This window comes from Bifidobacterium reuteri DSM 23975 (assembly GCF_000741695.1).
Classification (GTDB): domain Bacteria; phylum Actinomycetota; class Actinomycetes; order Actinomycetales; family Bifidobacteriaceae; genus Bifidobacterium; species Bifidobacterium reuteri.
Genome location: NZ_JGZK01000005.1, coordinates 1 through 57,671 on the forward strand (window position 1 = coordinate 1; position 57,671 = coordinate 57,671).

General features: G+C 58.9%; 41 protein-coding genes, 2 rRNA genes and 1 pseudogene (1 of these 44 running past the window's edge). 34 read left to right on the top strand and 10 right to left on the bottom strand.

Going from position 1 to position 57,671, the window contains the following annotated elements; genetic code table 11:
* The 3 genes from BREU_RS05260 to BREU_RS05270 all read left to right on the top strand — a co-directional run.
* Positions 1 to 356, top strand: a 23S ribosomal RNA gene (locus tag BREU_RS05260); the annotation flags it as partial.
* Between the two features lie 179 nt (positions 357 to 535).
* Positions 536 to 652 (top strand): 5S ribosomal RNA (gene rrf / locus BREU_RS05265).
* A 121-nt stretch (positions 653 to 773) separates the two neighbouring features.
* Positions 774 to 1,280, top strand: a complete 507-nt coding sequence (locus BREU_RS05270; protein ID WP_044088745.1) for a GNAT family N-acetyltransferase — start codon at positions 774 to 776, stop codon at positions 1,278 to 1,280.
* A gap of 117 nt (positions 1,281 to 1,397) precedes the next feature.
* Here the strand turns inward: BREU_RS05270 and BREU_RS05275 are convergent, their stop codons facing one another.
* Positions 1,398 to 2,363 (bottom strand): hypothetical protein, encoded by a 966-nt coding sequence (locus tag BREU_RS05275; RefSeq protein WP_044095850.1) that lies wholly within the window; start codon positions 2,361 to 2,363, stop codon positions 1,398 to 1,400.
* A 32-nt stretch (positions 2,364 to 2,395) separates the two neighbouring features.
* Positions 2,396 to 3,694 (bottom strand): hypothetical protein, encoded by a 1,299-nt coding sequence (locus BREU_RS11240; RefSeq protein WP_052382039.1) that lies wholly within the window; start codon positions 3,692 to 3,694, stop codon positions 2,396 to 2,398.
* Positions 3,695 to 4,034: 340 nt separating this feature from the next.
* On the opposite strand from BREU_RS11240, the gene BREU_RS05285 reads away from it, so the two are divergent.
* The 4 genes from BREU_RS05285 to BREU_RS12340 all read left to right on the top strand — a co-directional run bounded on the left by BREU_RS05285 (position 4,035) and on the right by BREU_RS12340 (position 13,976).
* The gene (locus BREU_RS05285; RefSeq protein WP_140462438.1) at positions 4,035 to 5,033 is read left to right on the top strand and encodes a hypothetical protein; all 999 of its coding nucleotides are present in this window, start codon (positions 4,035 to 4,037) and stop codon (positions 5,031 to 5,033) included.
* A gap of 304 nt (positions 5,034 to 5,337) precedes the next feature.
* Entirely contained in the window at positions 5,338 to 8,847 is a 3,510-nt protein-coding gene (locus BREU_RS05290) for a PD-(D/E)XK nuclease family protein (RefSeq protein ID WP_044088747.1), read from the top strand.
* Positions 8,848 to 8,861: 14 nt separating this feature from the next.
* Positions 8,862 to 13,085, top strand: a complete 4,224-nt coding sequence (locus BREU_RS05295; RefSeq protein WP_052382040.1) for a UvrD-helicase domain-containing protein — start codon at positions 8,862 to 8,864, stop codon at positions 13,083 to 13,085.
* A 429-nt stretch (positions 13,086 to 13,514) separates the two neighbouring features.
* Entirely contained in the window at positions 13,515 to 13,976 is a 462-nt protein-coding gene (locus tag BREU_RS12340) for a hypothetical protein (protein ID WP_238567012.1), read from the top strand.
* 129 nt (positions 13,977 to 14,105) lie between these two features.
* On the opposite strand, the gene BREU_RS05305 is transcribed toward BREU_RS12340, so the two are convergent.
* The gene (locus BREU_RS05305; RefSeq protein WP_044088904.1) at positions 14,106 to 14,933 is read right to left on the bottom strand and encodes an aldo/keto reductase; all 828 of its coding nucleotides are present in this window, start codon (positions 14,931 to 14,933) and stop codon (positions 14,106 to 14,108) included.
* Positions 14,934 to 15,639: 706 nt separating this feature from the next.
* On the opposite strand from BREU_RS05305, the gene BREU_RS05310 reads away from it, so the two are divergent.
* The 8 genes and pseudogenes from BREU_RS05310 (at position 15,640) to priA (ending at position 22,976) form a co-directional block, all read left to right on the top strand.
* Positions 15,640 to 17,154 (top strand): xylulokinase, encoded by a 1,515-nt coding sequence (locus tag BREU_RS05310; RefSeq protein ID WP_044088749.1) that lies wholly within the window; start codon positions 15,640 to 15,642, stop codon positions 17,152 to 17,154.
* 12 nt (positions 17,155 to 17,166) lie between these two features.
* Positions 17,167 to 17,460: an acylphosphatase gene (locus BREU_RS05315; RefSeq protein ID WP_044088750.1), complete on the top strand. Its 294-nt coding sequence runs from the start codon at positions 17,167 to 17,169 to the stop codon at positions 17,458 to 17,460.
* 100 nt (positions 17,461 to 17,560) lie between these two features.
* Positions 17,561 to 18,957: pseudogene (gene hisD, locus BREU_RS05320) on the top strand (histidinol dehydrogenase).
* The gene (locus tag BREU_RS05325) at positions 18,954 to 20,114 is read left to right on the top strand and encodes a histidinol-phosphate transaminase (protein ID WP_044088752.1); all 1,161 of its coding nucleotides are present in this window, start codon (positions 18,954 to 18,956) and stop codon (positions 20,112 to 20,114) included. Before hisD ends, BREU_RS05325 begins: the two are co-directional and overlap by 4 nt.
* Positions 20,114 to 20,716 carry an imidazoleglycerol-phosphate dehydratase HisB gene (gene hisB, locus BREU_RS05330; RefSeq protein ID WP_044088753.1) on the top strand — a complete coding sequence of 201 codons (603 nt, stop codon included), beginning with the start codon at positions 20,114 to 20,116 and terminating at the stop codon, positions 20,714 to 20,716. The genes BREU_RS05325 and hisB overlap by 1 nt, the downstream gene beginning before the upstream one ends.
* A 20-nt stretch (positions 20,717 to 20,736) precedes the next feature.
* On the top strand, positions 20,737 to 21,456 hold the full coding sequence (locus BREU_RS05335) for a hypothetical protein (protein ID WP_375137559.1): 720 nt from the start codon (positions 20,737 to 20,739) through the stop codon (positions 21,454 to 21,456).
* A gap of 39 nt (positions 21,457 to 21,495) precedes the next feature.
* The gene (gene hisH, locus BREU_RS05340) at positions 21,496 to 22,146 is read left to right on the top strand and encodes an imidazole glycerol phosphate synthase subunit HisH (protein ID WP_044088755.1); all 651 of its coding nucleotides are present in this window, start codon (positions 21,496 to 21,498) and stop codon (positions 22,144 to 22,146) included.
* A gap of 104 nt (positions 22,147 to 22,250) precedes the next feature.
* Positions 22,251 to 22,976, top strand: coding sequence for a bifunctional 1-(5-phosphoribosyl)-5-((5-phosphoribosylamino)methylideneamino)imidazole-4-carboxamide isomerase/phosphoribosylanthranilate isomerase PriA (priA, locus tag BREU_RS05345; RefSeq protein ID WP_044088756.1), 726 nt, complete (start codon positions 22,251 to 22,253; stop codon positions 22,974 to 22,976).
* Between the two features lie 62 nt (positions 22,977 to 23,038).
* Here the strand turns inward: priA and BREU_RS05350 are convergent, their stop codons facing one another.
* A complete protein-coding gene (locus BREU_RS05350) occupies positions 23,039 to 24,475 on the bottom strand; it encodes a DUF2252 domain-containing protein (RefSeq protein ID WP_044088758.1) in 1,437 nt (478 codons plus the stop codon).
* A gap of 125 nt (positions 24,476 to 24,600) precedes the next feature.
* On the opposite strand from BREU_RS05350, the gene glnA reads away from it, so the two are divergent.
* Complete coding sequence (glnA, locus tag BREU_RS05355) at positions 24,601 to 25,938, top strand: type I glutamate--ammonia ligase (protein ID WP_044088759.1); 1,338 nt, start codon at positions 24,601 to 24,603, stop codon at positions 25,936 to 25,938.
* A gap of 188 nt (positions 25,939 to 26,126) precedes the next feature.
* Complete coding sequence (locus BREU_RS05360; protein ID WP_044088760.1) at positions 26,127 to 27,341, top strand: MFS transporter; 1,215 nt, start codon at positions 26,127 to 26,129, stop codon at positions 27,339 to 27,341.
* A gap of 35 nt (positions 27,342 to 27,376) precedes the next feature.
* Here the strand turns inward: BREU_RS05360 and BREU_RS05365 are convergent, their stop codons facing one another.
* The 3 genes from BREU_RS05365 to BREU_RS05375 form a co-directional block, all read right to left on the bottom strand.
* The gene (locus tag BREU_RS05365) at positions 27,377 to 28,381 is read right to left on the bottom strand and encodes a hemagglutinin (RefSeq protein WP_140490378.1); all 1,005 of its coding nucleotides are present in this window, start codon (positions 28,379 to 28,381) and stop codon (positions 27,377 to 27,379) included.
* Positions 28,382 to 28,586: 205 nt separating this feature from the next.
* On the bottom strand, positions 28,587 to 32,720 hold the full coding sequence (gene hrpA, locus BREU_RS05370) for an ATP-dependent RNA helicase HrpA (protein WP_238567013.1): 4,134 nt from the start codon (positions 32,718 to 32,720) through the stop codon (positions 28,587 to 28,589).
* Positions 32,710 to 33,366: a class I SAM-dependent methyltransferase gene (locus tag BREU_RS05375; protein ID WP_044088762.1), complete on the bottom strand. Its 657-nt coding sequence runs from the start codon at positions 33,364 to 33,366 to the stop codon at positions 32,710 to 32,712. Before BREU_RS05375 ends, hrpA begins: the two co-directional genes overlap by 11 nt.
* Before the next feature lie 173 nt (positions 33,367 to 33,539).
* On the opposite strand from BREU_RS05375, the gene hflX reads away from it, so the two are divergent.
* The 3 genes from hflX to BREU_RS05390 all read left to right on the top strand — a co-directional run bounded on the left by hflX (position 33,540) and on the right by BREU_RS05390 (position 37,262).
* Positions 33,540 to 35,045 carry a GTPase HflX gene (hflX, locus tag BREU_RS05380; protein ID WP_044088763.1) on the top strand — a complete coding sequence of 502 codons (1,506 nt, stop codon included), beginning with the start codon at positions 33,540 to 33,542 and terminating at the stop codon, positions 35,043 to 35,045.
* A gap of 211 nt (positions 35,046 to 35,256) precedes the next feature.
* Positions 35,257 to 36,183 carry an L-lactate dehydrogenase gene (locus BREU_RS05385; protein WP_156100220.1) on the top strand — a complete coding sequence of 309 codons (927 nt, stop codon included), beginning with the start codon at positions 35,257 to 35,259 and terminating at the stop codon, positions 36,181 to 36,183.
* A gap of 140 nt (positions 36,184 to 36,323) precedes the next feature.
* A complete protein-coding gene (locus BREU_RS05390; protein ID WP_044088765.1) occupies positions 36,324 to 37,262 on the top strand; it encodes a cation diffusion facilitator family transporter in 939 nt (312 codons plus the stop codon).
* A 123-nt stretch (positions 37,263 to 37,385) separates the two neighbouring features.
* Here BREU_RS05390 and lexA read toward each other — a convergent pair whose 3' ends face one another.
* Complete coding sequence (gene lexA, locus BREU_RS05395; RefSeq protein WP_044088766.1) at positions 37,386 to 38,114, bottom strand: transcriptional repressor LexA; 729 nt, start codon at positions 38,112 to 38,114, stop codon at positions 37,386 to 37,388.
* Positions 38,115 to 38,263: 149 nt separating this feature from the next.
* Here lexA and BREU_RS11885 point away from each other — a divergent pair, with 149 nt between their 5' ends.
* Together BREU_RS11885 and nrdR are read left to right on the top strand one after the other, a co-directional pair.
* Positions 38,264 to 38,686, top strand: coding sequence for a LysM peptidoglycan-binding domain-containing protein (locus BREU_RS11885; protein WP_044088767.1), 423 nt, complete (start codon positions 38,264 to 38,266; stop codon positions 38,684 to 38,686).
* A 157-nt stretch (positions 38,687 to 38,843) separates the two neighbouring features.
* Complete coding sequence (gene nrdR, locus BREU_RS05405) at positions 38,844 to 39,293, top strand: transcriptional regulator NrdR (RefSeq protein ID WP_081886566.1); 450 nt, start codon at positions 38,844 to 38,846, stop codon at positions 39,291 to 39,293.
* A gap of 299 nt (positions 39,294 to 39,592) precedes the next feature.
* Here the strand turns inward: nrdR and serA are convergent, their stop codons facing one another.
* The gene (gene serA, locus BREU_RS05410) at positions 39,593 to 40,792 is read right to left on the bottom strand and encodes a phosphoglycerate dehydrogenase (protein ID WP_044088771.1); all 1,200 of its coding nucleotides are present in this window, start codon (positions 40,790 to 40,792) and stop codon (positions 39,593 to 39,595) included.
* A gap of 10 nt (positions 40,793 to 40,802) precedes the next feature.
* Complete coding sequence (locus tag BREU_RS05415) at positions 40,803 to 43,082, bottom strand: HelD family protein (RefSeq protein WP_044088772.1); 2,280 nt, start codon at positions 43,080 to 43,082, stop codon at positions 40,803 to 40,805.
* Positions 43,083 to 43,472: 390 nt separating this feature from the next.
* Between BREU_RS05415 and mraZ the strand changes: the two genes are divergently transcribed.
* From mraZ to BREU_RS05475, 12 genes are all read left to right on the top strand, one after another.
* Positions 43,473 to 43,979, top strand: coding sequence for a division/cell wall cluster transcriptional repressor MraZ (gene mraZ, locus BREU_RS05420; RefSeq protein ID WP_044088906.1), 507 nt, complete (start codon positions 43,473 to 43,475; stop codon positions 43,977 to 43,979).
* A gap of 11 nt (positions 43,980 to 43,990) precedes the next feature.
* A complete protein-coding gene (rsmH, locus tag BREU_RS05425; RefSeq protein ID WP_044088907.1) occupies positions 43,991 to 45,085 on the top strand; it encodes a 16S rRNA (cytosine(1402)-N(4))-methyltransferase RsmH in 1,095 nt (364 codons plus the stop codon).
* A 2-nt stretch (positions 45,086 to 45,087) separates the two neighbouring features.
* Positions 45,088 to 45,546: a cell division protein FtsL gene (ftsL, locus tag BREU_RS12345; RefSeq protein WP_044088774.1), complete on the top strand. Its 459-nt coding sequence runs from the start codon at positions 45,088 to 45,090 to the stop codon at positions 45,544 to 45,546.
* Positions 45,547 to 45,641: 95 nt separating this feature from the next.
* The gene (locus BREU_RS05435) at positions 45,642 to 47,342 is read left to right on the top strand and encodes a peptidoglycan D,D-transpeptidase FtsI family protein (protein WP_169740244.1); all 1,701 of its coding nucleotides are present in this window, start codon (positions 45,642 to 45,644) and stop codon (positions 47,340 to 47,342) included.
* Positions 47,343 to 47,397: 55 nt separating this feature from the next.
* A complete protein-coding gene (locus tag BREU_RS05440) occupies positions 47,398 to 48,267 on the top strand; it encodes a hypothetical protein (RefSeq protein ID WP_044088776.1) in 870 nt (289 codons plus the stop codon).
* A gap of 52 nt (positions 48,268 to 48,319) precedes the next feature.
* A complete protein-coding gene (locus BREU_RS05445) occupies positions 48,320 to 49,771 on the top strand; it encodes a UDP-N-acetylmuramoyl-tripeptide--D-alanyl-D-alanine ligase (RefSeq protein WP_044088777.1) in 1,452 nt (483 codons plus the stop codon).
* A 36-nt stretch (positions 49,772 to 49,807) separates the two neighbouring features.
* Positions 49,808 to 50,914 (top strand): phospho-N-acetylmuramoyl-pentapeptide-transferase, encoded by a 1,107-nt coding sequence (gene mraY / locus BREU_RS05450; RefSeq protein WP_044088778.1) that lies wholly within the window; start codon positions 49,808 to 49,810, stop codon positions 50,912 to 50,914.
* A 69-nt stretch (positions 50,915 to 50,983) separates the two neighbouring features.
* Positions 50,984 to 52,429, top strand: a complete 1,446-nt coding sequence (gene murD / locus BREU_RS05455; RefSeq protein ID WP_044088779.1) for a UDP-N-acetylmuramoyl-L-alanine--D-glutamate ligase — start codon at positions 50,984 to 50,986, stop codon at positions 52,427 to 52,429.
* Positions 52,416 to 53,633, top strand: coding sequence for a putative lipid II flippase FtsW (ftsW, locus tag BREU_RS05460; protein WP_044088780.1), 1,218 nt, complete (start codon positions 52,416 to 52,418; stop codon positions 53,631 to 53,633). The genes murD and ftsW overlap by 14 nt, the downstream gene beginning before the upstream one ends.
* A gap of 16 nt (positions 53,634 to 53,649) precedes the next feature.
* A complete protein-coding gene (locus tag BREU_RS05465; protein ID WP_044088781.1) occupies positions 53,650 to 54,828 on the top strand; it encodes a UDP-N-acetylglucosamine--N-acetylmuramyl-(pentapeptide) pyrophosphoryl-undecaprenol N-acetylglucosamine transferase in 1,179 nt (392 codons plus the stop codon).
* Between the two features lie 180 nt (positions 54,829 to 55,008).
* Positions 55,009 to 56,547, top strand: a complete 1,539-nt coding sequence (gene murC, locus BREU_RS05470) for a UDP-N-acetylmuramate--L-alanine ligase (RefSeq protein ID WP_140462455.1) — start codon at positions 55,009 to 55,011, stop codon at positions 56,545 to 56,547.
* Positions 56,544 to 57,671 carry the 5' portion of a cell division protein FtsQ/DivIB gene (locus BREU_RS05475; protein WP_081886567.1) on the top strand. Its footprint extends 12 nt past the window's final position, so only the first 1,128 of its 1,140 coding nucleotides appear in the window; it begins with the start codon at positions 56,544 to 56,546; the stop codon falls past the right edge of the window. Before murC ends, BREU_RS05475 begins: the two co-directional genes overlap by 4 nt.

The window sequence follows — 57,671 nt, forward strand, 5'->3', positions numbered from 1 at the left end:
GGCTGTTCGCCGATTAAAGCGGCACGCGAGCTGGGTTCAGAACGTCGTGAGACAGTTTGGTCTCTATCCTCTGCGCTCGTTGGAATGTTGAGGAGGCCTGCCCATAGTACGAGAGGACCTGGGTGGACGAACCTCTGGTATGCCGGTTGTCGCGCCAGCGGCACGGCCGGTTGGCCACGTTCGGAAGGGATAACCGCTGAAAGCATCTAAGCGGGAAGCCTGCTCCAAGATAAGCATTCCTACAGGCCCATGTGGCCTGGTGACCCCCCATGCAGAACACGTGGTCGATAGGCCGGACGTGGAAGCCCCGCGAGGGGTGGAGCCGACCGGTACTAACGGGGGAACGCCACACAACACACCGACCCAAGAGGGTCGGGACACCGTACTGCGACGGCATGATGCGGACGACAGGGAGACGGCATCCGGCTTCCCAAGCGCATCGCACGAAACAGCAAGCAGTCTCGCGTCCATCCTCCGGTTCCCAAACCGCCACATGCCGGCGGGAACACGATTCCCGACCGTACAACATGATTCTTGCGGCGGCCATGGCCCAGGTGAGACGCCCGGTCCCATTCCGAACCCGGAAGCTAAGGCCTGGCACGGCGATGGTACTGCACCCGACAGGGTGTGGGAGAGTAGCACGCCGCCGCAACCACACTCTTCATGAAGCCCCGATACCCACACGGTACCGGGGCTTTCCCTTTATCCAGCCCCTCCGGCGACAGCCGGGTGGGGGAGAGGCACACGACACACTGGCGCGTAACAATATCCTTATGAGCGTTTCTGAAAACATCCGTCATGCCACTATGGCTGATTTGGAATCCTTGTCTGCCATTGAAGCCGCATGCTTCCCTCCTGCGGAAGCCGCCAGTTCGTATGAGCTGCAATCCCGGCTGACCGTGTATCCTGACTTCTTCTGGCTGCTCACCGAAGAGCAGACAATCATATCCTTTATCAATGGCTTCGCAACCGACTGCCCTGATTTGACCGATGATATGTATGCCGATGCCACGTTGCATAATCCAAACGGCGAATGGCAGATGATTTTCGGCGTTGACACCGATCCGAGATTCCAGCATCGCGGACATGCCAGCACTCTCATGCACGCCGTCATCGAGGACACCAAGGCAGTCGGGCGACGAGGGCTGGTGCTCACCTGCAAGGAACACCTCATCGGCTTCTACCAGCGTTTCGGCTATATCGACGAAGGCGTTTCCTCATCAACCCACGGCAACGTCCGCTGGCACCAGATGCGCCTCACCTTTGACGAAATGAACTAGTGTCCAGCGCCAGTATCAGCTTATGTGCTCCAATCAGAACCCGTAAGGTGCTGGATGGGTGGCACCTGGATGGCAGTAATCCCATCCAGCACCTTATAGGCTCGTTTTTAACCGAAATCAGTCACGTTCGTGGGATTCGGAGTCATGGGCGAGCTTCATCTTGACGAAGACGCAGCCTGCTCCTGCAAGCGAGGCGATGGCCATCATGGTCAACGGCAGGGCAGTAGTCGCGCCGGTGACAGCCAAATCATCATTCGCGGTTGTGCCGTTTTCGTTTGACAGCGCCTGGCCAGCGACATCCTTTGCATTCTGTTTCGCTGCCGACTCCCTGTCGGCGGCATTGTGCGCAGCCTGCTCGTTGTCTTTCTGAGCCTGTTCGAGCTTGGAAGCGAGAGCCTTGGCACTTGCAAGTGCCTTGTCTGCGGAATCCTTGTCAGCCTTGGCGGCATCGTAGACCTTCTGCGCTGCCGCAAGGGTCTTGCCTGCGGTATCATCGGCGGAAGTGGCATCTTCTAGCTTGCGCGCAGCGGCTTCAGCAGTGGCTTTGGCTGCCTCCAAAGCGGCATTTGCCTTATCAAGTGCAGCTTGTGCGATATCAGGGTCAAGAGCCTTTTGTGCTGCAGTGGCTTCGGACAGTTTGCCGTTTGCCGCATCAAGGTTCCGTCGGGCTTCCTTGACCTTGGACTTGGCTGTCTGCAAAGCCTCGTTGGCCTTGGTTGCCGCTTCGGTTGCCTGTGCGGTGGCGTTCTTGGCTTCCGTAAGAGCGTTCTCCTTGGAAGAGAGCGTTTCCTGGGCTTTCTTCAGAGCTTCCACTTTGTCGGCTTGTGTTGCAGCGGCGTCGTCATAGGCCTTCTTCGCTGCCGCGAGCTTCTCGTTGGCTTCCTTGAGCGCTTTATCTGCAGCCTCGCGTGCTGCAGTGGCTTCAGCGGCCTTGGCGTTGGCTTTGGCCAATGCGTCTGCGGCGGTTTTGGCATTCGCCTGCGCCTGGGCGGCCTTGTCAAGTGCGGTTTGATAAATGGAGCCTGCATTCTTGAGACCGTCCATGTACGCGCTCAGCTTGGTCACATATTCGTCAACGGTCATGTCGCCGGCGTCATAGCCGAAGTTCTGGGCGTCTACCTTGAGACCCGACCCATCGGAGAAAGTGGTGCCAGTTCCGATGGTGTTGATATTCGGGTTAATGATGTTCTGGTAGTGACCAGTGGCGGAATAATCGTGATTGCCGGAATCCCAGATCTTCTTTTCGGCGTAATACCAGCGTCAAGCGGATCATCATACCCCCAAGCGAGGTTCTGGGAGCCGCCATATACAAACACGTGGCCGAACCCACCGCCGTCAAACGTATTGTAATCTGCGGCGGCCTGAGCGGCGGCGGCAAGATATGCGCTATAGTTGAGCTCGCTCAGGCCAAGGCTTTTGCGAATCTCATTGGTTTCTTTCATGACCTTTGCGGTTTGTGCCATGTTGTCCAACGAGGTTGCCGAATCCTTGTCTCCAAGTTTGTACCAGACCTTTCCTTGCCAGTCCTTGATGGCATTGGCTGCCTTGTCGAGGCCATTGGCTTCAAAGAACCCGAGAGCTCCCTTGTTCCATTCAGACTCGGCGTTGTCGGCGATGGCTTTCTTTGCATCGGCATCCTTGTTGGCTTCAGATGCGGCTTTCGCGGCCTCATCCGAAGCGTTTTTCTTGGCCGCTGCGTCAGTGGACGCTCCCGATTCGGTGGCTGCCGCTTCCTGTTGCTTGGCTGCGGCATCTTCCTGGGCCTTCTTGGCGGCTTCAAACGCCTGCTTTACGGAATCGGGCATGTCGATGGCCTGCTGCTTGGCATCAACATCCTTCTTCGCATCGTCTCTTTCTTTCTGGGCCTGCTGTTGCTTGGATTCGGCGTCTTTCTGGTTCTGCAACGCTGTATCGGCGTCATGCTGGGCGCTTTGTACTGCATCGTTGGCTTCCTTCAGCATGTCAGTGGCATCGGTCACGGCTTGCTGTGCCTGATCGACGGCCTGTTGAGCTGCCTGCTGAGTCGCGGGATCGACGGCTTTGTCGTAATTGGTCTGCGCCTGCTGCTGTGCGGCATTGGCGTCGGCAAGCTGTTGCTGGGCTGCGGTGTTGTTCTGCTGCGCCTGATCGAGCTGCTGCATGGTGTTCTGCTTGGTGGACTGCGCATTATTCAGCGCGGTCTGTGCCTGGTTCAACGCGGAGGCCGCTTCGTCGGCCTTCTGCTGCGCCTGCGGGACGCCGGCAATCTGCTGTGCCTCGGACACTGCCTGCTGTGCTTCGGACACGGCCTGTGCGGCCGAAGCGATCTGGTCCTGAGGAGTGGAGACGGTTTCGTCCGCCATCGCCATCTGCGGTGCGACTATGGTACCGGCGGTGATGATCGTTGCGACAGCGGCTTTGCTCGTGTGCTTCATGATATTCTCCTGATCTCTCGAGGCGGGTTGTTCGGCTCATGGTGTGCCGCCTCTGCAACGCCGGAGCCGTCAGCGTTGATTGATGGTGGAATCCATCGCCATGCGCTGACACCAGATACAACCGGACAATGGTGTTCAAATCATCGAGAACGTTGGAATTTGAGGCGTGTCGTGACGCAGTGGTGTGTTGTCCGGTTCTAGGAGGTGAACGGTTCGCAGGAAGCGAATCACATTGACTGCCCGGAATGGGTGTAAGGAAGGTAACGAGATGATGACACGTTTGGGAACGATGGGGAAGACCGTAATGGCGGCTGCCCTCGCTTGCGCAATGGTGGCTCCCTTGACTGCCTGCAGCATGGATGGTGCCAGCTCCGCGGCTCAGAGGCTGATGGAGTCGGTCGTTGCAGGAGATGCCAAGGCAGTCGCCGAACAGTCGGTGATGACGCGACAGGCCATTGGGAAGGTAACCTATCTGAGCGTCAAACCGTCCAAACCGATTGAGCAGATCGTGGTTGGCGACTCGAAGAAGACAGGCGACCGCGTGCGCTCCATTGCCGTCTCCTATGTGGTGGACGGCAAGAAGCAGAACACGGAACTGGTCATGCGCCAGGAGGAGGGGAACCGGTGGAAGGCAGTGGACCCGGTGCTGTTCCGTATGGTCACTGCCGCGGACGCTACCGTGGAAGGCGCAAATGCTGGAACCGGTACGAAATATGTCATGGTTCCCGGCGTCTATGAGGTGAAGAGCACGGGCTCGTGGTATCAGGGTGCATGGAAGGAAACGATTACCGCAGACACTGATTACGGCAGATCCATCGGCATCGGCCTGTCCTCGAATGATCATCTGAATGCATTGAACGCCACGGATGCCATTACGACGGATCAGGGCATTCAGCAGGAGCTGGCGGATGAAATCGCTAGGCTAGACATGTGCCAGACACTGGAGAAACTGTATCTGAACGGGAAGGAGTATGCTCTGGTCGTCGGCAAAAGCATATCCAAAGCCTGCCGATACGATGTTTCGGAAGTGAATTCCACCATAACGAATTACGCTTCCAAGCCGGACTCCAACGGGTATTTCAATATCACGTTCGATGCGCAGGTTACCGGTGACGTGGCTGAATTCAAGGATGGCGGCGAAAGCGATGGCGAATGGTCTTGCCAATACGTCTCTGGCGCCGGCACCCCGATCCAATGCGCACGCTTTGTGTCTCGGCAGTATGAGGTGAAGGGGCTTCAGGCGAAGTGTGACATCAACGACAGCTGCATATTCACGGACTCAGACAGTACGCGGACCGCCTTCGCCGATGTGATCTACGCCGGTCACGGTACGGACTGATACGCAGCGGGATGAACGATCGAGAGCCTCGGTCCATGTTTTCGGGAAGTCAGTTTGAGACGCGGTGTGAGACGCGGTTTTCGACTTCCCGAAAACATTGGAATGTGAGGCGTGCCGCTGTCTATGTCTCTCTCGGTGAACAACTTGTCAGGTTCATAGAATCAGGCGGCCGATAAGGCGGTCGCGAATACACATGGTGAAGAATGGAAGGAAACTGCCCGATGTTTGAGTGGTGCTTCATGATATGGCAAGTGTCCCGAGGTAATGTACAGAATATGACATCTTCCAATGAAGGGGGAGCCCGATGAGTGGCACATTGAAATCACTGCTGGAACGCATGTTGTCTGACAATACTGCTTCTCCAAGCTGCCAGCACATTGTGGTGCTTACTCCAGCTCGTCTGCGTTCTTATGCGGAGCGTGAGGCGTTGCGTATCATGCGTAGCCATGAACTATCCCAGCAGCGTGAAGTGGACGTAAGCGTCCATTCTTTCATTAGTTTTGTGCGTTCGGTTATCGGCAATCATGATGATGCCGTATTCATGCGTCCCACACTTTCGCCTTTCCTCATGCGAGTCCTGCTTGCGCAGGAGATGAGCAAAAGACCAGATCTGTTTCGTGAGGCTGGGCGAACTTTCGGTTCCGTGAATCAGTTCGCTGCGCAGGTTGAGGAATTACGTAAATCCGGTGTCAGTTCGGATGATCTTCATGCTGCGGCTCAGAAGAACACGGGAAGCCTCGCAAGCTCGAATGCAAGCCGGTTCCAGGCCTTGCATTCGTTACTGGAACTGGTGGAACATGAATATGCGGATAATTACGCGTTACCGGGTGAGATTGCCCCGGTAATGAAATCATGGTTGGCTGTTCATGGTTCGGCATATCGATTTGGACTGTTTGGTTTCGAGAACATTGCGCCCTCAGAGGCGCTCGCTTTGCAATGGGTTGAACGGTATTCGCAACTCGTTTGCGATTCAGATATGGCTGAGGTTCCGTACGGTGATTTGCTGAGCCTGCTCACAGGCTCTTCAAACGATGCCGTTCATGCCCTTGCACCTGTGCGGCCTGTGACTGACACTCCGGTTATAGCAAAGCCGATTGATAATCCAGCTGAGGAGATTCGATTCGTGGCATCGGATATTGCACGGCGGATTAAGGATTCTCGCGGGAAACTCTCGTTTGGTGATGTGCTGGTTGCTGCCCGAGACATGAGCCCATATCGTGCGTTGCTGGATACGGAATTCTCCTATAGATCTGTGCCGGTGAACACTACGCCTGCGGCCATGATGAGCGATGATCCATTGGCGGATGTTGTGCTCGGACTGTTGGATCCGGCGCTGTATCGTCGTGAACCAGCCACTATTCTGCGCGTGTTCCGTAGCGGGCTGATGCGCGGAGTCACCATTGACTATAGGGATTATGCAACTGGCGCGATGAAGCGCAGACCAATTTCCTCATCTACATTGGACAAGCTGGAGAATTTACTGGCTACTCAGAATCCCTCCATGCTGTGGCAGCTCGCTGAAGATGGCGCAACGAATCCTGCTTCTGAATGGCAGGCGGCCCACGCCATCAGCATATGCATTACTCAGGCTGAGCATCAGTATGGGCTTAGAGCTTGTGCTGACTATCCGGGCGATGGCATTGATAATGGCGTCAACGATGTGACGGTACGAGAGCAGATTCGCTCTTTGGTGCAGTTCCTTATCGACATGAAAGTGAACAAAGCCGTTTGGAACACGGGGGTGGAGTCCGGCAAGAGGAACGAGTACCGTATCAACCGCACTCGCCAAGTGTGGGATACCATCATGGGCGCATTGAATGAGATGGTCCAGCAATTCGGCGATGAACCATTCGCTGTGTTTGCGCCCACATTCAAAGACAACCTCGAATCGTTGCTGAGAGCCGAACCATTAGGCACTCGTCCGAAGGCATTGAACGCAGTGGATGTGGTGACATTCCCTACCCCAATGCGGCAGTACCGACTTGTATACGTACTTGGCGCGAGCGAATCGCAATTGCCGGCAATTCCACATGAAAGCGGCTTGTTGGATGAGAGTGAACGTTACCTGCTTGCAGACGTATTGGCTGCGCGCGGCAAAAGGGTGGAAGCCTGGTCGATTCTGCGTTCCACTTTGGATGCTAAAGCCCGCCGAGAACCATTGGCTTTCAATATGTTGACCACGCATGCCAGCGATGCGCTGATTATGACATGGCCGAAAACCTTGGATGGTGCGGCACAACAGCCTTCCTCCTACGTGAACACTGTCGCTCCTCGCGCAGCTGATTCTCAGGAGGGACATAAGGCCTGTGAATGGGGACACGATATCGAAGAACGTTTGATTCCATTGCCAGACCAGACGAAACCTCTCGATCGAGAGTTGGCCACGCTGTTGTTCACTAAGAGTCAGAGGAACGACTCCGACAACGATGCAAATACGACTGCAAAAACAACTGCAGATGCAGATGGTACTGTGTCTGATTCCAGGGTATTCGACGCCTCGGTATCGTCTATCGAAAAGTATTACTGTAATCCGTACGATTACTTCCTCGAGTACGGACTGAAAATCAAGCCTCTGCGTCCATACCAATTGGATTCCATGCTGGAGGGCAATTTCTACCATGCGGTACTCGAACATGCCGTTGGCCGATGGGTCACCGAGCATCCTGGAGAGTCACCCGAGCTGCATCAGATGCAGGCCTATATACGCGATTATGCTCGCCTTGACCGAAGCGATGCCTCGCCAGATGACCAGTGGAGCGTGTTGGAAGAAGATCCTCGCATGTCTGTATTGGGCTCCAGTGAACGAATGCGTATGGTGCATCAACAGCTCACTTACACGCTGCTCAACATGGCTGCATACATGGATGGTATTCGCACTGCTTGGTGTGCCGAAGGCAAACTGCGGCAGGAACAGTCCAAGGATGAGGAAGGTAAGAATGACAAGAAGAACAAGCGGAGTGTCATATCCGCAAATCGTATCGTCCCTTTGCACACTGAGCGACAGTTCGGAACTATCAACAACAAGCCCAGCAAATGGGAAGCGTTAGCTGATGGATACCTCAATGGGTTAGTAAACGGGCAGATGGTGTCCCTCCCGCTGCATGTTAATGGCAAGGTTGATCGTATCGATAAGGTTATTGCTTCAGACGGTGAGACGAGCACTGAAGGGCTGCTGGTGTTGGATTACAAATCCTCGGCCAAGCAGTTGTTCGGCTCAAAGCCATCAGAGAAAAGTCCGGATGTGGATAAGGGTTCCGCCATCCACTACGGTCGTGAGCTCCAGCTGTTTACCTATGCCCGAGCGGCGCAGCGTAATACGGATGTACCGCTTATTGGTTTGTTCTTTGTGCCGATTCGGCGTAAAAACGACACCGTCAGACCAGTGGCATTCCCGGATTGGATTGCAACGCGAACGAAGGGTCCTCTGAGCGACGGTGTGACGGCATTGTTCCAAGATGACTCATGGGTCTCAGCCTGGAACATGGGATTAGGCAGTGGTGCAACCATCGTGAATCCTTGGATAACAAGCGCTCCTGGCGTTTGGGCTCAGATACAAGATGACGAGTTCAACGCTATCTGTGATTTCGTGCAGTTGAAGATCCAAGAAGCCTGCGAGAACATCATGGCCGGGAACTTGCCGGTGCAGCCTTATAAAACCTTGGATCCAAAGGCGGATGATGGCTTGGTCCGCAGCTCGTATACGGATGTGATTGCCGTGGATATGTTGAACGGTGAGGCCTTCCACTACGAAGATCCGATTGCAAAAGATGCACTCATTCATACGGCCATGACGATGGTTCGGAAGAAGCGGTAAGGGGGATAGTTGCCATGAATAAGAATACGTATGTGATCAATGCTTCCGCTGGTACTGGCAAGACCACCCAGTTGTTACAGGACGTGCTGCTTGATTTGTTGGAGCGCAATCGGAGTGCCGCTAGCCCACAGTCGATTCGCGCTTCTTTGGTGATCACGTTCACCGAAGCGGCAGCGGCGGAAATGCGTAGGCGGCTAGAGTCCAATCTTCGTTTTGCCATCGATTTTGCTGCGGCTAATGAGCATTGTGACCCGCGGCATCTTGTCAAACACGATGATAAGTATGAAATCGGCGGTGATGATGGGGCATTGGCACAGGCAATACTCATCGACTGTCCATTGGCGTGCAGGGTGTTCACGCAAGCGCTCGCTGATTTGCCTGCTGCGCATATCAGTACCATCGATGCACTTGCGAAATATATTGTTGATCGCAATTCTGAGCTTCTGCCTCAAGTGGAGCCAGGGCAGCAGATTCTTTCTGACGAAGCGATGCGCCATGATTTGCAACGGCAGGTTGCGGATAGTCTGTTTGAACAGTGGTACAGCGAAAACGATAGCCATCATGTCGATTTCATGGACCTCCTGGAAAGCTTTGGCGGTGCCCGAAAAGACAAAGATTTGCGCAGCTTGATGTTCAGCCTGTACGGCACGGCGTTAACCAAACCGGATGGCCTCGCATGGCTGCGTAATGTGAGTGAACCGTATGATATGAAGTTCGCCGCTGATAAGCCTGTATACGGGGTGAGCGACGCGCTTGACCGGCGTATCGACGCGTGTATTACCGAGTTCAACAGCGTGTATCCGGTGCTGCTGGAGCGGATTGAATATATCGAGAAAACGTATGCTTCACAATACCCGGAAGCCAATTTCCCGGAGGACAGCCACTATTTGCGGTCGCTTTCTCAGCTGGATACCCTGCCGGAATTGATGCGCAACAGTACATGGAATGAGCTGTATGCGCTTTTCCGCGACGAGCAGGAACATCCTGATAATGGTCTGTACCATGCAGTTACTACAAATTGCACGCAGACAACAAACGTATTAAAAGACGTTTTCAAAGGCAAAGTAAAAACCAATTGTGAAGGTGTGAAGGAACTCGCACAGTCGGTAAGCGATATTCAACAACCTCTGAAGAAGATACTGTCGATGTTCGCTTTCTCGCTGGAAGACACCAACCTGTTGTATGAGCGGATAAAGCATCGTTTGGATACGCTGGTTTGTTTCATTCATCTTTTGGATGATGCATACCGTGCTGAGAAAAGACGCATGCGATTGGCTGATTTCAGCGACGTGGCGGAATGGGCTCTTTCCATATTGCAAGAGCCGGAAGCGGCACAGCGCATCCACGATCAGTGGCGTTGCATCTATGTGGATGAGAGTCAGGATGATAATGCGTTGCAGAACGCATTCGTGCAATACATCAGTAGTGAAGCGGATAAGCTCACTATGGTGGGCGATGTCAAACAAAGCATCTACGGTTTCCGTGACGCTTCTCCGGAGGCTTTCAAGGAGATTTGCGATCAGGTTCCGCCGGAGCATACCAGCCAATTATGGGTGAACTATCGCTCGACGCCGGAGATCATCACGTTTGTGAATGCAGTGTTTGATGGGTTGATGACTCGCGACATGGGCAAGGTGGATTATCGTGCCGAACGTTTGCGCATGCGGGCTGATGCCCACAGTGATGTAGCTGAGCCGGATGCGTCGTTCCGGAGCGATGCCGTGGAACTGCTGCTGTGTTTGGAAGGTGAACGGGAAGATGTCGGTGACAGCCCCGTCGGCAACAAGCCGGAACCCCAAAAACCCCAAGGCAATTTGCGTTGCGTGCAAAGTCAGCTGCAAGTGGACATGATTGTGCGCCGTGTACGGTCATTGATTGCTCGGGAGGGCTATTCGTATGGTGACATTGCGATTCTTTCGCGTGGCGCCACCTATTTTGGAGATCTTGCGGATCGGTTGCAAGCTGCCAACATCCCGGTGGAAGTGAAGGGGGTAGGCGACTTCTACAAGAAACCGGAGATTGCCTTGACGCTCAACTGGTTGAGAGTCATTGCCAATGCGCATCAGGATATTCCACTGGTCACTGTGCTGCGTTCGCTTGGCTTTACTGATGATGATCTGGCGCGGTTGCGTATGCAGACGAAGGGTGGATTGTACGGGCAAATCTGGGTGGCCAGTGAATTCGAGAATCAATGGCATGCAACAGCTGACGTGCAGTCTGATACAGACAATGCAGATGACACGAATGATGCCAACCCCGAAGATACTGCGACCGATTTGGCGCATAAATGGCGCACCCAGGAACTGACTGACAAATGTCGAGCGTTCCTGAATCTTCTGAGTGATATGCGTGACTTTGCTTCCGGCCATCCGCTGGATGAACTGTTATGGCATCTGTATGCGGTAACGGATTTGTACGATTATGCGGGCTTGTTGCCGGAAGGCGCGCAGCGCAAAGCCAATTTGGAATCGCTTTGCGTCAAGGCCAGAACATATGAATCCACACATGGTCATAATCTTCGTGCGTTTCTCGATGCCGTGGAATCTTGGGCAACGGATGCCAAGGCAGGGGAGGAGGCTTCAACGGTTCCTACCAAGAACGCTGTGCATATCATGACCATTCACAAGGCCAAGGGTTTGCAATGGCCGGTGGTAATCGTGATGAACGCTTCGGGTGATTTGCTGAATAACGTGAAGAACACAGCTGTTCCCGTGGTGGAAAAGCCGGGTGCGCGATATGGCATAGCTGGCATGAATGTAGTTTCCACGCGTCATGAATACAAATTGGGCACTTTCCAACGCGATGATGTGATGGAGGAGTTGAAGCGTAAAAGAGTGGAGGAAGAGCTGCGTCTGCTCTACGTGGCGTTGACTAGACCGAAGAAGAAGCTCATCATCGTGGCGAATGCCAAGGAATCCAAAGATAAGCCCAATTCGCTAGATATGCAAAAGGCTATCGGTGACGTTTCGATACGAGAAGTGGATACCGTTTGCGGGCCGCGCAAGGCGTTGTCGGTGCAATCGTTGGTTTCGTCTTCTCGGTATTTGTCGTGGATTCTTGGGGGCCTGCTTGCATGGCAGCAGTCGACAGAGCCGGGTGTTTCCACGCAGATTCCGCATGATTGGCAAGATATTCGTATCGACGGTGAGCCTCGAGCCATTGTGGTTCCTCAAAATCCTGATGATGCCGACCCGCAGACCGCACGGCCAAGCATGCGCATTACGATTTCCGTTCACGCGGACGATCCTGAACATCAGACCGAGATGAGTGCGGAAACGCCAGGGTATTCATACACCAAGAAGCGTATGAATGTTGAGGCTCAACGCCCTGCAGTTGATGGAGACGGTTTGCTGCGTGTGCCAGCTGCTGTCAATGCTTCCGGCGCTCGTTATTGGATGGCCAAGAGTGTCCAACAGACTACGGATGGCGAAGACAGTGATGTTGCGGATGATGCAACGGAAAACGTGATTGTGGATGCCAAAGATGACTGGCGCCGCATGGACTTTGCCTTGCCCGACTTCATGGTGGCTGAATCTGCCAGGCATGAGGCTTCTCCCGCTGAGGTGGGCACCGGTGCGCATAACGTGTTGGAAATCTACAACTGGGGGTGTTCGGATAATGCCGGATCCTGTCGTGCTGGTATTGAATCGGCTATCAATCAATTGCTGCGCACGCATCTGATTGCACCGGCCGTGGCCGAAACTCTGCGTAGCGAGACGATGATGGCGAATCTGCTGTGGTTTGTCTCAGGCGGGCGGATTGATAGTGCACAGGTTTCCGACGAAAGTGCAACTGTGAGTGCGGATGCTCTGAGAAGGCTTACTGCCCGAATCCGTTCAAACCCAGCCGATCTGCACAGGGAAGAGCCTTTCGCCATGCTGATTGGGGCGCAAGAATTGGCGGTATTCAATAGCGGCAACGCGAATGCTGATGGTTCTGCGGCTCCGGATACAGCGTCTTCACTGTCCTCCATGGAAAACGAGGAGATCGTAGTGCGTGGTGTCATCGATGGCTTCGTCGTCGATGATGCAACGCAATCCATCATATTGTTCGATTACAAAACCGATCGGGTGCAGAGCGGGGAATCTCTTGACGCTTGGCAGAGACGTCTTGCCGACGATTACCGAGCTCAGCAGGATCTTTACGCGCGAGCCTTAGAACAGCGCTACTCGGGGTACCGGGTCGCCGAACGCTGGCTGATAGGTTTGGCGGGTCATCGATTGATCGATGTGAGCTGATCGATATATCGTAGGATGAATTGATTGGGGCTCTATCTGATCACGATCAATCAGATAGAGCCCCAATCATGGTGTTTCTTGTCAGTGTCCCAACAGCAGAACTACCTTACGGGCTCGTGTAAGCGAGACATAGATAAGACTGCGTTCTTGCTTATAGATTGACTCTCGTGCCGCATCATCTGCCGCACTATTCAGTGCTGCGCTAGGGGGCATACGCCATCTGCGACATTGACGATTCATATGCACCTCCTGTATGCCCTTTCTGTCATTGCATCGGTATTTGCTGACGTCTATACCAATCTGACAACTGCTCTTTTCGTTGGAATTTGAGGCGTGTCTCGGTTTTTGGGGTTTTGTCCGGTTGATAGGGGTGTCAGGCAATGAGCCAACCGCACAGGGTGGTTGGCCGAACGAGTAAAGGAGATTGCCATGGGTAAGGTCATTAAGTCCAAAGTCGTGTTCACTGACCCGCGAGACCGCGACGACGACATCAGCGACTACACCGTCCCGATTCCTGAGGGGCTTACCGAGGAGTTCCACCCCTCCCAGCCGGTCACCCCGAAGCAGATCATCGCATGGGAGACCCGCAACAAGGAGCCGTATCCGGGTTACGCCGAGGAACTGTTCAACTGGGAGAACGCATGGGAGGAGGTCAACCGCGCCCAGCTGAAGGCGGACGGCGGATACCTGCACATCTCCGATCCGGAGCCTGTGGAAGTGGTCGCGTCGTCGGATGCCGTGGCAGGCGGCGTGAAGGATGGCGATGGCAGGGATGTTCCTGTCTACGGTGACGAAACCGTGTTCGGTGAGTTCAAGGACGTTTTCGAAACCGTGTTCGGTGGCGATGAGCAGTCCGACGATGACGGTGACGAAGAACGAGAGGGGGAGTGAACGCTAGAACAGCAGGTGGAACGCCCTGACGAGTCTACCGTCTTGTCTTTTCGCTGAAAACCGCCGTTTTGGAGTCGATCTGCGGCATGCCGTTATACGCCGCAGACCGACTCACGATTGCCGCGTCGATTAGAAGTCGAAGTCGTCGGGGTCGGCACCGTTGCGGTGGCCGGTGTTGAGCGAGGTGATGGCATCCATGTCTTCGGGGGACAGGTTGAAGTCGAAGACATCGAAGTTCTGCTTGATACGTTCGGCATGGGTGGACTTCGGCAGTACCACTACGCCACGCTGAATATGCCAGCGAATCACCACCTGAGCTGCGGACTTGCCATACTTGGCACCAATTTCGGCCAATACGGGATTGCCCAGCAGGTTGCCGCCGGTGCCGCCCAGTGGGCTCCAAGTTTCGGTATGGATGCCCTTGGTGGTCAGGAAGTCGATGAGCTCCTGATTGGTGAACTGAGGAGAGGATTCGATCTGATCCACGGCAGGCACCACGTCACTGTTGTTCAGCAGCTCTTCGATGTGGTGCTGCTGGAAGTTGCTGACGCCGATGGCCTTCGCGCGACCGGAAGCGTAGATCTCCTGCAGGTCATCCCACGCCTGCTGCCAACCGTCAGCCGGCCAATGAATGAGATACAGGTCGACGTAATCCAGTCCCAGACGATCCAGGCTCTCCTGGAAGGCGTCCAGACCACGATGCGCGCGGATATCGTCATTCCACAGCTTGGTGGTCAGGAAAAAGTCATCGCGAGGCACACCGGCACGGCGAATGCCTTCGCCCACCGAAGTCTCATTGCGGTAGATCATCGCGGTGTCGATATGGCGGTAGCCGGTCTCCAATGCGGTCTGCACCGCATTCACCGTGGTCTCGCCGTCCGGAGTCTGGAAGACACCAAGACCGACCTGAGGAATAACGCTGCCGTTGTTAAGGGTAATCGTCGATTGTATCGCCATCATGCCTCACTTTCCCTATCGGTACTGTTTCAACCCTATTCTATGAAGAAAACCGCGGAACGGGGGGAGCACGCCGGCGCACGTCGATGCTGGTCAGCTATGCGATGAATAGGTTGCGGCACCGTCATATTGGGTCGACCTTGTTGCTCCTCGTACCGGTCTAATACCCTTGTGCAACGTTATCACTGAAGAATCCGGTGGTATATAAAGGGAGCAACGGTCATGTTAGTGGAGCGTCGCCCTCTTGGTGATAAATGCACAGGCGATATTGCAGCGTCGTGGCACACGACGAACATCTGTACCATACTAGGTACGCTCTCAGCGAAGCGAAACGGCCACCACATACCCAACCTACAAAAACAACAGAAGTCACTCTTTTGTTTCTTTTGTCTTCATTGCTCCGTCTACTGATACGCCGTGAGCAGGCATGCTATTGGCATTCTTCCGCGGGAGTTAGCCACCTTCCATGATGTGTACGGCTCCCGCACATGCGTGCTATGTTCTAGGCGGTCTATAAGCCGATGCATCCCCATTCGAGGAAGTAGGCATGGAACACTTCGCGAATCTGCGCCGGCGTTTGTTCGTTACATCATTGAGAACCGGACAATTACCACCGGGTGAACAGCAACAACAGGCGGCTACGATGGGAAGCGGATCATTCGGCGGCGCGTCGAAGACCTGCGGACATGTCGAGGAGGGGAAACACATGACACAGAGCGGTGACGCTCGTCAAGGCAACGGCGATTGTCAAGGTGGCGGCGTGCAGTACGCGGCGGCATTCGATTCGGGAACCACGGCGCTCAAGGGTGCGTTGGTCGCGCGGGACGGGCGTATCGTGGCCAGCGCGAGCCGTGATTTGACGCTGATCATCGACGGGGACCATCGTGAACAGGACCCGAGGGAATGGTGGCGGGCGTTCTGCGACGTATCCCAGGACCTGCTGCGCGCCGCCGTGAAACAAGAAGCGGACTTTGCTCCCAATCAGATCGCCGGCATCATCTGCAGTGGGCAGATGCAGGATGTCATCGCATTGGGTGCCGGGCTCGAACCTGTGCGCAACGCGATCCTGTATTCGGACGGCCGAGCCGAGGCCGAAGCCGAACAGCTCGGCACTGCGTATCCGGGCGGTACGGCGCGTTTCCTCGAAGCCGTGGGCAATCGTTTGGAGGGCTGTCTGCCTGTGCCGAAGCTGATGTGGCTCCGTAATCATGAGCCGGAAACATTTGCGAAGATACGGCATGTGGTGATCAGTTCCAAGGATTATCTCATTGCACAGCTGACTGGTGAATGCGTCGGCGATGTGGCGGCCTGCTCCACGGCAGGTGCGATGGATATTCGTACTGGCCAATGGGATGCGGCGTTATGCAAGGCCGCAACAATTGACCTCGCCATATTGCCCGAATTGCATAAGCCACAAGATCAGATCGGCACTGTGACTGTTGCCGCGGCGTGGTCGACCGGTTTCGCTGTGGACACACCGGTGTATGCAGGCATCGGAGACGCCGGGGCGACCACATTAGCCAGTGGTGTGAGCAAGCCGGGTCAATACAACATCAATATCGGTACCTCGGGCTGGATCGCTACCGTTTCGCCCGAGCCGTTCACCGACAAGCCAGGTGCCGCCAATCTGGCATTCGGCGTGGAACCGGGATTCGTGAACGCAGTACCGTTCCTCAATGCCGGCGACGTTCACAAATGGGTGACCAGTGTATTCACCGATGGCAATTACGCAGAAGCGCATCGACTTATTGAAGCATCAGAACCCGGTTCCAATGGCGTGCTGTGCCTGCCATATCTGGTGGGGGAGCGTTTCCCCGTCATGAACCCGAATATACGCGGTGCCTATGTGGGACTTGATCCGGACACCACCAAGGCAGACATGATGCGTGCCGCGCTTGAAGGTGTGGCCTTCTCCATCCGTCAAGGCATGGAAAGCTTTGATGCCGAGCCGACGGCAATATCCCTGATTGGTGGTGGTGCACGAGAGGCGGCCTGGTGCCAGATTCTGGCCGATGTGTTGGAACATTCCATCGAAGTATTCGCCAACGCCGATATTCTGCCAGCCGTGGCAATGGCATCATTAGTATTCAATGCACCGGGCCTGCTGCAATCAGTATGCGAACGCACTGTATATCAGCCGAATCCCGACACCGCACGCACATATGCCAACGCTTACCGGCGGTTTCTGAACCTCTACCCAATGCTGCGGACGATGGACTAGGAACTGAGCATCATGAAGCAATCGGCAGATAGGATTCGCAAACATATAGTGGTCACCGGACTGGTACAAGGCGTGGGATTCCGCTATTTTACGGTGACTCAGGCGCGTCGGCTAGGCGTACAGGGCTGGGTGCGCAATTGCCTCGATGGTTCGGTCGAGCTGGAGGCGCAGGGGAGTAATGATGCAGTGCAAGCATTAGTTAAGCAATTAGCCGTTGGCCCGCGATGGTCCGAAGTGAGTCACGTCGCCGTGCATGATGTGCCCCTCATTGATGAGGGCACTCGGACATTTGGCGTGCGTCAATAACCTGCACCGCGAACATCATCACGCATGATAATCTCACGATACGGGTGAACATGGGCGTTCCTTGACGCTTAGGCCGCTCACGTTGGTACGATGTGGCTTTATGAGCGAGAACATCATGCGAATCATTGACCTTCGTGGTCAGAAACTGTCCCGTGCCGAATTGCTTGCCGCGATGCCGCGCGCTGCCATGGGCACATCCGAAGCCACCGATCTGGTGCGTCCGATTCTTGACGATGTCAAGGAACGCGGCGCCGCCGCCCTGCGTGACTTCGAGGAGAAGTTCGACCATGTGCGTCCGAAGCACCTGCGCGTGCCGGCCGAGGCCATTGAAGATGCGCTCACCACGCTTGACCCCGAGGTGCGCTCCGCCATCGAGGAATCCGTGCGCCGCGCGCGTGCTGTGGCGAAGAACCAGGTTCCCAAGGACTTTTACACTGATCTGGCCGAAGGGGCCCGTGTCGCCGAGCGCTGGATTCCGATTCAGCGCGTGGGCCTGTATGTGCCCGGCGGCAAGGCCGTCTACCCGAGCTCGGTCATCATGAACGCCGTACCGGCGCAGGCCGCCGGTGTGGAATCGCTGGCCATCGCCACCCCGCCTGCCCGAGATGACGCCGAAGGCCTGCCGAACAAGACCATTCTGGCCACCTGCGCCATCCTCGGCGTTGATGAGGTGTATGCGGTCGGCGGTGCACAGGCCATCGCCATGTTCGCCTATGGAGCCAAGGGCAGCGAGCCGCAGGACGGCGACGTGCTGTGCGATCCGGTCGACAAGATCACCGGTCCGGGCAATATCTTCGTGGCCACCGCCAAGTCCCTCGTCTCCGCATTCGTGGGCATTGATGCGGTCGCCGGCCCCACCGAGATCGGCATCATCGCGGACAAGGACGCCAACCCGAGCCTGGTCGCCGCCGATCTGATCGGCCAGGCCGAGCACGATGAGCTCGCCGGCTCCGTGCTGTTCACCGACTCCGAGGAATTCGCCGAGAAGGTGCAGGAGAACCTCAACTACCGCGTGCCGAAGACTGAGCACGCCGAACGCGTCCACACCTCGTTGTCCGGCACGCAGTCCGCCATCGTGCTTACCGACGGCCTCGACCAGTCCATCGATGCGGCCAACGCCTACGCAGCCGAGCATCTTGAGATTCAGACCAAGGACGCCGATGCGGTCGTCAAGCGCATCAAGAACGCCGGAGCCATCTTCCGTGGCCCGTATTCCCCGGTGCCGCTGGGCGACTACATGTCCGGTTCCAACCACGTGCTGCCCACCGGTGGCACCGCCCGCTTCGCCGCTGGACTTGGTGTGCACACCTTCATGAAGCCGGTCGAAGTCATCGAATACGACGAGGAAGGCCTCAAGCTCTGGCGGCCCGCATCAACGCGTTCGCCGTCTCCGAAGACCTGCCCGCACATGGCGAGTGTGTGCTGAGCCGTTTCGTCAAGGACCCGTATGACAAGGCGACCCTGCGTGAGCAGGAGCAGGAGGCTGGTCTGCTGTGAGCGCTATTCCTTCGAACCTCCCGCTGCGCAACGATCTGATCGGCGAGGAACCCTACGGCGCTCCGCAGTTGGATGTTCCGGTATGCCTGAACGTCAATGAAAACCCGTATGCTCCCGATCCGGCCGTCTGCGACACCATCGCCAGGCGCGTGCGTGAAATCGCACCCACGCTGAACCGTTACCCCGACCGCGAGCATATCGAGCTTCGCCAGGCGTTCAGCGATTATCTGGCCCGTGAATCCGGCACCCGGCTGGATGTGGACGAATTGTGGGGCGCCAACGGTTCCAACGAGATCATGCTTCAGCTCTTCCAGGCCTTCGGCGGCCCCGGCCGAACGGCATTGGGCGCAGACCCCACATATTCGATGTATCCGGAGTACGCGCGCGACACCTTTACCGGGTGGAAGCTGGCGCATCGCAATCCCGACTTCACACTGAACGTGGACAAGGTCATCGAAGCCATCGCCGAGGTCAAGCCCTCCATGGTGCTGCTGACCAGCCCGAACAACCCGACCGGCACCCCGTTGCCGATGGAGGACATCGAGCGTATCCTCACCGCTTGCGAAACCGCGGAAGTGGCAGGTGCCGGCGAAGGCGTGCATCCGATTCTCGTCATTGACGAAGCCTACGTGGAATTCCGCAAGCCCGGAACCCCCAGCGCTGTAAGCCTAATCAAGGATCATCCGAATCTGGCGGTCAGCCGAACGATGAGCAAGGCGTTCGCCTTCGCCGGTGCCCGCGTCGGCTATCTGGCCGCGAGCAAAGGCATCATCGACTGCGTGCGCATCGTTCGCATGCCCTACCATCTGTCAGCCGTGACCCAGGCTGCCGCGCTCGCCGCATTCGAGCACACCGACGAGCAGTTGAGCCGTGTGGAACATCTGCGTGAAACACGCGAAGCAACCGCCGCATGGCTCAAACAGCAGACCTATAAGGGGCAGCCACTCGAAGTGGCGGAATCCGGATCGAACTTCCTGCTGTTCGGCGGTCACTTCGACCACCGCGACGCCATCTTCGACGAACTGCTGAAGCGCGGTGTATTGATCCGCGTGGTCGGTCCGGACGGATGGCTGCGTGTATGCATGGGCACCGATGAGGAAATGGAAACCTTCCGTACCGCCCTTGCCGAAGTGCTGCGTATAGTAGAGGAGAGCTGATGGCAAGAACCGCGCACATCGTTCGTGAAACCAGTGAATCGCATATCGATCTGGAACTGGACCTCGACGGTACCGGTCAGACCGACATCGATACGTCAGTGCCGTTCTACAACCATATGATGAACGCGCTGGGCAAGCATTCACTCATTGATTTGAGGATTCACGCCCACGGAGACACCGACATCGACGTACACCACACGGTGGAGGACACGGCCATCGTCTTCGGTGAAGCGCTGAAGCAGGCTTTGGGCGACAAGCGCGGCATCCGGCGCTTCGCCGACGCCACCGTGCCGCTGGATGAAGCGCTCGCCAAGGCCGTGGTCGACATCTCCGGACGCCCGTACTGCGTATGCAGCGGCGAGCCCGAAGGTTTCGAATACTGCATGATGGGCGGGCATTTCACAGGATCGCTTGTCCGTCATGTCATGGAATCGATCGCATTGCATGCAGGCATCTGCCTGCATATGCAGGTGCTCGCCGGCCGCGATCCGCACCACATCGCCGAAGCCGAGTTCAAGGCCTTGGCCAGGGCGCTGCGATTCGCGATCGAGCCCGATCCGCGCATCGAAGGCCTAATTCCCAGCACCAAGGGGGCTCTGTGATGGCAGACGATACCAAGGGAATCGATCCCGATGGCATCGACCCGGATGACGCCCATTTCTCTGATGAGGAACTCGAGGCGGCACTGGCCGGGTTCGAAAAGGAATTCTCGGATGACGCCGCCTCAGATGGCAAGTCTTCCGATCAGGATGGTGCCAGCTCCGACTCCAGCGTCGACTCCAGTACGGATGATGTCGCCAATGCCGTAAACGAAGCCATGGCTGATGTCGTGGACCCGTCTGTGGGATTCGACAATGAACTCGCCGGCCTGTTGGGCAACAAGGCGAAGATTGCGCTGATCGTCACCCGAGTCGCCTCCGCCGAACTGCTGGCGGCATTCTGCCAGTTGTCCGATATCTCCGCGGAATGCATCGGATCCAATCAGGGTGCGGTCGCCGTGCTGAAGAACCTTGACGGAGACGGACCCGAAGCCGCGGCCAAAGACCTGACCACCGTGGTCTCCGGCATGGCTGTGGTGCTTGCAGTCAACCGTGCGGACAAACTCGAGGCCACCATGTACATGCAGGGAGATGCCGGTCAGACGTTTGCGCCACCAGTGCTCTTCAACTCCACTCCACGCTTCGTGGAGGATCTGATGCTCGGTATCGTGACGCTGGTGCAACTGAAGAGCCAGGGTTTTGAAGTGGTGAATTCCGCTGACCTCAATCATGATCAGGCCATGGATATACTCGCCAGACATACCAGGCAAGGCCGTGCCGGGCGTGGATCCCGCATCGAATAACATCACAGTCGCCCGTATCCGGGCAAGTAGGAGAGACGTATGACCAAGAAAGCAGTCGTATTCGACTACGGGTTCGGCAATGTACGTTCCATGGTGCGCGCGCTGGCAAACCTCGGCGTGGACACTACGCTGACATCCGACTATCGGCAGGCCTTGGAGGCCGATGGACTTGTGGTGCCCGGAGTAGGCGCATTCGCCGCATGCATGGCAGGTCTGAAGCATGTCGATGGCGACCGGGTGATCTATGACCGTATCCGTGCCGGCCGTCCTGTGCTCGGCGTGTGCGTGGGCGAGCAGATCATGTTCGAGCATGGCACCGAACACGGCGAGCAGGCCGACGGCATCGGTCTGATTGGCGGTTCGGTCGATCCGCTGGACGCCGACGTGGTGCCGCACATGGGCTGGGACACCATCGACGCCGCCGAAGGTTCCGTGCTGCTCAAAGGAGTGGAGCATGCGCGCTTCTACTTCGTGCATTCATATGCCGCGATGGACGTGCATCCGGCGGACACATCCCGCTTCTCCATCGATCTGAGCGGTGAGCGCGAGCAGGTGAGCTGGTGCCGGTACGACCGCTCCAGATTCGTGGCAGCATACGAGCGCGGTCCGCTGTCTGCCACCCAGTTCCACCCGGAGAAATCCGGTGACGCCGGTGCCCAGTTGCTGAAGAACTGGATCGCGACGCTGTGAACCGAAGCGCGGCGGATTGCGCGGCGGATTGTGGCGCTGCTTGTGATACTGCGAGCAATGATTCTGGTCGGGCGATACCCGAACACGTTGGAAAGGTGATTGATATGTCGTTGACTTTGCTTCCCGCCGTCGATGTACGTGACGGCAAGGCCGTGCGCCTGCGTCAAGGCGAATCCGGCTCGGAAACCGATTACGGCTCCCCGTTCGAAGCCGCAAGCACTTGGGTCGAGGCCGGTGCCGAATGGATTCATCTGGTCGATCTGGATGCCGCATTCGGCACAGGTAACAATCGCGACCAGCTGCGCCAGATCGTCCACGAACTCGGCGACAAGGTGAACATCGAACTCTCCGGCGGTGTACGCGATGACGATTCGCTTGACGCGGCCCTGGAGGCCGGCGCCGCTCGCGTGAACATCGGTACCGCTGCTCTGGAGAATCCGGATTGGACTGCTTCGGTGATCAGGAAGTACGGCGATCGCGTGGCAGTGGGCCTCGATGTGCGTGGACACACGCTGGCGGCCCGCGGTTGGACCCGTGAGGGCGGTGACCTGTTCGAGACCATGAAGTTCCTCGACTCGGTGGGATGCTCGCGTTATGTGGTCACCGACGTGGCCAAGGACGGCATGATGTCCGGGCCGAACATCGAACTGCTGCGCGAGGTGGCCGAACGCACAGACGCCAAGGTCACCGCCTCCGGCGGCATCTCCAAGCTGGATGATCTGCGCGCCATCAAGACCTTGTCCGATTTGGGTGTGGATGCGGCGATTCTAGGCAAGTCTCTCTACGCCAAGGCGTTCACCCTCGAAGAGGCGCTTCAGGTCGCGAAGTAAGCGGAATGTGTTGTGGGCTCCCTGAGGAGGGAACCCACAACGCCTGGCGGTTTGCGCCAGATTTATGCGCAGGGCAGTTCACCGGATTCGATGAGTTTCATGAACAGTGCGTAGTCCTCGTCGTTCTGCTCGGCGTAGCTCACAGAGAACGATGCCAGGGCCTGATCGAACTCATCGGTGCCGCCCATGTAATTGGCGATGGCGATCGAATCCCCGGTACGGGCATGGGCATGAGCCAGCGACCATGCACACATGCGGGCCAGATCGATCAAGTCGGCGGCATTGAGGCTGTCGATGTCGATGGACCCCTTGCCGTTCCACAGCTGACGCACATAGTAATCACGCTTGCGGCCGTCCTCGGCCATGAAACTCGACCATCCCAGCAGCACATCGGCGGTGTTCTGGATGAGCTTCTGCCCCTGGACCACACGCTCCCCATGCGTGGGGTAGGGGGAAGCGCCGCAATAATGCTCGAGCACGGAGTATGTGGCCTCCTTCATCTGGATCATCATCGGGTCATCGATGTCACGCGCGATCCATACCGAGGTCCATGCGCGCTGACCCACCGAACCGACGCCCACCACCTTGCGTGCGGCATCCTGATAGCGCAGATGATCGAACACCATGCGTCGATCGTCATACAGCGAATGGCGATAGCTTTCGAACAGCGTATCGATACGTGCCTGCAGCGTCTCCGGGTCGGCATATTCGGACAGCTCATTGATGGGAACCAGTTCCGGCGGATTCGATTTGAACCGCAGCTTGCCACCCTCATAATGGCACAGCTTGGCCGCCGCGGCGTCATTGTCCTTGAGCAGCGCCTTCATCGCCGTATCGCGCAGCATGGGATTGCGTCTGCCGCTTTCGGACTCGAAACGGTCCAGCGTCTCTTCCACGTCCAGATGCTCATACCAGGCGTCCAGATAATCCATCTCGGAAAACCATTTCATGCGCTCGCGATACGTGCGCACGCATTGCAGCACCGCGTCACGCCTGTCTTTTGGCCTGATTCTGTTCGCGCGGCCGCAGATCTCCACGGACACGGCCAACCGTTTCAGATCCCATTCCCAAGGACCGACCGCAGTTTCGTCGAAATCGTTGATGTCGAACACCAGTCGGGCCGAAGGTGAGCGGAAGATGCCGAAATTACCGATATGCGCATCGCCGACGCATTGCACCGGAATGCCTGTGACCGGCGTGGAAGCCAGATCATTGGTCATGATGAGCACGGTTCCCCGGTAGAAGGTGAATGGGCTGACGCTCATGCGCTTGTACCTCAGGGGAATAAGCTCCGGTACACGAATCGCCGATTGCTCTTCAAGCAACGCGATCGCCTCTCTGCGTCCCTCTCGCACCTGCCAGATGGCATGCGACTCCAAAGGCGCTTTCGAACGTGCGGCGATGCCCGCGCGAGAACGGTCCTTCGGCTGGACCGCTTGCTTCCAGCTGGTCACATCGATGGACGGATTGGAGGATGGTGTCAGATGGTCTTCGCTCATAACCTACAACTGTAATGCCGAACCGGGTGTGCCGGAACATGGGTGCGAGCCTTTGAGACATCCGCCGGGACATCTGCCGGGATGTTAACGGCGCTCGTAACACGGGTATGGAACACTTGGCCGTTATGGATAAACAGCAGGAGTTTGCACTGCGCACCGTCGAGGAACGGGACGTGCGCTTTATTCGTCTGTGGTTCACGGATGTGTTGGGGACCTTGAAATCAGTGGCCATCGCTCCGGCCGAGTTGGAAGCCGCATTCGAAGAGGGGCTCGGATTCGACGGTTCCGCAATCGAGGGCATGACCAGGATCTCCGAGGACGACATGATCGTTCATCCTGATCCCTCGACGTTCCAGATCCTGCCTTGGCGCGGCGGTCCTCAGGGCACGGCGCGCATGTTCTGCGATATCCTCACCCCGGACGGCGAACCGTCGCTGGGGGACCCGCGTCATGTGCTCAAGCGCGCGCTTGCCAAGGCGAAAGACAAGGGCTTCACGTTCTACGTGCATCCGGAAATCGAGTTTTACCTCTTCGAAAGCCAGGATGACTGGTCCAAGGCGCCGACTCCCATCGATGAAGGCGGTTATTTCGATCACGTGCCGCGCAGCCCAGGCATGGACTTCCGCCGCGCCACCGTGAACATGCTCGAGCAGATGGGCATCTCGGTGGAATACTCGCATCACGAGGCCGGTCCCGGCCAGAACGAAATCGATCTGCGGTACGCCGATGCATTGACTACGGCGGACAACATCATGACCTTCCGCACGGTGGTCAAGGAGATCTCCCTGGAGCGAGGCATCCATGCCAGCTTCATGCCCAAACCGCTGGCTGATGCGCCTGGTTCCGGCATGCACACCCACCTGAGCCTGTTCGAGGGCGATTCCAACGCCTTCTACGAGGCGGGTCAGGAATTCAACATGTCGCTGACCGCCCGCCAGTTCGCCGCCGGCATTCTCTACCATGCGGCGGAGATCTGTGCGGTGACCGACCAGTACGTCAACTCGTACAAGCGTCTGTGGGGCGGCAACGAGGCACCGAGCTACATCTGCTGGGGCCACAACAACCGTTCCGCCTTGCTGCGCATTCCGCAATACAAGCCGGGCAAGGGCAACTCGGCTCGCATGGAATTCCGCGCACTCGATCCGGTCGCCAACCCGTATCTGGCCTACTCGGTGCTGCTGGCCGCCGGCCTTGACGGCATCGAAAAGCAGATGCAGCTTGGCGAGCCCACCAGCGACGATGTCTGGGAACTCACCGATGGCGAGCGCCAGGCCATGGGCATCCAGCCGTTGCCGCGCTCACTGGACGAAGCGTTGAAGATCATGCAGAAATCCGATTTCGTGGCTGATGTGCTCGGCGAGCACGCCTTCGGCTACTTCCTGGACAACAAGCATCAGGAGTGGGAGGAATACAACCAGCAGGTCACACCATACGAGCTGAAGAAGTACCTGCCGAAACTGTAACCGTAAGCTCCGCACTTTCCCACCCCGTCGATGGTTGGTCCATCGGCGGGGTTTCCCTTGGTGTGTCGCAAGAGTTGTGACGGGCAGAGGTGGGAATACTGTTATCGCTGAGCCGATATGAAAAATGATTGACGTAACTGCCGCATCGGTTTGTGACACTGGGAACAAGAGTATTCGAGAGAGCATCTATGGCGAACGCACCTGCAAGCACCGCGCGCACCGACCGCTTCTTCACCCTGCCGGTCGTCATTCTGATTTTCGCCAGTTTCATGCTGGGCATGAGCGAATTCGTGGTCGTGGGCATTCTGCCGGACATCGCAACCGGTTTGAAGGTTTCGGAAGTGACCGTCGGCAATCTGGTGGCCATTTTCGCATTCGTGTACGCGCCCTGCACGCCGCTGGGCTCCGCCATTTCCGGTCGTTTCCCCCGATTCGCCACGTATTTGACGCTGATGGGTGTCTTTCTGGCGGGCAATGTATTGTGCGCGTTCGCGCCGAACTATCCGGTGCTGTTGGCAGCCCGCTTGCTGATCGCATCGGTGTCCGGCACATTGGTGGCCATTGCCATGACGTTCGCCCCCGATGTGACGCAGGTGCATTACAGGACCAAGTTCATCGCGTGGGTGTTCTCGGGTTTCTCCATCGCTTCTGTGGTGGGTGTGCCGATCGGCACGTCCATCGCCAATGCTTTCGGGTGGCGCGTCACGTTCTATCTGATTTCGGCATTGACTGTGGCGCTGATGGTGCTGATGTTCACCGTGCTGCCGCGCAACAGTCATATCGTCAAAGTCGGGTTCCTATCCCAGTTCCGCCTGTTCTTCGATCGGCGCATCCATCTGGGCGTGCTCATCGTGGTGTGTGGCGCGGGATCCAGCTATGTGTTCTATACATATCTGACGCCGATTCTGCGCGATGAGGTTCATCTGCCTGAGCGATACGTGAGCCTTGGCCTGGTGGTTTATGGCGTGGCCTGTCTGTGGAGCAACCTGTATGCAGGCAAACTCGCTGAGCGTGGCAGGGGAGTGGAGCCATTGTTCCATCTGCGCTGGGTGTTCCTGGCTCATGCCGTGCTGCTGTGTTCGCTGGCTGTCGCTCATTGGCTGTCCTGGTATGGGGCGATCGCGTTGATTCTGCTCGGCATGTTCATGTATCTGTTCAATGCATCATCGCAGGTGCTGTACATGGATGTGGCTGCACAATCCCATCCCGGTTCGATGAACCTCGCCGCGTCGCTCAATTCCATGTCCTTCAACATCGGCATCGCAATAGGCTCAGCCGTGGGCGGTGTCGTCAATGATCACCTCGGACTGACCTGGCTTGGCCCGGTCGGTGCGGTGTTCGCGCTGCTGGCCATGGTGATGTCGATGATGCTCGGGACCATCGGCAAGCGCGTCGAACGGTGAACGCACCCCGCCAACGTGTCCCGCCGGGGATGCGTTCAGGAGCGGGGCGAGCCGAACCAGCTCTCATAGATGATGGAGAAGTTGCGGTTGCCGTAGCTTGAGCATGAGTCGCCCTCGCCCACACCGGCGGACAGCGCCGCCTCATTGGGCTGATACGGCGTATAGATATAGAGCAGTGCGGTCGCCTTGTTCCTGATGTATACATTCGTGCCGCCGCAGGAGGCGTTCGGATGATACTGCACGTAGTTCAGCGCATTGGCATGGTACCCGTATCGATCCTCGTGTGCCGTGTAATACTGGTAGCGCTTGGCTGAGCCGAACACCTGCTTGAAGAAACCGGCGTACTGCGGGTCGCAGTTGGCGTCATCCGGACAGCTCAAGCCCATGGCGGCCTTGTACTGGAAATCGGTGATGGTGGTGGCGGTGACCAGATGCTGTTCCTTTTGCAGGACTGTGAGCAGCACCTTCTGGCTGATGCCGCATGCTTTGGCCGACTTGGTGATGATGGTTGCAGCAGTCTCACCCTTCGCGCCCTTGTAAGCGTCGCAGTATTCGTCGGCTGGCTCGTCGGTGGTGTCGAAGGTCTTCGATTTGAGGCATTCGGCACCGGAACAGGCGGCACCCTGCTCGTCGAGGAACGATTGTACTTCGGATTCGCTCATGGCGTTGCCGTTGAAGAACTGCCCGTCCGAGATGATGTCTCCGGGATCGAAGTCATACTCCTGTGTGAGTTGCAGCTGGCGGGTTTCGGCTTCCTTGACGTCGATACGCCACTCGGCGAAGCGCACGGTGACCAACGCCAAAGCCATGGCGCAGACGATGACGACTGTGGTGACGAATACCGCTTTGACCTTGTGCCACGGGCCGGCATGCTTCCACCACTGCAGTGGATTGCGGACACCGCGGTTATGGGACCTGGTGCTCGCCGGTTTGCGGCTGCGCGCCTTCTTGCCTTGCGCGCCGGCACTTTTGCCGTTGCTGGGCTTGTCGCCACGACTGGGCTTGCGGGTGTTGCTGTTCGATTGCTTCGCTTGTGTCATCGCCCGTTATTGTAATAGCCGGAGATAGGAGCCCATTACGCTCGCGGTGAATCTGCGGGCTTCCCGCAGAAAGCACCGGTGGCACGTTTCTGGTGGGTCTGGAGGATCGGGCGGGTCTGACATGCGTATCACGAACGTAGGCTTGGCCGAACGGCCTTGAGCGTGTCGAGATGCGTATGTCAGACCCACCAATGCCAGTCGGCAATCACATCAGAGCCTTCTTGATGCGGTTCAGCGACGCCGGTCCGTTGGTGCCGAGTTCCTGGGCCCATAGGCTCACATAGAACTCCTCCAGCATCCATCTGGCCTGCTCCGCCTGTTTCATCAACGCCTCATGCTTCGGCCCAGCCGGTTCCGCCTTGGCGTGAGCCAGCGCCTTGTCCACCAGCTGTTTGGCCTCATCGGCCTGCCACGCCCATTTCACATCACGGTTCTTGTCGGTTTTCGCCTTGGCGAGACGCATCACATCGGCTTTGAGATAGCGGGACAGTGATCTGAGCGCCTGCGGGCGTGCGTCCGATGAAACCGGGATAGACCAGTGCGACGATATGCTCGCGAATCGACTGCAATACCGAAAGCAGAGGAAGGTCGGCCTTGCCGGATGTCGCCTTATCCACCTCGCATACGCCTTGATGATGCCGATCACATCATGGGCCACCTGATAGACGGTATCCTCGTACACTTCGCGCACGTCAAGCACGGCGTTCGCCAACGCCTCATCATCCTTCAACGAGTCCACATTCGGCAGAAGACGTTTGACCGCAGCAAGCTGCAGATCCTCCACAAGCGCCTTGGTGGACTTGTACGGTGCCGCCGCCAACATCAGCGCCTCCGCGCCCAGCCACCTGCTGGACACACGTTCGTCCGGCAGACGGAGCGCGTCCAGCGCACCATGCCAGAGCATGGTGGCGCGCGATTCGGTAGTGGCCCCCGCCTTATGCAGCAGATTCGCCTGACTCACCAGATTGCCCTGCTTCGCCGCCTGATCAGCCTGTTTCCGCACCATCTGACGGGCCTGCGCCTGCGCCTGTGCAGCGTACTTGCGTTGCAGGGCGACAAGGTCCTTCGACGTCTCCAACACCTTGACGGCACCATGGCCACGACGTCGGCCGCGCGGCGAACCGCTTGGCGGCAGCTGCTGTTCCACCGAAAACGTGACCTTCAGATACGGCTGAAGCCTGTCCATAAGCTCCGGGCCGAGCACTTCGGGGTGAATCTGGGCCCCCACGGTGGCGATGGCCGCCTTGGTGAATACATGGGCCAGGTCAGGCCAGCCTACGGTCTCGCCGTCCTCGTTCACCGGAGCGGGATTCGGCTTCTGCTGCGAACCCGATCCGGGCAGATCGGGATAATGCTCGTCAATCCATGTGCGGATCGCACGGGCCGCATCCGGAGCGGGGACGAATTGCACGCGCAGCTGTTTGGGCAACGCCTTGATCATCGCCAGAATCAGCTCATCCAGCAGACCGGGAACATTCCAGGTGAACTGGTCGGGCGCAATGCGGGAAAGCGCCTTCAACGGCACATGCACGGTCACGCCATCGAGCGGATTGCCCGGCTCGTACACGTAGCTCAGCCGCAGGTCGATGGGCTGGCCGTCCGTGCCGACCGTATGCCAATGATCCGGGTAATCGTTCAGGCTCACCGATTCGCTCGATGCCAAGCGATCCACTTTGGATGGGTCGAACGTCAGGAGATCGGGCCGCCGGTCATGCTCGTTCTTCCACCATTTCGCCAGATCCGCCACCGATGTGACGTCTGCGGGGATCACGGCATTGTAGAAATCGAACAGATCCTCGTCCGAGACGGTGTCCGCCAGTTGGCGTGTCCGGCTGGCGTCCTCGGCGGCGTCCTCGAGAATGTCGCGGTTGGCGCCGACGAAATCGTCGTAGCTGAACCGCTGCTGGATATTGCCTTCCACCAGCCCCTGACGCAGCAGGAAGTCGCGGGCCTCCAACGGGTTGATGCCGCCCCATTGCACAGTGCGGTCCTGCACGATCGGCAAACCGTACAGCAGCACGCGCGCAGTTGCCACCGCCGAGCCTCTCGAACCGGACCAATGCGGTTCCGCATACGTGGTGCGCGTCAATTGTCCGGCCAACGGTTCCGCCCATGCCGGATCGATCGCCGCCGAATACCGTGCCCACAGGCGTGATGTCTCCACCAATTCCGTGCTCATCACCCACGAAGGGGTTTTCTTGGCCACGGCGGAAGCGGGGAACAGGGCGAAACGGGTGCCGCGAGCACCCTGATAGTCGTTCTTCGACTGTTTCTGGGCGCGTTTCATCGCACGGGCCCGGGCTGCGCCGGTGAGTCCCGCGAAATCAGAGGCCTTGGGCTCGCGTACGACCTGCATGCCCATCATGGACAATAACCCGGCGAGCATCGACTTGTGGATGCCGTCCGCATCCCACGCGCAGCACATCGAATGTGCGGGTTGCTGATTCAGCGGCAGCTGGCGCACCTCCAAGCCGGGGCGCGTGGAGGGGAGCGGGTCACCGACCTTGAACTTCAGCTCTTTGCACAGCTGCCTCAGCTGCGATACCAGATCCTTCCACTGGCGCATCCTGAGCCAGCTGAAATACTCGGTCTTGCAGATGCGGCGCAGGGCGTTATTGCTCGGATCGCCATCGGCCTGGAACACCCGATCCCAGATATTGAGCGCGGTCAGGAAGTCCGACGTCTCATCCGCATACCGGTTATGGATGCGGTCGGCTTCCTCTCGCTTGTCGTCCGGGCGTTCGCGGGGATCCTGCAGGCTCAGGAAGGAGACCACCACCAGTACTTGGGCCAGCAGATTCGGAGAGCCGGATTTCGCCGCTTCGATCACCATGCGTCCAAGACGGACATCGATCGGGATGCGGGCCAGCTGCCGGCCGATATGCGTCAACGTCACTTCGCCGCGCTTGCGTCCGATCGCCTTGAGCTCGGTGAGCTCATTGAAACCGTCGGACACGGCTTTCATATCCGGCGGATCGATGAAGCCGAAGTGCGTGACATCCTCGGCCGTGCGCGCAACGCCCACCGACAGCATGTGCAGCACGACGGCACCCAGCGAGGTCCTCAGGATCTCGGGTTCGGTGAACTGCGGACGGGTCTCGTAATCCTCGCGCGAATACAGGCGGATCGCAATGCCGTCCGCGACACGGCCGCATCGGCCGCTTCTCTGGTCGGCGCTGGCTTGGCTGATCGGCTCGATCGGCAGTCGCTGCACCTTGGCCGTCTTGGAGTACCGTGAGATGCGGGCGGTGCCCGGATCGACCACATAACGGATGCCCGGCACGGTCAGCGAGGTCTCCGCGACATTGGTGGCGATGACGATGCGCTGATGGGTGTGCGGCTCGAATACCTTATGCTGATCCGAGGAGGACAGGCGCGCAAACAACGGCATGATCTCAATGGCGTCGGGCCGGCGCATGTCGTCCGCGCGCGGACCGTAATGATGGCGCAATGCCGTCTCGAACTCGTGGATGTCGCGCTCTCCGGAAGCGAAAACGAGAATGTCACGCGGGCCTCGCTCGTGGGAGGAGTGGATCACCAGTTCGGCGCAGGCGCGAGCCACTGCCGTCGGCATGTCGGTGATGCCGTCATCAGCATAGTCGTCCGAACGACGTGAACGGGGCAGATCGGCGTCGGATTGCGCGATTGCGTTCGCCAGCTCCTCATAATCGGCGTCTCCAGGGCGGGCTCCCGTGGCGAACCCCGGCACTTCGCGCATCAGCGCCGGCGCAGTACCCAGCGGCTCATAGACCACTTGCACAGGGAACGTTCGCCCTGACACCTCGATGACCGGCACCTTCTCATGCAGGGCATGGGCGAAATGCTCCTGGAACTTCACCGAATCGATGGTGGCGGAGGTGATGATCAGCTTCAGATCGCGGCGGCGCGGCAGCAGTGCGGTCAGATAGCCGAGCAGAAAATCGATGTTGAGGCTACGCTCATGGGCTTCGTCGATGATGATGGTGTCGTACTTGGACAGGTTCGGGTCACGCTGGATCTGTGCGAGCAGGATGCCGTCCGTGACTACGCGCAGACGGGTGTTCGGAGAGCTCTCATCCGTGAAACGGACCTGATAGCCGACCTCATCACCCAATCGCACACCCAGTTCGGACGCGATACGCTCGGCTACCGTGCGTGCCGCGATACGGCGAGGCTGGGTGTGCACGATCTGCCGGCCATGGGTGCCACGGCCCAGTTCGAGCAGGATCTTCGGCAGCTGCGTGGTCTTGCCTGAACCGGTCTGGCCGGAGATGATGACGACTTGTGCATGCTGAACCGCGTGCGCGATTTCTTCACGGGCGGCGGAAACGGGAAGTTCGGCGGGATACTCAAATTTCATGACGGACTTCAATAATACGGAAGCCCTTGGAGCTTGCGTATTTGCGCACCGAGAACGCTGCGCCCAGCGCCTCATCCAGCCAGGGGATCAACGAATCGGAACCGAGATTGCGCTGCACCACCAGATAGGCGGCTGCGCCCGGCTTGAGCCGCGGCAGCCAGGCCATGAGCAGCGTGTGCAGGGCCTCTTTGCCGATGCGGATCGGAGGATTCGACCAGATCGCATCGAACTGCAGCTCCTGTGGCAATGCTACTGCGTCTTTTGGTTGCTGCGCCGCCGGCAATGGTGTGCTTGAATCGTCCACCTGCGAGATGCTGATGTTGGTGCAGCCATTCGCCTCGCTGTTCACGCGCGTCAGGTCCAGGGCGCGTTCGTTGACATCCACGGCCCAGACATGTGCATCGGGGGAGTCGAAAGCCATGGCGAGGGCAATCGGCCCCCATCCACAGCCCAGATCCAGAAATTCGCCTTCGAGCGGCAGGTCAGGGGCCTGACGGAGCAGCACGGATGTGCCAAGATCGACACGTGAGTTGGAGAACACGCCGTTGGACACCTGCACCTTCGCCTCATGGCCACGCAGGGTGACGTTCATCGTCTTGCGCGCATCCTTGGATTGCGGCTCGGAAGCGAAATACTGTTCTGCCATTGCATCGACTCCATTTCCACGCGGTCTGCGCATCGGTTATCGCCGTGCTCGCACGGCTCATACACATATTGACGGGCTCTGTGGCCATTGTGACACGTTTCGGGCATGTCAGCTCGTCTGATGATAATAAGGAGCCATAGAAGAATCGTGAACCCGGGATTTGAGAGGCGCCCTTGAGCGAACACAACCAGTACACCGACATCGACCATGGCAGTTCCAGCATCACTTCGCAAGGAGTCCTTTCCGCCCAGTCGGATGTGCTGCTCGACACCACGCAGCAACCATCAGGATGGCATGAGGACGCCAATCAGGAATGGGAGGAGCGCGAGGCTCGCAACGAACTCAAGCATGTGGCGGGTCTTGGCGAACTGGAGGACGTCACTGAAGTCGAGTACCGCAAGGTGCGGCTCGAACGCGTGGTGCTGGTCGGCGTCTGGTCGAGTGCGGTTACGACGCAGACCAAGGCCGAGGAATCGTTGAGGGAGCTGGCCGCGCTCGCCGAAACCGCGGGTGCCGTGGTGTGCGATGGTCTGTTGCAGCATCGGTTGAAGCCGGATGCCGCCACGTATGTCGGCTCGGGAAAGGCTCGTGAGATCGCCGATATCGTGGCGCGCGAGGAGGCGGATACCATCATCGTGGATGATGATCTCGCCCCTTCTCAGCGTCGTGCGCTGGAGGATGCCGCCAAAGTCAAAGTGGTGGATCGCACCGCGGTGATCCTCGATATCTTCGCACAGCATGCCACTTCTCGCGAAGGCAAGGCGCAGGTGGAGCTGGCCCAACTGGAGTATATGCTGCCGCGACTGCGTGGCTGGGGTGGCTCCCTGTCCCGTCAGGCCGGAGGCCGTGCAGCAGGCGCGGATGCGGGTATCGGATCCCGTGGCCCTGGCGAGACCAAGATCGAGATGGACCGTCGTGTGATCCGCACCCGCATCGCGCGGCTGCGTCGCCAGATACGCGACATGGCGCCGGCGCGTGAGATCAAACGCGGATCCCGCAGGCGCTATGGGCTGCCGACGGTGGCGGTGGTCGGATACACCAATGCCGGCAAATCGTCGTTGACCAATCGGCTGACCGGCTCGACAGAGCTGGTGGAGAACGCGCTGTTCGCCACGCTGGATACTGCGGTCCGTCGTGCGAAGACCCATGATGGACGGCTGTATGCCTATGTGGACACAGTGGGTTTTGTGCGCAGGCTGCCGACCCAGCTGGTGGAGGCCTTCAAATCGACGCTGGAGGAGGTGGCGGAGTCCGACGTGATTGTGCACGTGGTGGATGGTTCTCATCCGGACCCCTTCTCGCAGATCGATGCGGTCAATGCCGTCCTGGCGGATATCGAGGGCACGGCATCCATTCCGCGCATCGTGGTGTTCAACAAGGCCGATCAGGTCGATGCCGTCACTCGGGAGCGGTTGATGGCGTTGCAGCCTGATGCGTATATCGTTTCCGCATATAGCGGCGAGGGTGTGGATGGATTGCGTGCCGCCGTGGAGGCGTTGCTTCCGGTGCCGCATGTGCACGTCAATGCCGTGCTGCCCTACAGCGCTGGCTCGTTGCTGTCCCGCGTGCGCGAATACGGCAAGGTAGGCAAGGTGGAATACCGTGATGACGGCGTATTGCTGGAAGCGGACGTCGACTCCCACCTTGCTGCACGGGTCATTGATGCGTCAATCGATTAACGTGAGCAACATCACAGATGTATTGTGAGCGCTAACAACACTTGCGAATGCTGGGATTGTCTGTTGATTCGGCGGTTTCATGGGAGCGCAAACGTCGGCACGGTTTTATACAGTGAAACCGTTAGTCACAAGGCCTGCCATACTGCAGACCGCCTTTGAAGAGAGGTAAATCCATCATGGCGGAAACTACCGTTAAGCCACGAAGCTTGCCATCATCGGTGCCGGTGCTGTTGGCTCCACCCTCGCCTTCGCCGCTGCCCAGCGTGGCGTCGCTCGCGAGATCGTGCTTGAGGACATTGCCAAGGAACGCGTGGAGGCCGAGGTGCTCGATATGCAGCACGGCTCCAGCTTCTACCCGACCGTGTCCATCGACGGTTCCGACGATCCTGAGATCTGCCGCGACGCGGATATGATCGTCATCACTGCCGGCCCGCGTCAGAAGCCCGGCCAGTCCCGTCTGGAGCTCGTCGGCGCCACCGTCAAGATTCTGCAGGCCATCATCCCGGGCCTGGTCAAGGTCGCCCCGAACGCCATCTACATGCTCATCACCAACCCGGTCGACATCGCCACCCACGTCGCCCAGAAGATTTCCGGCCTGCCCGAGAGCCAGGTCTTCGGCTCCGGCACCAACCTGGATTCCGCCCGTCTTCGCTTCCTGATCGCCCAGCAGACCGGTGTCAACGTCAAGAACGTCCACGCCTACATCGCCGGCGAGCATGGCGACTCCGAAGTGCCGCTGTGGGAGTCCGCCACCATCGGTGGCGTTCCCATGCTGGATTGGACCCCGCTGCCGGGCCACGAGCCGCTCGACGCCGTCAAGCGTGAAGAGATTCACCAGGAAGTCAAGAACGCCGCCTACAAGATCATCAACGGCAAGGGTGCCACCAACTACGCCATCGGCATGTCCGGTGTGGACATCGTCGAGGCCGTTCTGCATGACACCAACCGCATTCTGCCGGTGAGCTCCATGCTCAAGGACTTCCATGGCATCTCCGATATCTGCATGTCCGTGCCGACCCTGCTCAACCGTCAGGGCGTCAACACCGCCATCAACACCCCGGTCTCCGACAAGGAGCTCGCTGCTCTGAAGCGCTCCGCGGAGACCCTGAAGGAGACCGCCGCCAAGTTCGGCTTCTGATTGAGCGGTTGCTTTCAGGTACCATAAGGTACTATTGCGAAACCCCGGCCATGTGCCGGGGTTTCGTCGTCTCCGGGCGATAACGCAAATGGTATTGAGAAACGGTTTCAAATGGAACCGGAAAGGATGCATTGTTCCACATGTCCCATGATCATTCCTCGACTAGCGTGACACAGTCCGCAGCCCAGGCGCATCAGCGACGATTGATGGCCACTCTTACGGTGACGGGAACTGTGTTCGTCGTCGAAGTGGTATCCGCCGTCCTGACCGGTTCGCTGGCCTTGCTGGTGGATGCGGGCCATATGCTCACTGACATGTCGGTGCTCATCGCCTCCACGGTCACCGCGGTATTGATGCGTAGGAAGCCGAACAATTTGCGCACGTGGGGATGGGCCCGTCTCGAGGTGCTGACGGCTGCCGCAGGGGCATTGGTGCTGATGATCGTCGGCGTCTATGCGTTGGTGGAGGCCGGCATGAGATTGTTCGGACAATCGACGACACGTGTCGAGGACGTCAACCTGCTGCTGTTCGTGGGCGTACTCGGTCTGACCGCGAATGTCGTTTCCATATTCATCCTGGCTTCCCAACGTGAAGACAACATGAATATGAAAGCCGCTTTCCTGGAGGTCATGAACGATGCGCTTGGCTCGGTGGCCGTGGTCGTGTCCGCACTGGTCATGATGTCGACGGGGTGGAATGGGTTTGATGCCGTCGCAGGTGGCGTTATCGCGCTGCTCATGATTCCGCGTGCCATCAAGTTGCTGCACAATGCGGTGAGGGTACTGCTTGAGGAGACCCCGAAGGGTCTTGATCTGGATGCCGTGCGTGAGCATATGGAGCATGTTCCACACGTCATTGCGGTTCATGATCTGCATGCCAGTACGGTTTCGACGGGAATGCCGATATTGATGGCGCATGTCGTGGTGGACAAGAATCTCAATATGGAACAGGCCGCGCAGGTGCTCGCCCAACTTCAGGACTGTCTGCGCGAGCATTTCCCTGTTTCGGTGCCGCATACCACGTTCCAACTGGAGCCGGAAGGCTACTCCACCCAGTCCGCTGAAGAGCTGCATCGATGACCTGCGAATTTTGGCCATTAGTGCCGAAGGTCGGAGCGTCGGCCTTGTGAAGGGGACATGTCGCTTGCGTGTGCCCTTCACAAGGTCACACGGAACCTCGTTGTGCGCAGATGCGCGGCTAGGCTATAGCTTGCGCAACACGGTGACCACCTTGCCCATGATGGTAGCGTGCGTGCCATCGATAGGGGAGTAGGCCGGGTTATGCGGCATCAGCCAGACATGTCCGTGATCCTTACGGAACGTCTTCACCGTAGCCTCATCATCCAGCAACGCAGCCACGATGTCCCCGTTGACTGCGGAATTCTGTTCGCGGACCACTACGAAATCGCCGTCGCAAATGGCTGCGTCCACCATGGAATCGCCGTGCACTTCGAGCATGAACAGCTTTCCCGATCCGGTCAGACGCTCCGGCAGCCGCATGACATCGTCGATATGCTGCTCAGCGGTGATAGGCGTTCCGGCGGCGATGCGACCCACCAGTGGTACATCGCGAGATTCGCTGATTGCCTCGTCGGGGAATCGATAGATTTCAGCCGTCGTGGTCTGCTCCACCTCGCCCGTCTCCGTATCCTGCGTGGCATCCTGTGGAGCAGGGGTCACGGGAGTGATGACCTCGATGGCCCGTCCTTTATTGGCGTTGACACGAATGAACCCTTTTTCCTCAAGCACATGCAGCTGATGCTTGACCGAGGAGGGACTTTTGAGCCCGGCTGCCGCACCGATTTCACGGAATGATGGCGCGAACCCCTGTTCTTCGATATGGGAGGTGATGGCTTCAAGCACCTTGCGCTGTCGCTCGGACAGCGAATCGCTGCTGCGCTCGTGGCTGGAGGCGAAGGGGATCGTGCTCACGGAGGGCTCCTTTCATACTTGTTTCAGCATACCGTGACATATGCGAAAAATCAAACATCTGTTCGAGTGTCAACTTGACATCTTCGAACGCATGTGCAATGCTAAGAACAGATGTTCGATAGAACATCTGTTCGAGAAAGGTTGTCGTGATGACTGGTTCAGCTGCATTGGCCGGTGCTCGTGATCGCGTTGCTGGTACTCGCGAAGTGCGTGGTGTTGCACATCGTCGTGCTGTGATTGCGCGCATGGATGGTAGGGGACAGGGAGCCGTGTTCCGTAATCGGTCGCATGCCGGGCAGCGGCATTGGCTGCTGTCGTTGATGCTTGCCGTAGCGTTGGCGTGGTGCGGCATGGGTATATGGTCGGTGCAGTCCGCGCAGTCGGACACCGGTACAACGGATGTCATCGGTTACACGGTAAGACCCGGTGACACACTGTGGTCGTATGCGTCTTCGATTACGCCCGAAGGTCAGGATGTGCAGCAGACGGTTGATGATCTGATTGCGCTGAATGATTTGGATTCCGGTTCATTGCGGGCGGGCCAGCATATCCTCGTCCCCCAGATGGCATGACGCGAATATGTGCGCATCATCGACATGAGCGAGTATCGATATGAGTGTGTATCGATACTGCATGCATCGGCATGATTCGCTTTCGTACGGTGTGCATCCGCATGATACAACCCACCTGCATTCGGTTTTTCGGTATGAACACGTTATTCTAGGTGGCATGCATTGTCCTTTTTGCCAGAATCCCGACACTAAAGTCATTGACACTCGCATCAGCGAGGATGGTCATTCCATTCGCAGACGCCGTGTATGCCCGAAATGCAATCGACGTTTCACCACGGTGGAGACCAGCATGCTATTCGTGACCAAGCGGTCCGGTGGAGCAGAGCCGTTCAGCCGTGACAAGGTCATCAATGGTGTACGAAAAGCGTGTCAGGGACGTCCGGTTCGTGAAGAGGATCTTAAGGCGCTGGGGCAGAAAGTGGAGGAGGACCTTCGTTCGCGCGGCCTTGCGGAAGTCACGTCGGATGAGGTAGGCAAGGCTATTCTCAAGCCTTTGCGTGACTTGGATGAAGTGGCATACCTGCGTTTTGCGAGTGTATATCAGGATTTCTCGGGTCTCGAGGATTTCCAGCATGCCATTGACGAGCTCCGCAGTAAGGAGCGCTGAAGCAGCCCTGTCGCGCAACTCATCAATGGCATGCCTATGGTCCTTCCCCAAGTCTGCTTTGCTGACAGCCAGTCCTGCAATCAGGAACGCGCTCCATGCGCAGCCTGCTCTCTTACCTGTCGGCTTGCATGTTGCCTACAAACAACTCCGCTGTTTGCTTCACGGCAACATCCTGTCTGTAGGGTTCTGGCCCCTCTGGCGAGGGGGCTGTCAGCGAAGCTGACTGGGGGAGAGAACAAGCTTAATCCCTCAGTTATTTACGAGACAGACCACTAGAAGCTCCGTGCCGCTGTCTGTATTCAGTGGGTGACGCGCATGCGGATGGTGCCCTCGATGTCGCCCAGGGCCTTTAATGTCGCTTCGCTCGGTTTGGATGCCACGTCCGTGACAACGTAGCCGAGTTCTCCCTCGGTGGCCAACGACTGGAACGAAATATTGATGTTCTTTTCGCCGAGGACATGATTGACTCGAGCGAGAACACCCGGCAGATTGTCGTGCAGGTGTGCGATTCGGCAAACGCCCTTGCAGCCGCTCAGATTGATCTGAGGCAGGTTCACCGACAATGATGTCGATCCGTTGAACCAGTAATCCTCAAGTCGTTGGGAGACAAAATGACCAATGGATTCCTGGGCTTCCAACGTGGAGCCACCGATATGCGGCGTGAGAATCATATTGGCCTCGTTGGCCAGCGGCGTATTGAACGCGTCGCCGCTTTTCTTCGGCTCCACCGGATACACATCCACCGCCGCGCCAGCAAGATGCCCTGAATCGAGATGCTGCTTGAGCGCGTCCAGATCGGCTACGAATCCTCTTGACAGATTAATGAAGATTGCATCCTGCTTCATATGATTGAACTGGTCTTCGCCGAAGAAGCCAGTGTTGGATTTGCGACCATCGACATGTAGCGTCACCGCGTCGGACTGCTCCAGCAGTTCATTCAGCGTTGCGCAGCGGTGGGCGTTGCCCAGCGCCAGCTTCTCTTCGATGTCATAGAACACCACTCGCATGCCCAAAGCCTCGGCAAGCACGGACAGCTGCGACCCGATGTTGCCATACCCGATGATGCCCAAGGTTTTGCCGCGCACCTCATGGGAGCCAGCTGCGGATTTATCCCAGACGCCATGCTTGATGTGATGCGTATGCGCGGGGATACGACGCATCAGGCAGATGATGTCGCAAATCACCAATTCCACCACGGAACGGGTGTTGGAGTATGGTGCATTGAATACGGCAATGCCATGCTTGCCTGCGTATTCCAGATCGACCTGATTCGTTCCGATGCAGAAGCAACCCACGGCGCTGAGGGTGGGGCGAGCCTCTAGTACGCGTGCGGTGACGCTGGTTTTGGAACGGACGCCGACCACATCCACGCCATCCAATACGTCAATGAGCTCGTCCTCGCTCAGAGCGCCCTTCATCGTTTCGACTTCAAAGCCGTGATCGCGCAATGATTGCGCTGCATCCGGATGGATGTTCTCCAATAAAAGTGCTTTCGGCATATGTATCACCTTAGATGTTCAGGGACTGCTCGTCCGCTTTTGTCCGAACTATAACCAGTTTCTGCGTCGGTCTGGTCATCGCCACATACAGGTCGGATGCGGCGACCAGACGGCTGGGTGCCTCATCCATGATCAGGCCCGGCTCCACCACGATGACCGCGTCGAATTCCAGGCCCTTGACTGTTTCGGTACCGCATACGCTGATCTGTTCATCCCATTCCGGTTGATCGATCAGTCGCTGGTATTCGGCAGCATCCAATTGCTGAGAGAGCCGTTTGCGCACTGCGTCGCGCATCGGCTGGATGAGCTCGTCCGGACAGATGACCGCGATGCGTCCGGTTCCGTCGGAGGAGACATAGTGGTCGGCGAGTTGCGCGGTCTGGGCGGCTGCGGCCTCGAGCATCGAGGCGGTGTCGGGAGCGGTCCGTCGGGATACCGCTCCGGTCAGATTGCGTACTGCATGCACCGTCGAGATATACAGACCTTCATGCTTCGCGAATTGTGAGGCAAGTTCGGAGACGGCCTGTGGATTGCGGTAATTGATGGTCAGCTCGTTCAGGTCCCAATGCTCCGCGCCGAACAGGCGATTCATCGTCTTGTCCCAGCGCCTCGTGCCTCCCAAGGCGGAGGTCTGCGCCACATCGCCCACTATGGTGAACGAACGCGACGGGCACCTGCGCATCAGCATGCGCCAATCCATGCCGGTCAGTTCCTGGGCCTCGTCGACGACGATATGCCCGTATGTCCATTCGCGATCCGCGGCGGCACGCTGGGATGTCAGTTCTGCATCGCCACCGTTCATCTGGTCGAGCAGCATTTGGCTGGAGATGATGCCTTGGCCGAGACCGGTGGCGGCCAAGGTGTCTTTGGCGTACTGTTCCTCGGCGGCCCGGCGCGCATCGGAGGCCGACTTCTTGGCCATGACCTTGGGGTCGGGGCCAAGAAGCTCCATGGCCTCGTCCAGCAGGGGGATGTCCGACTTGGTGAGTGGTGATCCCTTCGGACGCGCCAGCGCGCGGATATCGTCATCGGACAGCCAGCCAGCCAACGTGGAGAGCCGTTCGGGATGGGCGAAGAGCTGGTCGATGAGCCATGTTCCGGTCATCGGCAGCCAGCACAGGTTCAACGTCTTTCGCACGGTGTCGTTCATGCGCAGCAGCTGCATGGCGCGGTTGAGCTCCGCCTGATCAGGTGTGTAATCAAGCTGCTCGGCGTACCGGTTCTGCATGCTGGAGAGCATGGAGCGAATAAAAGTCTCCCGAGCCTTGTTGTGTGCCTGACGGGTACGTTTGGCGTCGGCCTGCGCCTGTTGGATGTCCACTGCGAGCATGGGCACCTGAATGCCGCTGATGGTGACCGTGGGCAGGTTGTCGGGGACGCGGATGCGTGCGGCGATGGCGTTGGCCACCACCTGTGCCATGCGTCGGTCTCCCTTGAGCTTGGCCGCATACGGCGTATCCGTCGCCGTCGCGGTGATGCCCGGAATGAGGTCGCCGATCGTCCGGGAGACCACGCCGGTCTCGCCGAGCGAGGGCAGCACCTGATCGATGTAGTGCAGGAACGCCGAGCTCGGGCCGACCACCAATACGCCTGAGCGCTCCAACGTGCGGCGATGCGTGTACAGCAGGTAGGCGGCACGATGCAAGGCCACTGCGGTCTTGCCGGTGCCGGGGCCGCCCTGCACCACCACGGCGCGGTTCATGTCGGAGCGGATGATGCGGTCCTGCTCGGCCTGGATGGTGGCTACGATATCGGTCATTTTGCCGGTGCGCCTGGAGCTCAGCGAAGCCAGCAGAGCGCCTTCGCCGGTCAGCGTTCCCGCGGAGGAGGCCTGCCCCACCTGATCCGAATGGACGTCGAGCACTTCGTCTTCGACACCCACCACATTGCGGAAGCTCAATGTGATGTGCCGACGCATGACGATGTCGCCATGGTTGGACGGGGTCGCCTCGTAGAAGGGGCGTGCCGCTTCGGCCCTCCAATCGGTCAGGATCGGTTCATGGTCGCTGCTGGACAGGCCGATGCGGCCGATGTAACGCCGTGTGCCGTCCTTGGCGTCAAGCCTGCCGAACACGAGGCGGTCCTCCACGCTGCGCAGCTGGGTGAGACGGTCCTCGTACATGGTGGCGAAGGAATCCCTCTCGGTGCGCTGGGTGGGCGATCCGTGGGATCCTGCGGCGCGTACGGTGTCCAGACGTTGCCACATTTCGGCACGGAGGTCATCAAGACGGCCGTACGCGCGGTCGACGGCCTGTTGTTCCTCGTGCAATTGTGAGGCGTAACTCGACATGCTCTCTTCGTTTCCGTTTCTTCCGGGTCAACACTTTAAGGCACTCAAATTTACCGCACGCCCCTACCGGGACGCCTGCTGACAGGTGAAGCAGGGTGAACATCGAGTGAATTCGACTGCGGATGCCGTACTGCGTGCTGCAGCAGGCTGAAGCGGGCTTTGCAGGCGAGCGGTGCGCGGAATCGGTGTCCGGCGGCGTCGGCGCTCTTTTCGGCGTGGCCCATGATTCGTCTCCCGACACGCGTGGGCGGGGGAAATGTCCCTCAAAGCATGCGTAGATTGTGTATTGGTGGGGGAAAATGGGGATAAGTGGGGTAAAGTGGTGAACCAGTGGGCCGAAGTGTATCGAGTGTGCGCGAAAAAGGAGGTGGAATCATGGCTGACGAGCAAATGGCGAATGCCGAATCGACCCAGAGCCATGGTTCCACCGGCGTCTCCGACATGCTCAATGGACTGCCGCCGTTGCTGCTTGGCACCTATACGCCGAAGATCGATGCCAAGGGACGCGTGGCGCTTCCCGCCAAGTTTCGTTCGCAACTCGGAGCAGGGCTGGTCATGGCCCGTGGCCAGGAGCGTTGCGTGTATCTGTTGCCTTTTGATGAATTCAGGCGCATCGCAGCGCAGATCCAACGCACCTCGGTGGGGAACAAGGCGGCCCGTGAATACCTTCGTGTGTTTCTTTCCGGTGCCGTTGATCAGGAGCCGGACAGGCAGGGGCGCGTGGTCGTTCCCCAGATGCTGCGTGATTACGCGCATCTGGGTTCGGACATCGTGGTCATCGGCGTGGGCACACGCGCCGAGATATGGAATAAGGACGCTTGGGAGGCGTACCTCGCGCAGAAGGAAGAGGATTACTCCGAAATTGCCGATGACGTATTGCCGGAGGTGGAATTCTGATGACTGATCTGATGACTGACCTGACCGCCATTCACCAGCCGGTGCTGCTGGAGGACTGTGTGAAGCTGATGGCTCCCGCCCTCGCCTATGACGGGGCGGTGGCCGTGGATTGTACATTGGGTATCGCCGGACACTCCATTGCGTTCCTGAAAGCGGCTCCGCAGGCAAGGCTCATCGGCATAGACCGTGACAGCGAGGCGCTGGCGCTGGCCACCGAGCGCATGAAACAGGAGGGACTGTCCGATCGGTTCATGCCTGTCCATGCCGCGTTCGATGAGTTTGACAGTGTGCTGACGAATCAGGGCATAGACCGAGTGGATGCCGTCTTCATGGATCTGGGACTGTCCAGTTTGCAGATCGATGAGACGGATAGGGGGTTCTCCTACTCCCATGACGCTCCGCTTGACATGCGCATGGACACGACCCAGAAGCTGACGGCACAGACTGTTCTCGCCACATATGACGCCCCCGCCCTGATACGTATCTTCAAGGAATACGGGGAGGAGCGTTTCGCCCGTCAGATTGCCCGTGCCATTGTCGCCGACCGATCCAAGGAACCCCTGACCACCACCGGTCAGCTCAACGCGCTGGTGGAGCGGGTGGTGCCCAAGGCGCATCGCCCTGCAGGCAATCCGGCGAAACGCGTATTCCAGGCGCTGCGCATCGAGGTCAACGGCGAATTGACGAAGCTGGCGTCCACCCTGCCCCAAATCGCGAACCGGCTGAATGTCGGTGGCCGCCTGGTGGTTGAGTCCTACCACTCATTGGAGGACAAAACCGTCAAATCGTTCATGAACAACGGGCTGAGGATCGATGCCCCGGCCGATCTGCCTATCGTGCCGCCCGACGCCCAACCGTTCTTCAGGGAGCTGACCCGCGGCGCCGTCAAGGCCGATGAGCAGGAAATCGCCTCCAATCCACGATCGGCCTCGGTTCGGTTGCGTGCGGTCGAATTGAGCAGACCGATCCCCGATCGCTGGCGCACTCGGTTCCAGCAGATGGCCGATCAGCCGATTCCGGTCGATGCGGAGCGAGGGGCGACGAACCGAGCCGGCACAAGACATCACGGCAACAGCACAGCACATCACACGTCGAGGAGAAACTGACCATGGCGGCAACGGTACGAAGCATTCGATCCGGTTCTTCGGCATCGCAGCGTCCTCAAGCCAAGCCCCAGGCAGCGCCGCGCCCGCAGTTGAAACTGATATCCAATACGCGCGACGACCATGAGCGCTCCGTGTTCGGTCGGGTTCTTGAATGGACCCGTACCAGGACCGCCCCCATGATGCATGTGGCCGTAGCGGTCGTGTTCCTGGCCGCCACGTTGATAGGGGCGCTGATGTTGCGCACCCAGATGGTGCAGAACTCATTTGAGGCTGCGGAAGTCAAGCGGCACATCAGTGTGCTGACGCAGGACATCGATGACGATCAGGCCAAACTCGATCAGCTTGTGGCGGAGCTTCCCGACAAGGCCAGTGAAATGGGCATGGTCAGCAAAGGCGGGGCGGCGACCATCGACCTGCAGGGGTATCAGCAGCCGAAGGACGCGGAAGGCGGAACACAGTGAGTACATGGCAGAGGCTGCGTCGGTATTCGAAGACCTTCGCCTTCAAATGCATCGCCATCGGCGTCATTCTGACGCTGGTGGCGTCCCTATGCGTGATGCAGCTTGCGTCGATTCAACTGATTGACGGACGCCAGATGGCGCAGGCCGCCACGGCCTCACGTACCTCACGTGTGACCTTGAGCGCCAAACGGGGACGGATTCTGGATGCGAACGGCACGGTGCTGGCGCAGAGCGTGGAACGATACACCATCGTCGCCAATCCCGAAGCCGCCCAGGAATTCACGCCGATCACGTGCAACAAGAACAATAGTGACTACTGCCATCAGATTGACGGAAAGCCTGTCGGCGTGACCGGTGCCGCTGCCGTCGGACGCCTGCTGTCCAAGGCACTGGGCATCAGCGCCATGGAACTAGGCGCCGATCTGTCGATCAGCGGTCAATACGTAGTGCTGAAGAAGGATGTGACGCCACAGGTCAAGCGCAGCATCGACGATCTGAATCTCGGTGGCATCGTCTGGGGCGAGCTTAGCAGCGAACGCATCTACTCGGACGGAGACCTCATGGGCTCGCTGCTCGGCGGCGTCAACGACGCGGGCGATGGCGTGGCTGGCATCGAACAGATGGAGAACACGGTGCTCACCGGCACGGATGGCCATCAGACCTACCAGCGCGGCAACTACGGTGGCGAGGAGATTCCGGGGACCATGACCGAATCCGTGCCCGCCCAAGACGGTTCGGATGTCAACCTGACCATTGACAGGGACGTCCAGTGGTACGTCAAGAAGATCATGAAGGACGCGAAGGCCAAGTATGGGTCCCCGTGGGTCATCGGCGTGGTGCAGGATATCCAGACGGGTGAGATCCTGGCGCTCGCCGACAGCGATGAGGTCGATGCCGGCACGGATGAGGCGAAACTGGGTGCTTCCAGGGCGGTATCCGAAACGTTCGAACCCGGATCGATCGGCAAGCTGATTTCCGCGTCAGGATATCTGCAGACCGGAGTGCACAGGATGACCGACCAGTTCACCGTGCCCAATTCGGTGACCGATGACGGTCAGACGTTCAAGGACGCCTTCACCCACGGCGACATGCATTGGACGCTTGCGGGCATCATCCAACAGTCCTCGAACAACGGCATGGTGCTTGCCGGCAAGAACTACACGGATGACCAGCGCTACGAATTCCTCACCAAATTCGGCATCGGACAATCAACCGGTCTCGACCTTCCTGGCGAATCCAACGGCGTGCTCACCAATCCGTCATCATGGGATCTGCGTACCCGCAATACGGTGCTGTTCGGACAGGGGTACACGGTCAATGTGCTGCAGCTCAACAACGTGGTGGCCACCATCGCCAACAAGGGCGTGCGTCTGCAGCAGTCAATCATCAAGTCCACCACGAATGCGGACGGCAAGACCACGGAAGCCACGAAAGGCACCGGCACCCGCGTACTCGATGAGCAGGTGGCCTCCGATGTGATGAACGCCATGGAATCCGTGGCCGAGAACTACAACAAGTTCGTCAAGGTCGATGGCTACCGCATGGCGGCCAAGTCCGGTACCGCCGAGGTGGCCGGCGACAATGGCTCGCTGAGTTCGATCATCTCCGATTACTCGGTGGTGATTCCCGCCGACAACCCGAGGTTCGCCATCACTGTGGTGATGAAGGATCCGCAGGGCTCATTCGGCGGCTTGACCGCAGGCCCTGTGGCCGCCCAGATTTGTGAGTTCCTTATGCAGAAATACGAGGTGCCTGTTTCGTCGCCTCGCAAAGATGCTATCCCGGTCACTTGGTGATGCTGAGATGACAATAGTCATGAGCACCATAGTCATGGAAGAAAGGCGTTAGCCCATGAGTGCAGTGAGCGAATCCGTCTCCGAGCGCATGACGCTGGGTATGTTGTCGGAACAATACGGTTTTGAGATCGTTCCCGAATTTGCCACCAATGTCACGATTACCGCAATCTGTGATTCTCTTGACAGCGTGAGCCCGGGGTCGTTGTTCGTCTGCGGATCTCGGGTGTCCGAGCTGGGGCACGCGGCGCAAGCCGGAGCATATGCGGCGCTGCTGCCCCGATCGTTCCGGCACCAGTGTCCGGACGCGGACATCCCGCTTCTGTTCGGGGAACTCGACGACCATGTGCTTGGGTCCATGGCGGTGACGCTCGCCGGGTCGCCGACCAATGCCTTGGCCATGTTCGCCGTATCCGGAACGGACGATGACGAGGTGGACGCCAACGTGACCCAGCTCGCCGATTTCCTCCACATGCTGGGCAATCCCGTGGCGAAGATCAGCGCCGCCGGTTCCACATCGATGACCCGTGCGCTGAATCTCACCTATCCGCTGGGAGTGTTGGACATGCAGCGGACGCTGGCAGTATGCGCCGAAGACGGCGTTGCCGCCGTAATCATTGCGATGAATCCGGCGACATTGACCAATCACGCGTTGGAATCGGTGAACGTCGATGTGCTGGGCATCGAGCATGTCGCCCCCGGCGAAGACGTGTCCGCATTGAAGACCCGGTACGCGTTCATCTCCGACCGCGACCTCGTCGTGACCACCACCAGCCGGGAATCGGATGAACTCGCCTTGGAATCGCCGGTCGGGTATGACCCTGTCCGGGCGGGACACATGTCATTGGCGATCTCCATGGTGCTGGCGGCGGGCGTGCGGAAGAACAATGTGCGCAGTGCGTTGCGCGTGGCGAATAACCTGAGCTGAGCTTGTGCGATGACCTGAGTCGTCGCATGGATGATAAAGGAGTGAGGAATACATGGTCCCAATGAGCGTCGAGGAGATTGCGCGGGCGGTCGATGGCCGTCTGGTCCCCGGAAGCGAACCTGCCGCGCAGGTCCTGAGCGCAGTCAGCGACTCGCGTCAGGTGAAGCCTGGTTCACTGTTTGTGGCGATTCCCGGTGAACGTGTCGACGGGCATGATTTTGTGCCGCGCGTCGGTCAACAAGGTGCCGTCGCGGCCTTGGTGAACCATGAGGTGCCATCCACAGCCATTGCGCAGATCGTGGTGGATGACACGGTGTCGGCGCTCGGCAGGCTCGCCAAGGCCAACATAGAGCGTCGTCGCGAACTGCCCGGGGATTTCGACATCATCGGATTGACGGGTTCCGTGGGAAAGACCACGACCAAGGACCTGCTGGCATCGCTGATGTCCACCTTGGGGCCGACCGTGGCGCCCATCGGATCGTTCAACAATGAGATCGGCCTGCCGCTGACGGCGTTGAAGATCGATGCCTCCACCCGCTTCTTCGTAGCGGAAATGGGAGCCAATCATATTGGGGAGATCGCACGGCTGACGCGTATCGCTCCACCGGACACGGCGATAGTGCTCAAGGTGGGAGTGGCCCATCTGGGCGAGTTCGGCTCCCGTGAGCGCATCGCTCAGGCCAAGAGCGAAATCGTCACTGGACTGCTGCCGAACGGTCTCGCCGTGCTCAACGGCGACGACGATCACGTGACGCCCATGGCCTCGCTCGCCCCGGGCAAGGTGCTATGGTTCGGCAAGGAAGGCGGACATGGACCCGAAGTGCTCGCCACGGACATCACCGCCGATACCGACGACCATGCGCAATTCACGCTGCATACCCCTGAAGGCGACCACGTGCAGGTGCATCTGGGCATCCCGGGGCTGCACAATGTGATGAACGCCCTGGCTGCGGCCACCGTGGCCCTGCACTATGGCATGACCGCGCAGCGGGTCGCTCAGGTGCTGGCCGCGCAGCGTACCATCAGCCCGCACCGCATGGCATTGTCCACCGTATCGCGCGGCGACGCTCGGTTCACGCTGATCGATGATTCGTTCAACGCCAATCCCGATTCGATGAAGGCCGGTCTTGAAGGGCTCAAGGCGTTCACCGCCAAGGACGGGAGCAAGCCTTATCGCGTGGCGCTGCTAGGCGCCATGCTCGAGCTTGGCCCCGACGAAAGCAGATTGCACGCCGAAGTCGGGCGTTTCGCGGCCGGACTGGGGCTCGACGCGATCATCACCGTAGGATCCACGGCTGATCCCCACCTGCACGACATGGCGGAGGCGCTGGCCAGCGGAGCCCGGGACGTTGACGGGGTGTCTGTAGACTGTGTGGAGAGCATCGACCGTGCTGAGGAGCTGGTGCTTGACCTGGCGGCAAACCACCCGGATACCGTGGTGTTGCTCAAGGGGTCCCATGCCTCAGGACTGAGCGCGCTTGCGGAACGCTGGTCGAACGACTGAGCGTCGAAACACCGATTAGAGGAGAAAGAACCACCCGTGATTGCTCTGATTATTGGAATGCTGGTGTCGCTCATCGTCACCATGGTGGGTACGCCCATGCTGATTCGCCTGGTGCACAGACTGCATTACGGCCAGTACATCCGTCAGGATGGTCCGAAATCGCATCTGGTCAAACGTGGCACCCCGACCTTGGGTGGTGTGGTCATCAATATCGCCATTCTGCTCGGATGGGGGTCGTCTGCACTGTACCGCTATCTGCACGCAGGCGATGTGCCGTCATGGTCCGCGGTGCTGGTGCTGTTCGCCATGCTGTCCATGGGATTGCTGGGGTTCATCGACGATTTCGCCAAGGTGAGCAAGAAGCAGAACGAGGGGCTGACCGTAGGGGGCAAGTTCTTCGGACAGTTCGTCTTCGCCACCATCTATGCGGTACTGGCGCTGATTATTCCCACCAAGACCGGCATGCCGAGCGCTCAGGCGGGCATGAGCTTCATCGAGAAGCCGTTCTTCAGCTTCGAATTCGCCGGCAGGGCGGTGGCCATCATCCTGTTTGTGATCTGGGTGAACTTCCTCATGACGGCATGGACCAACGCCGTGAATCTCACCGATGGCCTTGACGGTCTTGCCGCAGGCTCCTCGATGATCTCCTTCACCGGTTTCGGAGTCATCGCCTTCTGGGAAAGCTACCACATCAAGGGCGGCGGGCATCAGGGGTATTCCTACGCGGTCTCGGATCCACTGGATCTGACCATCATCGCCATCTGCGCGGCCGTGGCCTGCTTCGGATTCCTGTGGTACAACTCGAATCCGGCGTCGATCTTCATGGGGGACACCGGATCCCTCGCATTGGGCGGATTGTTTGCGGCGCTGTCCATCGCCACCCATACCGAATTCCTGGCGGTGATTCTCGGCGGCCTGTATGTCATGGAAGCCATGAGCGATGTGATCCAGGTCGGCTATTTCAAGATGACGCACAAGCGTGTGTTCAAGATGGCGCCCATCCATCATCATTTCGAACTCAGCGGGTGGACGGAGACCAAGGTCGTCGTCCGGTTCTGGATGATCGAGCTGCTCTTTGTGCTTCTGGCGCTTACCGTGTTCTATGGAGACTGGGTCGCGCGATCCGGTCTGCTGTTCAGCTGAACGGTTTCGAATGCTGTGGCTCCGGCCCTGCATGTGCGCATGGGCCGGATTGCCGTAAAGGGAGGAATAATGCAAGTAGCGGATAAGACGGTGGTCGTCGCTGGTCTCGGTGTGTCCGGAACCTCGCTGGCCGAGGTGCTGAAGGAACGCGGCGCACACGTGATCGGTGTGGATGAGCGCAAGAAGGAGGCGGATCTCCACTCTTTCGACCTCATCGACTGGGATCACGTGGACTATGTGATGTCGTCGCCGGTGTTCAATCCGCGTACCCCGTTCATCCTCGAAGCGCAGCGTCGTGGCATTCCGGTCATGAGCGAGGTGGAATTCGCCTGGCGGCTGCGCGCCGACAACGAACGCACCGGCAACCCGGCGCCATGGATCGGCATCACCGGTACCAACGGCAAGACCTCCACCACGGAAATGACCTCCGAGATGCTGTCCGCATGCGGCATGGACGCCCCCACGGCGGGCAACATCGCCTCAGGGGACATGTCCATGAGCCTTTCGCGCTGCGCCACCAACCCGCGGCATGATGTGCTGTGTGTGGAACTGAGTTCGTTCCAGCTCCATTTCACTGATTCGTTGGAATTGGATTGCGCCGCAATCACCAACATCGCCGATGATCATCTGGATTGGCATGGTGGCCGTGAGCAGTATGCGGCCGACAAATCCAAGGTGTTCCACAACGCCAAACGCGTCATTGTCTACAATGCGCAGGATGCCACAGTCACTGCGTTGGCTCAGGCCGCGCACACCGCCGAGGGATGCCGCAAGGTGGGATTCACCCTCGACGTGCCGCAGGCAGGCCAGATTGGCATCGAAGACGGTTGCATCGTCGACAGGAGCGGCGTTGCCGGGGGAGACCCCGGTGAGGGCGTGACGCTGGCCCCGCTCGCCGAATTCACGCATCTGACCGAACCGGATGGCACGCTGTATCCGCATCTGGTGGCTGACGCGCTGACGGCCCTCGCCCTGGTGCTCGGACTGGGCGCCGACCGCGATACCTCGTTGCGGGCGCTGCGTGCATTCAAGCCAGGTGGCCATCGCATCGAAACCGTGGCCGAAGCGACGGTAAACGGCGGCACCATCCGTTTCGTGGACGATTCCAAGGCCACCAACGGACACGCCGCCAATGCATCCCTGTCGAGCTTCCCCGCGAAATCCGTGGTGTGGATAGCGGGCGGCCTCGCCAAGGGCAGCCGATTCGAACAGCTGATCAAAGACCAGGCCCATACCATCAAGGCAGCGGTCATCATCGGCAAGGACCAGACGCCCATGCGCGAGGCCTTTGCCAGCCAAGCGCCTGACATCCCCGTGACGTTCATCGATCCGGAAGACAACGAAACCGTAATGGATCGTGCGGTCGAAGCCTGCGGCGAATACGCCAGCGCCGGGAACGTGGTGCTGATGGCTCCCGCATGCGCGTCCATGGACCAGTTCAGATCCTATGCCGATCGAGGCAACCGGTTCGCCGCAGCCGCCAAGACATGGAGCGAGGTGCATGGCCTCCACTGATTCCCCCACGCGGCGCACGCGCGCGACGGCGCGGAAACCGGCCCTGGTGGTCACCGACTATACGGGCTGGCGAAGCCTGCTGAATCCGCTCTGGTGCTATCACGGTTTCCGTATGGCAGTCGTGGGACTCACCTGTTTCGGCGTGATCATGGTGTTCTCCAGCTCCACGGCGTCCATCGCCTCGCAGGGGAAATCACCCTTCAGCGGTCTGCTCCCCCAAGGCGGCTTCAGCCTGATCGGTCTGATTCTCGGATTCATGACCATGATGATGCCCATACGTTTCTGGAAGCGGATATGCACGGGGACCATGCTGTTCGCCATCGGTATACAGTTCCTGACCTTCACGCCATTGGGCCTGGACGTATACGGCAACCGAGGCTGGCTCAATCTGCAGGTGACCACCATACAGCCTGCCGAATTCATGAAATTTGCCGTATGCATATGGCTTCCCGCCGCGTTGTACGCCTGCAGGAAACGATATGTGAAGGAAGGCATCAAAGCGTATTTCGGGCCGCTGATCATGTACGGCCTTGGATTGGCCGCCGTCATCGGCGGCAGGGACCTGGGAACCGGGATGATTCTGCTGTTCATCGGATTCGTGGCGTTCCTGGTGGCAGGGTTCCCCGGCAAATGGATGGGTGTGGGCATAGTGGCCGCCGTGGCGATGGTCGTTGCGCTTGCCGTATCAAGTCCGAACCGCATGCAGCGCATCCTCGCCACCTATGGCGACTGCTCGGCGGCGGACGCCCAAACCGTATGCTATCAATCGATGCACGCGAAATACGCGATAGCCTCAGGTGGATTCCTCGGTGTGGGCATCGGCAACTCGCGCGAGAAATGGAACTATCTTCCGGCGGCCCATAATGATTTCATCTTCGCCATCATCGGCGAGGAAACCGGTTTCGTGGGATGCGTCGTGGTGATCGCGTTCTTCGTGATCCTCGGCTGGTGCATGATCGCCGTCGCCTTGCAGGTCACCGATCGATATGTCGCCATGGTGCTGATGTGCGTCACTATCTGGCTGGTAGGGCAGGCGATGGTCAACATCGGCGTCGTCGTCGGCGTATTCCCGGTACTGGGCGTACCGATGCCATTCGTTTCCGCCGGCGGTTCATCCATGGTCATGTGTCTCGCCGCAGCAGGCCTGGTCGTCGGCCTCATGCGTTCACAACCCCAGATCAGACAATCACGTCAGAATGCGTAGAGTACACTCGGTAATCATGACTCAAGGAACACCTCATATTGTTCTCGCCGGCGGCGGAACCGCCGGACACGTCAACCCGTTGCTGGCCGTCGCCAACGCGATTCGCGCCATCGAGCCGGAAGCCCGGATCAGCGTCATAGGCACTGCAGTGGGACTCGAAAAGGATTTGGTGCCGAATGCCGGATACGAGCTCGACACCATCGAAAAAGTGCCGTTTCCCCGACGGCCGAACCTGTATATGCTGCAGTTCCCCGCAAAGTGGAAGCGTGAGACCGGCAAGGTCCGCGATATCCTCACCCGCCGTAAGGCGGATGTCGTAGCGGGGTTCGGCGGGTACACGTCCGCCCCCGTATACGCCACCGCACACAGGATGGGCATCCCGATCGCCATGCATGAGCAGAACGCCCGTGCCGGCATGGCCAACAAATTGGGCGCACGATGGGCGAATTACATCGGCACGGCGTATGAGCACACCGGTCTGAAGCCTGGTGCCCATACCCGCATCGAGCGCGTCGGTCTGCCGCTTCGTCCGGCCATCGCCGCACTGGCATCACGCCTTGAGCAAGACAAGGCAGAGGTACGCCGCGAATCCGCGGCCCAGCTTGGCGTCGATCCCGACCGCCCGTTGGTGCTGGTCACTGGCGGATCCCTCGGAGCGCAAAGCCTGAATCGTGCCATAGCCTCATCGGCGGCTGATCTGCTGGCCCACGCACAGGTCATTCACCTGACCGGCCGCGGCAAGATTCAGGAGGTCCGCGATCTGGTGTCCCGCTCCGTTAAAGCCGACGTGCTCACCGGTCTGGGGCCCCAGTCGGCAGGCAAGGGCGATTACCATGCCGCTGAGTACCTGGAACGCATCGATTTGGCCTTCGCGTGCGCCGATCTGGTGATATGCCGGGCCGGAGCGGGGTCCGTTTCCGAACTCGCCGCATTGGGATTGCCGGCCATCTACGTGCCGCTGCCCATCGGCAATGGGGAGCAACGCTTCAACGCGGAGCCCGTGGTCGAAGCCGGGGGCGGGCTGTTGGTGGCCGACAAGGATATGACGCCCGCATGGGTGCATGATCACGTCCCCGCTCTGCTCGCCGATCGGCAGATGCTCGCCGAATTCGGAAGCAATGCATGGAAGTACGGCATTCGTGACGCGGCGGATATCATGGCACGTCATGTGCTGGAGCTCGCACGGCGGGCGTGATGTCCGGATTGTCTGAATTTGCGGCGTCTCGTGCGGTCCTCGTGCGGTCCGCGTATGGCCCGTGGCAGCTACTCGGCACCAGGCCGGTTGGCTGAACGCAAACTCTGACCGCATGGCATAACCCGGCAGGGGCATAAGAAGACCTACTATGTGGTCAGAATCATCATGAAGGAGCGTCAATTGTCTCAGGAACAACCCGTTGTGCTCGACCCCATCCATGCCGCATTCGACACGCATGCGACCCCAGCCGATCTCGGGCCCACGCATTTCATCGGCATCGGCGGCGCAGGCATGAGCGTATTGGCTGAAATGCTGAAGTCGCAGGGAGTAAGTGTAGACGGTTCCGACCGCGAGCACAGCGCCAAGACCGATCGTCTCGAAGCCTTAGGCATCACGGTGGAATTCGGCCAACGCGCCGAGAACGTGGGTGATGCCGCCACCGTGGTGTATTCCAGCGCCATCAAACCCGACAACCCTGAAATAGTCGCCGCGCATGAGGCAGGCAGTCGCATCGTGCATCGCAGCGATATCCTGGCTCTGCTCATGAACGGCAAACAGGCCGTCACCGTTGCCGGAGCCCATGGCAAAACCACCACCAGCTCCATGCTGGCGCACATCCTGGTGCATGTGGGTGCCGATCCCAGCTATGCGATTGGCGGTTCCATCCAAGGCCCGGACGGGACCACTCTGGACGGCGGGCATGCGGGCGACGGATCGATACTGGTGGCTGAGGCCGACGAATCCGATGGCAGCTTCGCCAAATACCATCCCACCATCGCCATCATCACCAACGCCGAGGCCGACCATCTGGACCATTACGGGGACGAGGCGCACTACCGTGCCGCTTTCGTCGACCATGCCGAGCATGCCACCGGACACGTGGTGATCTGTGCCGACGACAAGGACGCGTTGGCGGTTTTCGAAGCCCTGCCGCGCGATGTCAAGGCGCGCACCATCGTGTACGGAACCACGCCGGAAGACCGGCTTCCCGAGTTGGATGGCGCTTCGCTGGTGGCGATTTCCTCGGAAAGCGAGACCGCCGGGAGCGGCATTGAGCGGCTCACGTTGGAGCTGCCTGCCGCGGTGACCGGGACGAACGCGGTTTGCCAGAGCGTTACGCTCAAGGTGCCGGGCATCCACAATGCCCGCAATGCCGCAGCGGCCATCACCGCCGCCGTGCTCTTGGGTGTCAAGCCCGCCGACGCAGCGCGCGCAGCCGGCAGCTTCCTTGGAGCGGCTCGTCGTTTCCAGATCAGAGGCACCGTCAAGCAGGTCACGGTTGTGGACGATTACGCCCATCATCCCACCGAAATCGCCGCGCTGCTGGACGCCGCGCACCGGCGCTACCCGGATTCCACCATCCGTGTGCTGTTCCAGCCGCATCTGTTCTCCCGCACCAAGTTCTTCGCCCGCGAATTCGCGCAGGCACTGGCCAAGGCCGACGACGTCATCGTCACCGGCATTTTCCCCGCCCGCGAGAAGCAGGCAGATTTTCCGGATGTCGGGCCGGACACCATCGTGGAAGCGGCACAGGGGCTGAAAGACGATTCCGCAGGTGATTGGATCCAGTCGGTCGAAGACATGTGCCTGGCAGCCAAGATGATGGCCATGCGCGCCCATCATGGCGACGTGGTATTCACCGTAGGCGCGGGGGACATCACCAATATGGACCAGGTGCTGCTGACCGCCCTTGAAGCGCACCGGGAGAGCTGCGAATGACCGGACGTACGGTCAGCTCTTCCGGAGCCGGTGCCTCCCGCGCAGCCAGTGCCTCCAGTGAATCCCGTGGATCCCATGAATCTCGTGAATCACAAGGAGAGCGGCGCAAGGCGCGTCGTGTAGTGGAATCCGCCGTGCACTCGGATGCCCAGCCCCGCGTCCGCTCCAGTGTGAGCGAAGAGAGGCAGGGGAAGAGCCGTCATCCTCGCAAACGGCGGTCGGTGACCTCCAGGACGGAGCCGGTGCAGCAGAGCCCCACCGACATGACGGTGGCCAAAGGCAAGGCCGGCGCGTTCGTTGACGCCAGGGCCCTGCGCAGTGAGGACTATGTCGCCGAAACCCTGCATCAGACCTCAGGGCCCATTGGAGTGGCGACACGTCCGAAGGTGGTGGATTTCACGGCACGCGCCAGGGAGCGTAGAAAAGCGAACGCCCGTGTCATCGTCATACGCTCTGCAGTGGCCGTGCTGGCTGCCGCTCTTCTGGGTGCGCTGATCTGGTTGCTGCTGTTCTCTCCGGTGTTTCGGCTGGAGTCAAGCGCCATCAGCGTATCCGGCGCCAACGAGTGGGTGAGCGCCTCGACCATCCATAGCATAGCGGACAAGCAGGCAGGCAAATCCCTGTTCCTGGTATCCTCCGATGAGGTCTCCAAGCAGCTGAAAGCCATTCCCGGCGTCAGCGAGGCGAAGATCTCCAAGCATTTCCCGAAATCGCTGAGTGTGGACATCAAAGCGCAAAAGCCTGCCGCCATGCTCAAAAGCGGTGATACGTTGACCGCCGTGGATGCCCAGGCGCGAGTGCTCAACTCGGTGCAGGACGCGAACGTCAACGGCATTCCGGTCATTGAGGTCAAGAACGTGCAGGAAAGCCTCGACAGCCGCTCTGTCAAGGGTGCGTTGACCATTCTGGCGGCATTGCCTGAATCGATGCGCAAACAGATCACCAAGGTCACGGTCGAAACCCAGGACTCGGTGACCACCACGCTCAATGACGGCGAGCATGTGATCGTATGGGGTGATTCCTCGCAGCTGAAACTCAAAATGGCTGAGGTGGACAAGATTCTCAATGACCCCAATGTCATCGGTGATTATCGGCAGGTGGACGTATCCGCTCCCAGCCGTCCG

What these genes read in the sequence shown, in the direction of transcription:
- BREU_RS05270 (WP_044088745.1), top strand. Translation starts at nt 774, where the DNA reads ATGAGCGTTTCTGAAAACATCCGTCATGCCACTATGGCTGATTTGGAA.
- BREU_RS05275 (WP_044095850.1), bottom strand. Translation starts at nt 2,363, where the DNA reads ATGACCGTTGACGAATATGTGACCAAGCTGAGCGCGTACATGGACGGT.
- BREU_RS11240 (WP_052382039.1), bottom strand. Translation starts at nt 3,694, where the DNA reads ATGAAGCACACGAGCAAAGCCGCTGTCGCAACGATCATCACCGCCGGT.
- BREU_RS05290 (WP_044088747.1), top strand. Translation starts at nt 5,338, where the DNA reads ATGAGTGGCACATTGAAATCACTGCTGGAACGCATGTTGTCTGACAAT.
- BREU_RS05295 (WP_052382040.1), top strand. Translation starts at nt 8,862, where the DNA reads ATGAATAAGAATACGTATGTGATCAATGCTTCCGCTGGTACTGGCAAG.
- BREU_RS12340 (WP_238567012.1), top strand. Translation starts at nt 13,515, where the DNA reads ATGGGTAAGGTCATTAAGTCCAAAGTCGTGTTCACTGACCCGCGAGAC.
- BREU_RS05305 (WP_044088904.1), bottom strand. Translation starts at nt 14,933, where the DNA reads ATGGCGATACAATCGACGATTACCCTTAACAACGGCAGCGTTATTCCT.
- BREU_RS05310 (WP_044088749.1), top strand. Translation starts at nt 15,640, where the DNA reads ATGACACAGAGCGGTGACGCTCGTCAAGGCAACGGCGATTGTCAAGGT.
- BREU_RS05315 (WP_044088750.1), top strand. Translation starts at nt 17,167, where the DNA reads ATGAAGCAATCGGCAGATAGGATTCGCAAACATATAGTGGTCACCGGA.
- hisB (WP_044088753.1), top strand. Translation starts at nt 20,114, where the DNA reads ATGGCAAGAACCGCGCACATCGTTCGTGAAACCAGTGAATCGCATATC.
- hisH (WP_044088755.1), top strand. Translation starts at nt 21,496, where the DNA reads ATGACCAAGAAAGCAGTCGTATTCGACTACGGGTTCGGCAATGTACGT.
- priA (WP_044088756.1), top strand. Translation starts at nt 22,251, where the DNA reads ATGTCGTTGACTTTGCTTCCCGCCGTCGATGTACGTGACGGCAAGGCC.
- BREU_RS05350 (WP_044088758.1), bottom strand. Translation starts at nt 24,475, where the DNA reads ATGAGCGAAGACCATCTGACACCATCCTCCAATCCGTCCATCGATGTG.
- glnA (WP_044088759.1), top strand. Translation starts at nt 24,601, where the DNA reads ATGGATAAACAGCAGGAGTTTGCACTGCGCACCGTCGAGGAACGGGAC.
- BREU_RS05360 (WP_044088760.1), top strand. Translation starts at nt 26,127, where the DNA reads ATGGCGAACGCACCTGCAAGCACCGCGCGCACCGACCGCTTCTTCACC.
- BREU_RS05365 (WP_140490378.1), bottom strand. Translation starts at nt 28,381, where the DNA reads ATGACACAAGCGAAGCAATCGAACAGCAACACCCGCAAGCCCAGTCGT.
- hrpA (WP_238567013.1), bottom strand. Translation starts at nt 32,720, where the DNA reads ATGAAATTTGAGTATCCCGCCGAACTTCCCGTTTCCGCCGCCCGTGAA.
- BREU_RS05375 (WP_044088762.1), bottom strand. Translation starts at nt 33,366, where the DNA reads ATGGCAGAACAGTATTTCGCTTCCGAGCCGCAATCCAAGGATGCGCGC.
- BREU_RS05390 (WP_044088765.1), top strand. Translation starts at nt 36,324, where the DNA reads ATGTCCCATGATCATTCCTCGACTAGCGTGACACAGTCCGCAGCCCAG.
- BREU_RS11885 (WP_044088767.1), top strand. Translation starts at nt 38,264, where the DNA reads ATGACTGGTTCAGCTGCATTGGCCGGTGCTCGTGATCGCGTTGCTGGT.
- nrdR (WP_081886566.1), top strand. Translation starts at nt 38,844, where the DNA reads ATGCATTGTCCTTTTTGCCAGAATCCCGACACTAAAGTCATTGACACT.
- serA (WP_044088771.1), bottom strand. Translation starts at nt 40,792, where the DNA reads ATGCCGAAAGCACTTTTATTGGAGAACATCCATCCGGATGCAGCGCAA.
- BREU_RS05415 (WP_044088772.1), bottom strand. Translation starts at nt 43,082, where the DNA reads ATGTCGAGTTACGCCTCACAATTGCACGAGGAACAACAGGCCGTCGAC.
- mraZ (WP_044088906.1), top strand. Translation starts at nt 43,473, where the DNA reads ATGGCGAATGCCGAATCGACCCAGAGCCATGGTTCCACCGGCGTCTCC.
- rsmH (WP_044088907.1), top strand. Translation starts at nt 43,991, where the DNA reads ATGACTGACCTGACCGCCATTCACCAGCCGGTGCTGCTGGAGGACTGT.
- ftsL (WP_044088774.1), top strand. Translation starts at nt 45,088, where the DNA reads ATGGCGGCAACGGTACGAAGCATTCGATCCGGTTCTTCGGCATCGCAG.
- BREU_RS05435 (WP_169740244.1), top strand. Translation starts at nt 45,642, where the DNA reads ATGCAGCTTGCGTCGATTCAACTGATTGACGGACGCCAGATGGCGCAG.
- BREU_RS05440 (WP_044088776.1), top strand. Translation starts at nt 47,398, where the DNA reads ATGAGTGCAGTGAGCGAATCCGTCTCCGAGCGCATGACGCTGGGTATG.
- BREU_RS05445 (WP_044088777.1), top strand. Translation starts at nt 48,320, where the DNA reads ATGGTCCCAATGAGCGTCGAGGAGATTGCGCGGGCGGTCGATGGCCGT.
- murD (WP_044088779.1), top strand. Translation starts at nt 50,984, where the DNA reads ATGCAAGTAGCGGATAAGACGGTGGTCGTCGCTGGTCTCGGTGTGTCC.
- ftsW (WP_044088780.1), top strand. Translation starts at nt 52,416, where the DNA reads ATGGCCTCCACTGATTCCCCCACGCGGCGCACGCGCGCGACGGCGCGG.
- BREU_RS05465 (WP_044088781.1), top strand. Translation starts at nt 53,650, where the DNA reads ATGACTCAAGGAACACCTCATATTGTTCTCGCCGGCGGCGGAACCGCC.